General features: G+C 40.5%; 50 protein-coding genes and 1 tRNA gene (1 of these 51 running past the window's edge). 33 read left to right on the plus strand and 18 right to left on the minus strand.

Going from position 1 to position 57,671, the window contains the following annotated elements:
* Positions 1-342: 342 nt before the first annotated feature.
* The 3 genes from MMP72_RS14510 to MMP72_RS14520 are packed head-to-tail and all read left to right on the plus strand — an operon-like array spanning position 343 to position 2,545.
* Positions 343-828, plus strand: a complete 486-nt coding sequence (locus MMP72_RS14510; RefSeq protein WP_241405974.1) for a YfiR family protein — start codon at positions 343-345, stop codon at positions 826-828.
* A 5-nt stretch (positions 829-833) separates the two neighbouring features.
* Positions 834-2,057 (plus strand): diguanylate cyclase, encoded by a 1,224-nt coding sequence (locus MMP72_RS14515; RefSeq protein ID WP_241405976.1) that lies wholly within the window; start codon positions 834-836, stop codon positions 2,055-2,057.
* Between the two features lie 8 nt (positions 2,058-2,065).
* On the plus strand, positions 2,066-2,545 hold the full coding sequence (locus MMP72_RS14520) for an OmpA family protein (RefSeq protein WP_241405978.1): 480 nt from the start codon (positions 2,066-2,068) through the stop codon (positions 2,543-2,545).
* 49 nt (positions 2,546-2,594) lie between these two features.
* Here the strand turns inward: MMP72_RS14520 and MMP72_RS14525 are convergent, their stop codons facing one another.
* Positions 2,595-3,605: a metallophosphoesterase gene (locus MMP72_RS14525; protein WP_241405980.1), complete on the minus strand. Its 1,011-nt coding sequence runs from the start codon at positions 3,603-3,605 to the stop codon at positions 2,595-2,597.
* Between the two features lie 103 nt (positions 3,606-3,708).
* Between MMP72_RS14525 and MMP72_RS14530 the strand changes: the two genes are divergently transcribed.
* A complete protein-coding gene (locus MMP72_RS14530) occupies positions 3,709-5,337 on the plus strand; it encodes a phospholipase D family protein (protein WP_241405981.1) in 1,629 nt (542 codons plus the stop codon).
* Here the strand turns inward: MMP72_RS14530 and MMP72_RS14535 are convergent.
* Positions 5,330-6,163 carry a lysophospholipid acyltransferase family protein gene (locus MMP72_RS14535; protein ID WP_241405982.1) on the minus strand — a complete coding sequence of 278 codons (834 nt, stop codon included), beginning with the start codon at positions 6,161-6,163 and terminating at the stop codon, positions 5,330-5,332. The genes MMP72_RS14530 and MMP72_RS14535 overlap by 8 nt on opposite strands.
* Positions 6,164-6,569: 406 nt before the next feature.
* On the opposite strand from MMP72_RS14535, the gene hflX reads away from it, so the two are divergent.
* The 4 genes from hflX to MMP72_RS14555 all read left to right on the plus strand — a co-directional run bounded on the left by hflX (position 6,570) and on the right by MMP72_RS14555 (position 9,532).
* The gene (gene hflX / locus MMP72_RS14540; protein ID WP_241405984.1) at positions 6,570-7,913 is read left to right on the plus strand and encodes a ribosome rescue GTPase HflX; all 1,344 of its coding nucleotides are present in this window, start codon (positions 6,570-6,572) and stop codon (positions 7,911-7,913) included.
* A gap of 44 nt (positions 7,914-7,957) precedes the next feature.
* Positions 7,958-8,320, plus strand: coding sequence for a hypothetical protein (locus MMP72_RS14545; protein WP_241405986.1), 363 nt, complete (start codon positions 7,958-7,960; stop codon positions 8,318-8,320).
* An 11-nt stretch (positions 8,321-8,331) separates the two neighbouring features.
* Positions 8,332-9,000 carry an LrgB family protein gene (locus MMP72_RS14550; RefSeq protein ID WP_241405987.1) on the plus strand — a complete coding sequence of 223 codons (669 nt, stop codon included), beginning with the start codon at positions 8,332-8,334 and terminating at the stop codon, positions 8,998-9,000.
* A gap of 85 nt (positions 9,001-9,085) precedes the next feature.
* Positions 9,086-9,532 carry a DUF2147 domain-containing protein gene (locus tag MMP72_RS14555; protein WP_241405991.1) on the plus strand — a complete coding sequence of 149 codons (447 nt, stop codon included), beginning with the start codon at positions 9,086-9,088 and terminating at the stop codon, positions 9,530-9,532.
* A gap of 67 nt (positions 9,533-9,599) precedes the next feature.
* Here MMP72_RS14555 and MMP72_RS14560 read toward each other — a convergent pair whose 3' ends face one another.
* On the minus strand, positions 9,600-11,783 hold the full coding sequence (locus MMP72_RS14560; RefSeq protein ID WP_241405992.1) for a carboxy terminal-processing peptidase: 2,184 nt from the start codon (positions 11,781-11,783) through the stop codon (positions 9,600-9,602).
* A 249-nt stretch (positions 11,784-12,032) separates the two neighbouring features.
* On the opposite strand from MMP72_RS14560, the gene nagZ reads away from it, so the two are divergent.
* Positions 12,033-13,052, plus strand: coding sequence for a beta-N-acetylhexosaminidase (gene nagZ / locus MMP72_RS14565; protein ID WP_241405994.1), 1,020 nt, complete (start codon positions 12,033-12,035; stop codon positions 13,050-13,052).
* Positions 13,053-13,389: 337 nt separating this feature from the next.
* A complete protein-coding gene (locus MMP72_RS14570; protein WP_241405995.1) occupies positions 13,390-14,232 on the plus strand; it encodes a class I SAM-dependent methyltransferase in 843 nt (280 codons plus the stop codon).
* 60 nt (positions 14,233-14,292) lie between these two features.
* Here the strand turns inward: MMP72_RS14570 and MMP72_RS14575 are convergent, their stop codons facing one another.
* A complete protein-coding gene (locus MMP72_RS14575) occupies positions 14,293-15,603 on the minus strand; it encodes an alpha/beta hydrolase (protein WP_241405996.1) in 1,311 nt (436 codons plus the stop codon).
* A 354-nt stretch (positions 15,604-15,957) separates the two neighbouring features.
* Here MMP72_RS14575 and MMP72_RS14580 point away from each other — a divergent pair, with 354 nt between their 5' ends.
* The 3 genes from MMP72_RS14580 (at position 15,958) to pta (ending at position 20,927) form a co-directional block, all read left to right on the plus strand.
* Complete coding sequence (locus MMP72_RS14580) at positions 15,958-17,223, plus strand: glutamate-5-semialdehyde dehydrogenase (protein WP_241405998.1); 1,266 nt, start codon at positions 15,958-15,960, stop codon at positions 17,221-17,223.
* Between the two features lie 375 nt (positions 17,224-17,598).
* Complete coding sequence (locus MMP72_RS14585; protein ID WP_241405999.1) at positions 17,599-18,774, plus strand: acetate kinase; 1,176 nt, start codon at positions 17,599-17,601, stop codon at positions 18,772-18,774.
* Between the two features lie 26 nt (positions 18,775-18,800).
* Positions 18,801-20,927, plus strand: a complete 2,127-nt coding sequence (pta, locus tag MMP72_RS14590) for a phosphate acetyltransferase (protein WP_241406001.1) — start codon at positions 18,801-18,803, stop codon at positions 20,925-20,927.
* 70 nt (positions 20,928-20,997) lie between these two features.
* Here pta and MMP72_RS14595 read toward each other — a convergent pair whose 3' ends face one another.
* Together MMP72_RS14595 and MMP72_RS14600 are read right to left on the minus strand one after the other, a co-directional pair.
* Entirely contained in the window at positions 20,998-21,603 is a 606-nt protein-coding gene (locus tag MMP72_RS14595) for a class I SAM-dependent methyltransferase (RefSeq protein ID WP_241406002.1), read from the minus strand.
* Positions 21,604-21,627: 24 nt separating this feature from the next.
* Positions 21,628-22,533, minus strand: coding sequence for a DMT family transporter (locus MMP72_RS14600; protein WP_241406004.1), 906 nt, complete (start codon positions 22,531-22,533; stop codon positions 21,628-21,630).
* Between the two features lie 175 nt (positions 22,534-22,708).
* Here MMP72_RS14600 and MMP72_RS14605 point away from each other — a divergent pair, with 175 nt between their 5' ends.
* Together MMP72_RS14605 and MMP72_RS14610 are read left to right on the plus strand one after the other, a co-directional pair.
* Positions 22,709-23,569 (plus strand): AraC family transcriptional regulator, encoded by an 861-nt coding sequence (locus tag MMP72_RS14605; RefSeq protein WP_241406005.1) that lies wholly within the window; start codon positions 22,709-22,711, stop codon positions 23,567-23,569.
* A 189-nt stretch (positions 23,570-23,758) separates the two neighbouring features.
* A complete protein-coding gene (locus MMP72_RS14610) occupies positions 23,759-25,285 on the plus strand; it encodes a fumarate hydratase (RefSeq protein ID WP_241406006.1) in 1,527 nt (508 codons plus the stop codon).
* A gap of 117 nt (positions 25,286-25,402) precedes the next feature.
* Here the strand turns inward: MMP72_RS14610 and MMP72_RS14615 are convergent, their stop codons facing one another.
* The 4 genes from MMP72_RS14615 to tig all read right to left on the minus strand — a co-directional run bounded on the left by MMP72_RS14615 (position 25,403) and on the right by tig (position 29,765).
* Positions 25,403-26,119 carry a DUF2846 domain-containing protein gene (locus MMP72_RS14615; protein ID WP_241406007.1) on the minus strand — a complete coding sequence of 239 codons (717 nt, stop codon included), beginning with the start codon at positions 26,117-26,119 and terminating at the stop codon, positions 25,403-25,405.
* A 161-nt stretch (positions 26,120-26,280) separates the two neighbouring features.
* Positions 26,281-27,591: an ATP-dependent protease ATP-binding subunit ClpX gene (clpX, locus tag MMP72_RS14620; RefSeq protein ID WP_241406008.1), complete on the minus strand. Its 1,311-nt coding sequence runs from the start codon at positions 27,589-27,591 to the stop codon at positions 26,281-26,283.
* 30 nt (positions 27,592-27,621) lie between these two features.
* A complete protein-coding gene (clpP, locus tag MMP72_RS14625) occupies positions 27,622-28,227 on the minus strand; it encodes an ATP-dependent Clp endopeptidase proteolytic subunit ClpP (protein WP_004672895.1) in 606 nt (201 codons plus the stop codon).
* A gap of 206 nt (positions 28,228-28,433) precedes the next feature.
* Entirely contained in the window at positions 28,434-29,765 is a 1,332-nt protein-coding gene (gene tig, locus MMP72_RS14630) for a trigger factor (protein ID WP_241406009.1), read from the minus strand.
* A 254-nt stretch (positions 29,766-30,019) separates the two neighbouring features.
* On the opposite strand from tig, the gene MMP72_RS14635 reads away from it, so the two are divergent.
* The 8 genes from MMP72_RS14635 (at position 30,020) to MMP72_RS14670 (ending at position 41,371) form a co-directional block, all read left to right on the plus strand.
* Positions 30,020-32,197 carry a TonB-dependent receptor gene (locus MMP72_RS14635; RefSeq protein ID WP_241406010.1) on the plus strand — a complete coding sequence of 726 codons (2,178 nt, stop codon included), beginning with the start codon at positions 30,020-30,022 and terminating at the stop codon, positions 32,195-32,197.
* 463 nt (positions 32,198-32,660) lie between these two features.
* Positions 32,661-34,940, plus strand: coding sequence for a catecholate siderophore receptor Fiu (locus tag MMP72_RS14640; RefSeq protein WP_241406014.1), 2,280 nt, complete (start codon positions 32,661-32,663; stop codon positions 34,938-34,940).
* Between the two features lie 98 nt (positions 34,941-35,038).
* Positions 35,039-35,722 carry a Fe2+-dependent dioxygenase gene (locus MMP72_RS14645; RefSeq protein WP_241406015.1) on the plus strand — a complete coding sequence of 228 codons (684 nt, stop codon included), beginning with the start codon at positions 35,039-35,041 and terminating at the stop codon, positions 35,720-35,722.
* Positions 35,722-36,825 carry an alpha-hydroxy acid oxidase gene (locus MMP72_RS14650; protein ID WP_241406016.1) on the plus strand — a complete coding sequence of 368 codons (1,104 nt, stop codon included), beginning with the start codon at positions 35,722-35,724 and terminating at the stop codon, positions 36,823-36,825. Before MMP72_RS14645 ends, MMP72_RS14650 begins: the two co-directional genes overlap by 1 nt.
* Before the next feature lie 397 nt (positions 36,826-37,222).
* Entirely contained in the window at positions 37,223-38,920 is a 1,698-nt protein-coding gene (gene leuA / locus MMP72_RS14655; protein ID WP_241406035.1) for a 2-isopropylmalate synthase, read from the plus strand.
* A 113-nt stretch (positions 38,921-39,033) separates the two neighbouring features.
* The gene (locus MMP72_RS14660; RefSeq protein ID WP_241406017.1) at positions 39,034-40,194 is read left to right on the plus strand and encodes a homoserine O-acetyltransferase; all 1,161 of its coding nucleotides are present in this window, start codon (positions 39,034-39,036) and stop codon (positions 40,192-40,194) included.
* Positions 40,194-40,787: a methionine biosynthesis protein MetW gene (gene metW, locus MMP72_RS14665; protein ID WP_004672910.1), complete on the plus strand. Its 594-nt coding sequence runs from the start codon at positions 40,194-40,196 to the stop codon at positions 40,785-40,787. Before MMP72_RS14660 ends, metW begins: the two co-directional genes overlap by 1 nt.
* A complete protein-coding gene (locus tag MMP72_RS14670; RefSeq protein WP_241406018.1) occupies positions 40,784-41,371 on the plus strand; it encodes a sel1 repeat family protein in 588 nt (195 codons plus the stop codon). The genes metW and MMP72_RS14670 overlap by 4 nt, the downstream gene beginning before the upstream one ends.
* A 138-nt stretch (positions 41,372-41,509) precedes the next feature.
* On the opposite strand, the gene MMP72_RS14675 is transcribed toward MMP72_RS14670, so the two are convergent.
* Positions 41,510-41,722: a cold-shock protein gene (locus MMP72_RS14675; RefSeq protein ID WP_241406019.1), complete on the minus strand. Its 213-nt coding sequence runs from the start codon at positions 41,720-41,722 to the stop codon at positions 41,510-41,512.
* Between the two features lie 406 nt (positions 41,723-42,128).
* Between MMP72_RS14675 and rdgB the strand changes: the two genes are divergently transcribed.
* From rdgB to MMP72_RS14700, 5 genes are all read left to right on the plus strand, one after another.
* The gene (gene rdgB / locus MMP72_RS14680) at positions 42,129-42,752 is read left to right on the plus strand and encodes an RdgB/HAM1 family non-canonical purine NTP pyrophosphatase (protein WP_241406020.1); all 624 of its coding nucleotides are present in this window, start codon (positions 42,129-42,131) and stop codon (positions 42,750-42,752) included.
* A 176-nt stretch (positions 42,753-42,928) separates the two neighbouring features.
* Positions 42,929-43,147: a Sec-independent protein translocase subunit TatA gene (locus tag MMP72_RS14685; protein WP_241406021.1), complete on the plus strand. Its 219-nt coding sequence runs from the start codon at positions 42,929-42,931 to the stop codon at positions 43,145-43,147.
* A 31-nt stretch (positions 43,148-43,178) separates the two neighbouring features.
* Positions 43,179-43,661, plus strand: a complete 483-nt coding sequence (gene tatB / locus MMP72_RS14690) for a Sec-independent protein translocase protein TatB (RefSeq protein WP_241406022.1) — start codon at positions 43,179-43,181, stop codon at positions 43,659-43,661.
* 5 nt (positions 43,662-43,666) lie between these two features.
* Entirely contained in the window at positions 43,667-44,443 is a 777-nt protein-coding gene (gene tatC / locus MMP72_RS14695) for a twin-arginine translocase subunit TatC (RefSeq protein ID WP_241406036.1), read from the plus strand.
* 181 nt (positions 44,444-44,624) lie between these two features.
* The gene (locus MMP72_RS14700; protein ID WP_241406023.1) at positions 44,625-46,919 is read left to right on the plus strand and encodes a PhoX family phosphatase; all 2,295 of its coding nucleotides are present in this window, start codon (positions 44,625-44,627) and stop codon (positions 46,917-46,919) included.
* A 51-nt stretch (positions 46,920-46,970) separates the two neighbouring features.
* Here MMP72_RS14700 and MMP72_RS14705 read toward each other — a convergent pair whose 3' ends face one another.
* Complete coding sequence (locus tag MMP72_RS14705) at positions 46,971-47,753, minus strand: NRDE family protein (protein ID WP_241406024.1); 783 nt, start codon at positions 47,751-47,753, stop codon at positions 46,971-46,973.
* A gap of 120 nt (positions 47,754-47,873) precedes the next feature.
* Here MMP72_RS14705 and lgt point away from each other — a divergent pair, with 120 nt between their 5' ends.
* Positions 47,874-48,686, plus strand: a complete 813-nt coding sequence (lgt, locus tag MMP72_RS14710) for a prolipoprotein diacylglyceryl transferase (protein ID WP_241406025.1) — start codon at positions 47,874-47,876, stop codon at positions 48,684-48,686.
* A gap of 36 nt (positions 48,687-48,722) precedes the next feature.
* Here lgt and wrbA read toward each other — a convergent pair whose 3' ends face one another.
* Positions 48,723-49,313, minus strand: coding sequence for an NAD(P)H:quinone oxidoreductase (gene wrbA / locus MMP72_RS14715; protein WP_241406026.1), 591 nt, complete (start codon positions 49,311-49,313; stop codon positions 48,723-48,725).
* 146 nt (positions 49,314-49,459) lie between these two features.
* Here wrbA and MMP72_RS14720 point away from each other — a divergent pair, with 146 nt between their 5' ends.
* A complete protein-coding gene (locus MMP72_RS14720) occupies positions 49,460-50,710 on the plus strand; it encodes a YihY family inner membrane protein (RefSeq protein WP_241406027.1) in 1,251 nt (416 codons plus the stop codon).
* A 28-nt stretch (positions 50,711-50,738) separates the two neighbouring features.
* Here MMP72_RS14720 and MMP72_RS14725 read toward each other — a convergent pair whose 3' ends face one another.
* Complete coding sequence (locus tag MMP72_RS14725) at positions 50,739-51,647, minus strand: DMT family transporter (RefSeq protein ID WP_241406028.1); 909 nt, start codon at positions 51,645-51,647, stop codon at positions 50,739-50,741.
* Positions 51,648-51,754: 107 nt separating this feature from the next.
* Between MMP72_RS14725 and MMP72_RS14730 the strand changes: the two genes are divergently transcribed.
* Positions 51,755-52,555: a helix-turn-helix transcriptional regulator gene (locus MMP72_RS14730; RefSeq protein ID WP_241406029.1), complete on the plus strand. Its 801-nt coding sequence runs from the start codon at positions 51,755-51,757 to the stop codon at positions 52,553-52,555.
* Here the strand turns inward: MMP72_RS14730 and MMP72_RS14735 are convergent, their stop codons facing one another.
* From MMP72_RS14735 to MMP72_RS14745, 3 genes are all read right to left on the minus strand, one after another.
* Positions 52,556-53,452 (minus strand): polysaccharide deacetylase family protein, encoded by an 897-nt coding sequence (locus MMP72_RS14735; RefSeq protein WP_241406030.1) that lies wholly within the window; start codon positions 53,450-53,452, stop codon positions 52,556-52,558.
* Positions 53,453-53,530: 78 nt separating this feature from the next.
* On the minus strand, positions 53,531-54,172 hold the full coding sequence (locus MMP72_RS14740; protein ID WP_241406031.1) for a fumarylacetoacetate hydrolase family protein: 642 nt from the start codon (positions 54,170-54,172) through the stop codon (positions 53,531-53,533).
* A gap of 32 nt (positions 54,173-54,204) precedes the next feature.
* On the minus strand, positions 54,205-54,702 hold the full coding sequence (locus tag MMP72_RS14745; RefSeq protein ID WP_241406032.1) for a YcxB family protein: 498 nt from the start codon (positions 54,700-54,702) through the stop codon (positions 54,205-54,207).
* Positions 54,703-54,850: 148 nt separating this feature from the next.
* Here MMP72_RS14745 and MMP72_RS14750 point away from each other — a divergent pair, with 148 nt between their 5' ends.
* Positions 54,851-56,146: an SRPBCC family protein gene (locus tag MMP72_RS14750; RefSeq protein ID WP_241406033.1), complete on the plus strand. Its 1,296-nt coding sequence runs from the start codon at positions 54,851-54,853 to the stop codon at positions 56,144-56,146.
* Between the two features lie 65 nt (positions 56,147-56,211).
* Here the strand turns inward: MMP72_RS14750 and MMP72_RS14755 are convergent.
* A tRNA-Arg gene (locus MMP72_RS14755) sits at positions 56,212-56,288 on the minus strand.
* 527 nt (positions 56,289-56,815) lie between these two features.
* On the opposite strand from MMP72_RS14755, the gene MMP72_RS14760 reads away from it, so the two are divergent.
* Positions 56,816-57,671: the start of a hypothetical protein gene (locus MMP72_RS14760; RefSeq protein ID WP_241406034.1), read on the plus strand. The gene runs 4,175 nt beyond the window's last position; the window shows 856 of its 5,031 coding nt (coding positions 1-856); it begins with the start codon at positions 56,816-56,818; the stop codon falls past the right edge of the window.

A 57,671-nucleotide genomic window follows, 5' to 3' on the forward strand; every position in this document is an offset into this window, starting at 1 on the left:
TATATTACTCTCAATCTCTTAAAAGTCAACAGGCAATTTAGATATTTTTAAAACTTATTCTCAATTCCAAGAATCTAACCTTTCGATCCAAATCCTTGTTTATCAACAAGTTTTTATCCGCATCACCGCCGATGGATGTGCATTCTACAGCATTCCAGTAACGGCGCAACCCCATTTTTTGATTTTTTTGCTTAAGTGAGTGTTTTTTGAACTCATGAGTTACCTTTAATGTCTTTTCTTCGTCATTAAGAACTATTTTTAAACAATTAAGTCCAGTAGAATATGTTCATTGGTTCACACTTTTGGCTTTTTTGATTGAAGATACGGTTTGTTTTAAAAAAAATGCAATATCTATTGTTCGTAGTCTTATGTTCTACGAGCCAGTTTTGCTACGCCACTTCAAACCATAGTTTCTATGAGTTGGCTTTATCCATCTTAAGTTATAGTAAATGGTCGAATACAACTCGCCCAACAATCTGCGTACTTGACAACTCTGAAGCTGCAGCTCAGTTTCAAGTAAATATTCGACAACTCGCCTATGATTACCAAGTGTTGCCTGTCAATATTAAAGACTTTACAAAAACAGACTGTCATGTCGTGTACTTTTCTACGACCTCACCACAACAACAACATAGTTTAATTCAGTCATACCCTTCTCGCTCATTGCTTTCATTAAGCGCCAATAACCCAGCATGTGAAGTTGGAAGTATTTTTTGTTTATATAATAAAAAAAACTTTTCAACATTTAAGGTTAATTTGGATGCTTTGAGTGATTCCAAAGTTCATATTGATCCTCGAGTTCTGCTCTTGGCAAAGAACGCGGAGTAAGCGGAGTGATTTCAAGTTTATATCAGTCAACCTCTTTACATGCGTTATTCCGTAAATCGCAATTTACAATTTTTGCAATTACTTTCGTTATTTGCTCATTTACTTTTGCCACGATTTCTATGTTTACCATGGAAACTTATGCAAAACAGAATCTACAACTCTTAAGCCAAACCGTACTTGAGCGGATTCAACCCGCGGTTGTTTTTAGAGATAAAGGGACGATTGACCAGATCTTGGCTGACTATACAACGGGGCATGCGATTCGCAGTATTCATGTCTACGACCCTCAAAACCAATTACTCGCCGAAAGTCATAAAACAATAGAACATACGCCCTTCCTACAAGGTTTATTGGATACATGGTTTTTACATGATCCAGTTCAACTCAATATTGTTCATCATAAAAAGCAAGTGGGTGAGTTAGTACTCTATGGTAGTTCTGAGAATATTTTACATTTTCTAAAGACCATTATTATTGGTTTAGCAATTTCAATGCTTTTCATTGTGATTGCATTGTGGTGGTCGATCAATCTGACCTATCGTCAAATTATGCAAGCGATTAAACCACTCACCCATATTGCTCAGTTAGTGAGTGACCAAAAAGCTTATAATTTACGTTTCCCGAATAACCCGATTAGAGAGTTTCAGAATTTAAATACAGTATTTAACGAACTCTTAGAAGAAATTCAAATTTGGCATACGCATTTACAGAAGGAGAATCGCCAGCTTTCATTCCAAGCACATCACGATCAATTGACGGGTCTACCCAATCGTAATTATTTCTATCAAGAATTGTTTAATATTTTTGAAAACCCACAATATCGTCACAACTCGGCATTATTATTTTTAGACAATAACAAGTTTAAAATCATTAATGATCAATATGGTCATTTGGCAGGAGATGCCGTTTTAGCCGAAATGGCTTCACGCTTGCAACACTCTGTTCGCCAAGAAGACTTTATTGCTCGCTTAGGTGGTGATGAGTTTGCAATTATTTTGCATGCTATCCATCACGCTGACCATTTACAAGCAATTGCCGAAAACTTACTTGCTAGTTGCAAAGAACCATTAATTTTTAATGGTCAAACGATTCATTTTGGCTTTAGTTTAGGAATCGCGTTTTCCCAGTTTGCTGAGAATCCTGAAGATCTGGTGATGCAAGCAGATCAAGCCATGTATAAAGCTAAAAACTTAAACCCTCATTGGTTTCTTTATAAACCAGAAATTTAGGATATGTTATGCGCACTCACTCCCTTAAAATTTCATTTATTGCATTACTTTGCCTAACACTGGCTGGCTGTTTGAGTTTTGGCCCTTTAAAGTATCGTCAGGTCAAAATGTTAAAACAAGAAGGTTTCGTTTTAACGGAAGAAGGCTGGAGTTTGGGTTTGCCTGAGCGTTTATTATTTGATTTTAATAAAGCAGACATCAAAACTGATCATCAAAAAGAGATTATTCGTCTTGCCAATCAATTAAGTAAATACAATCTACAGAAGTTAAAAATTGTAGGTCATACCGATGATATTGGTAATCCAGAATATAATCAAAATTTATCTGAAGAACGTGCCCAAAGTGTTTCTTCTATCTTTATTAGCCAAGGCTTCAAACAAAACAATTTGACCGTGTTGGGTCGTGGTTCAAGCCAGCCATATGCACCAAATACATCTGAACAAAATCGTGCTAACAATCGTCGAGTCGCGGTTATTATCATTCCATAAGACTTAGCCATTGTAAAAAAGCCAACTCAATTGCAGTTGGCTTTTTTATTTAAATCAATTCGATAATATCTATGGTCGGTGGAACTCTGAAACGAAATGGAACGCCTACCATCCCCGTACCGACAGTCACAAAAACATCCGCATGTTCATGCGAATAAAAACCTTTTTTATGTCCAAGAATAGACACTTTTTTCATAATATAACTGGTGATCCATGGCAACTCGATCTGTCCGCCATGGGTATGACCAGAAAGCATCAATGGTCGTATGGGTAACTCAGGCACCATATCTACAGTATCTGGATTATGCGATAAAATTAGCCATGGTTTATCCTGTGGCAAATCTGGCATAAAGCGCATATTGGCCTTACCTGCCCATAAGTCACCAACACCAATCAGACGAAACTCTGCAAAATCAACGATCTTACTTTCAATATCAATGACATTATTTTGTGCCAATGCTTCACTTAACAGGCTTTGAATTGGAGGGCCTGGATATTGTTCATCATGATTTCCAGGAACAGAATAAACAGGCATTTGCAGCTTCTTCAAAACCGCAAGCTCCTGAACCAGTCGATTTTCTGGTTCATACGTCCAATCACCAGCCACCACCACTAAATCAGGCTGTGCTTGATTCAACTTTTTGACAATACTTTTTAATTGACGCTCGTGACCTGAAAATAATCCCACATGCATATCCGCAACCAACGCAACTTTGATGGGTTGTGTGAACTCACGCTTTGGATTTAAACGAAACTGATGGTATTTGATATGAATTTGATGTGGCTCAATAAAACGCGCATACACCAACACGCTACTGAGTAGAAAAACAAAAGCCGCTTGATGTAAGTTGTAATATCCAGACCAACCTGCATATAGGCTAAAAAACCAAAGTGGCACCAGTAAATAAGACAGATAAAAAGCGAGTAAATGCACAAAAGCTTTGAAAGGGTGAATCGTTTCCGTGCGTGCTTGATGGATCCACGCTTGAATAAATGCCCAAAGCGCTAGAATTGCAAAAATAAGATAAAAACCAATAATAATAGGATCTGAATTCGACATTAACGTCCTCTTTAACTTTACTTTAGGGACATCCATCTCATCTTATATTTATCTTTTTCGATGAAATGGTATACTCAAGCCCAACTTTTAATCAGTAACGATTATGGCGCAATCTTCTCATTTTAATCGCAAACATACAAAGATAAGCACAACAGCTTACAATAAAAACATGCTTGCGATCTATTGCACCATTGTACTTACTGCGACAGGCTGTAGTACGTTACCCAAACATAAAACACTACCTACACCCCAAACAACATTTCAAGTTGATCATTCCCAGACATCACTCGCTCAAATCATTCAACCGATACAAGAACAACACCCTGAACTCACAGGCTACCATGTTTTATTCGAACCATTAGAAGCCCTATCTGCACGCCTTAGCCTCATAGACAAAGCTGAGAAAAGTTTAGATTTACAATATTATATTTGGGACAATGATAAAGTTGGTGCGCTCGCCTTACATGCATTAATTCGTGCCGCAGATCGTGGTGTCAAAATAAGGCTATTAATTGATGATAATAATGCAAAACAAACTGAAGGTATTTTCCTCGCTTTAGCACAACATCCAAATATTGAAATCAAATTATTTAATCCCTACCGTTTTCGCAAATACCGTGCCGTTGATATGATTTTGGATTTAAAGCGTATCAATCGACGGATGCATAATAAAAGTTTTATTGCGGATCATCAGATTGCATTGATTGGCGGGCGCAATATGACCAACCAATATTACAATGTCAGTGAAAATTATCAGTTTTCTGATGTAGATGTCATGTTATTTGGCACGGCGGTAAAAGATATTTCAGAATCTTTTGACGATTACTGGAAACACGAATATGCCTATGATGTACGGGAAATCGTGAAACAGCGGTCACACCGACTTAGCTATGAAAGCTTAAAACATCAACTTGATGAACACTACAAACTGGTCACAGTACAAAACTATTTAGATATCACCAATCATTCTCAAACCATTCATGCACTGATGAGGCAGGAGATTTCTCTTAATTGGGTCAAAGCGGAAGTTGTTAAAGATTCACCTGACAAAATCAAGTCGAAAGCAAAAAAAGAAGAACATCTTAACTTCCAGCTACTCAATCATTTGGAGCAACCAGAAAAAAATATTGATTTAATTTCTGCTTATTTTGTACCAGAGAAGAAAGGCGCAAAAATTTTAACGGACTTGGCTCAAGACGGCATAGAAGTGAGAGTATTAACTAATTCCTTTAAAGCCAATGATGTTGCTGTTGTACATGCTTTTTATGGAAAATATCGCCAAGAATTACTTGAAAAGGGTGTTCAGCTTTATGAATTCTTGCCCGCTATAGACAAAAGTGACCTCGATAAGCGTACTGAAGAACTTGCCAAAAAAGCCAAAGTCAGTATCAAAGGCTTAAGTCGTTCTAGTTTACATGCCAAACTTATGGCGCTTGATGAAAAACAAGTTTTTATTGGTTCTTTTAACTTTGATCCCCGCTCTGCTTATTTAAATACAGAAATTGGGGTATTGCTCAATAGCCCCGCCCTAGCACAAGAAGTGCATAGCACCATGGACCAAAACCTGAGCAAATATGCGTATAAATTGGTTTTGGATGCCAATAAAAAAATTACTTGGCATCGTCAAACACCTCAAGGTCCGATCATCTACACCAAAGAACCTCGAATGAAATGGTGGCAAAAAGCAGGCGTTAAAATAATTTCATGGCTACCAATCGAAGGTTTTATGTAGTTTCTTCATCTTTCGGTAGTACCGCCAAAACTTTACGTTGCAATTGCTTTAATCCCTCACGCATTTTTGCATCCACTTCTTTTGTTAATGTATCAACGGTATGTCCTTCTACCGAAATCGCGGGAAGTGTCAGTAAATGGGCAGTTACTCTCGGCATTTCCAGAACACGTTGCACATGTTCCACAAAAGTCATTGCACCAATAAATGGAGCGACCATATCGAGCTCGCCTTGCTGATTCACATAGCAAATCACACAGATTTGTACAGGTCGTTGTGCTTCAATGGCTGCTCCCAATAAACGCCCATGCACTTTTTTGACATTTCGACCATCTGTTGTGGTTGCCTCAGGAAAAAACAGCACAGGAATGTCTTTTTTTAAAAACTCGGTGATCTGCTCTCGAATTCGAAGTGAATCGCCAGAGCCACGTTTGATAAATAACGTCCCACCGCCCTTGGCGATATTGCCAAGAATAGGCCATTTTTCAACTTCAGCTTTGGCCAAGAAGAAAATTCGAGCACCTGAACCAAGGACAGCAACATCTAACCATGAGATATGATTGCTCACCCATAACGCTGGTTCTCGTGGGATTGTGCCATGCACTTGTACATCAATATTAAACACCTCACACAAACGACGACAGAAATACTGTACATAACGTGTGTTTACAGGGTTATTGGGATCTTTATATAAACCATGACGATAAATAAGATAGAAACCTTCACCAATGGTTTCTAGACCTGAAGCCAGCTTTCTACTATATAAATTAAATTTGGAGAATAAACTTAATGGTGAGTTGCCTTTTTCTACTATTGCGTCTTGAGTCATAAAATCATTAAAACCATAGGGTCAGTCAATACTGAACATGTATATAGCCCAGTTATATCATGCCGCTATCCTGTTATAAAAGTTAGCTCGATAATAAAAACCGAATATAAGCATAATTTTTTTCAATTTCAAACGACTGCTTAGATCAGTTATTGTAAGTTAATAGGATTTGCAGATAAGCAGGTAATCAAATGAATCAACCCAGCAAAACAACGGACCAACACACCACAATCCCTTATGGCTATGCTTTAAAAATGTTTTTAGGCTGGTCTATCTTATACCTAGGCACCTTGGTTGGGTTTATAGAGCTTTTGCGTAGGAATATTATATAAATCCACTCAGTTTTTGCCCTTTGCTTTCAGTTTATCTTAGAATAGGACTTTAATGTCAAAGGTATGACAACAGCGTGGAATATTTAGAACAACATCAAGGCGGTGAACGTGCAATTTTGGTGAGTGTATCTGTCCAATTGCTTGATGATCTTGATGGCGAAGAATTCCGATTACTCGCTCAATCCGCAGGCGCTGATATCCTAGAACATATCACTGTACAACGAAATAGACCTGATCCGAAATTCTTTATTGGTTCAGGCAAAGTCGAGGAAATTGCAGCATCAGTCCAAAGTCTCGAAGCAGAATTAGTCATTTTTGACCATGCCTTATCCCCTGCTCAAGAACGCAATTTAGAACGAATTCTAAAATGTCGTGTCATTGATCGTACAGGCTTGATTTTAGATATCTTCGCATTACGTGCACGTACCCATGAAGGTAAATTACAAGTTGAATTGGCTCAACTGAAACATTTGTCGACACGTCTCATTCGTGGTTTTACTGGAAATCTAGAACAACAAAAAGGGGGGATTGGTCTACGTGGTCCCGGTGAATCACAATTGGAAACAGACCGTCGACTGATTCGAGTTCGTATTACCCAGCTCAAAGATAAACTGGTTAAAGTACAACAAACTCGTTTACAAGGTCGTGCCGCGCGTCAAAAGGCTGCCATCCCAACCATTTCTCTCGTGGGCTATACCAATGCAGGCAAATCGACTTTATTTAATATTTTAGCAAAAAGTGATGTGTATGCCGCAGATCAGCTTTTCGCAACACTCGATCCGACTTTACGTCGTCTCGACTGGGATGGTATTGGTGCAGTCGTTATTGCCGATACCGTAGGATTCGTCAGAAATCTACAACATGATTTAGTCGAATCATTCAAAGCAACATTGGAAGAAACATTAGAAGCAACCTTGCTGTTGCATGTGATTGATAGTAGCAGCACCAATATGTCTGAGCAGATCGAAGCTGTAGAATCTGTTCTGAAAGAGATTGGAGCAGACGCGCCAATTTTGCATGTTTATAATAAAATTGACCTGAGCGGGGATGCCGCAAAAATCCTATATAAAGCACCTGATCTTCCAGATCGTGTTTATTTATCAGCCCATTCTGGTCAAGGATTGGAATTACTCAGCCAAGCCGTACAACAATGTTTAATGGGACAATTACAACAATTCGATTTAGTTCTCAAACCTGCTTATGGCAAACTACGTACCCAATTATATAGCCTCAACGTTATTCAATCTGAGTATCATGATGATCATGGTGATTTGCATCTGTCGATCCGTATTGCTCCACAGAAATTAGAGCAACTCATTAAACAAGCACATTTACCATTAGACGAAATTTTAGGGAAAAAAGCCTCATTATTCCAACGCACTTTGGAAGAGTTTGAGATAGAACATCCACGACAATAATTGAAAATCAGCCATCATTCAGATAAACAAGAGTAAGAGATCACATGAAAGAGATTGACTGGACAGCTTGGTTTTACACGATTTTATTGATTATTGTATTTCGTGAAGGTGCTGTCGCAATCACCAAGGTCTTTCATCACCCTGAATTAGGAAATTTAGTCGGACTCATTGGCTTGCTGACAACCTTATTGATTTGGAGAAGGTTTAGAAAAATTTCTAATCGCCTGATTGATACCAACAACAAAATCATGAAAGAAAGTGCATTCGCATTCCTGCCTATTTGTGCAGGTTCATTGATTATGTTGGTTCACTTAGGTAAAGAAATTCCTGTATTTTTATTTGTCTTAACCTTAAGTACATTATTGCCATTATGGATTTACGCCAAAATGGCAAAACGCTGGTTATAGAGGTCTTGCGCATGTTCATGATTATTTACGGATTCATCATCACACTCATCAGCTATCTCATCGCAAAACCGCTGAATAAAAAAATCCCTCAAGTTCCTTTAATTGTCTTTGCCATGTTTATTGTGATTGGATTATTGTTCATTCTAGGCATTCCCTATGAGCAATATATGCATAGCGTCGATAGTACGTTTAATCATCTACTGGGTTATGTCACTGTCGCCTTAGCAATTCCTTTGGCTGCCATGCGTTATGATGATCTACCGATTAAATCTATGCTTGGAATTTTATGCTTTGCGAGTATTAGTGCGGTTGCCTTACCTATGGGGCTAGCATACTTATTACATATGTCTGAGCCAACCATTATGGCTTTCGCAACGCGTGCTGTAACCACACCTATCGCTCTAAATATTGCCACCCTATTACATGCGCCGTTGATGATGGTGACGCTGATCGTAATTTTATCTGGTGTCATTGGCGCAGCCTTTTCACCTTGGATCTTAAAGCACATCCATGATGAACGTGCCTCTGGTTTGGCTTTAGGTTTGGCCGCTCATGCTATCGGTACTGCTCAAGCATGGCAGCGCGGTCCAGTGGCTGGGCGGTATGCAGCATTTGGCATGGCAGTTAATGGTGTCTTTACAGCCATTTGGTTACCCACCTTTATTTTATCTTTATCATAATTTTTGTCACAAATCCCAGATTAATATTGAACTGGTTATTACAAATCACCCATAATAGAACACTTGAACATTAAATGGATTTTTGATGATGGGGAAAAAATTAATAAGTACTTTATTTTTATCGGCAATCAGCAGTTTTACTTTTGCAATCGATATTACAGGTATGTGGCAAAGTATTGATGACAAAACAGGTGCGCCGAAAGCTTTAGTTGAAATTCGCCAAGAAACGAATGGAACCTATACAGGGAAAATAGTAAAACTGACTCCTCGTATAGGCTATACACCAAAGGAAAAATGTATAGATTGCCCCGCTCCTTATACCGATAAACCAATTGTAGGTTTAGATGTGGTTACAGGATTAAAGTATAGCGAAGGCTTAAACTATACCAATGGTCGTATTCTTGATCCAAATACCGGAAAAATTTATAGTATGCGAGCTAAACTCAATGCCAATGGTAAGCGCTTACACTTGCGTGGTTATTTAGGTGTTTCTGCGCTAGGTCGCAATCAAATTTGGATTCGTGCAGATTAAAAAACTGCTGAAATAAAAAAAGCCCTATTGTTTAATAGGGCTTTTTTTATCAAGGACAATGACGAAATTAACGTCCTTGTAATTTGGCATAATCTAAAAGTACATTGGCAGCCTCAGTGACAAAGGTCTCTTCTTCTGGCAACGCTGGGCGTTGGTGCGCTTTCATCTTAGCGCGCGACTCAACCAGTGCATCAATTGAGGCTTGATAGCTTTCCCAATTTGCGTAAGGCGTTTGACCTGTTGCTAAACGACGCTGGTTTTCTGCATTTAAGGTTTGTTGCTCTAAATCAATCAACTCTGCACGACGTTGGTTTATATCCAGCACAACCCGCTTCTGAGCAGAGGTTTTCTGAGCAATTGCCTTACGTTCTTCTAAGTATTTAAACTGAGAATCTGCTGCAACACGCTCAGCAGAAAACTGTGCCAGTTTAGCCACATAAGGTTGTACTGAACCTTCTCGCTTGAACGGCGCGGTTGGAATCGTATCCCATTTCAAAGCATTTTTCGCTTTACGCTCACCAAATTCTTCATTGTAAATATCAACCAATTTAATATCTGGGATTACCCCTTTATTTTGGGTACTTCCACCAGTCACACGATAGAATTTACGCTGTGTCAGCGTCGCTTGCCCATAAGCCAATGAATCCAGCTGAACCTGTGCCGTACCTTTTCCAGTGGTGGTGCTGCCAATCACAATACCACGCTCATAATCTTGAATCGCAGCAGAATAAATCTCACTTGCCGATGCAGAAGCCAAGTTTACAAGAACCGCTAATGGACCTGCATACGTTTGTGCACCGCCATCCGTATCTTCAAAGACGTTGACATTGCCATTGCCATCACGGATCTGTACAACAGGACCTGATTTGATCACTTGCCCTAACATACGCGCAACTTCTTCTAATGAACCACCCGGATCATTGCGTAAATCAATCAAAATCCCGTCAACATTCTTCGCCTTCAGCGCTTCAAATGCTTTGGCAGTATCGACAGAAACCGAACGGTATTCTGTACCTGCACGACGTGAGCGGTAATCAAAATAGAATGATGGGATTTCAATCACACCAAAGACATGCTTTTTGCCATCCCGTGTAATATCAACTGTACGTGATCGAACACCCGCATCTTCTTCTTGAATGATATCGCGAACCAAAGTGACGTTACGCGCCTGACTCATTGCTGCGCCTGTACCTAACAAGCGCACAACAACTTTGGTTCCACGTTTACCACGGATCAATCCCACAATTTCCGAACTTGGCCAACCAATCACATCCACCATTTTCTCGCCATCTTGAGCAACCCCAATAATGCGATCTCCTGATTTCACTTGACCTGATTTACTTGCTGGGCCACCCTCAACAATGGTTTCAATTCGAGTGTAATCTTCGTTGCCACGCTCAGGACGAATCGAAACCCCAATTCCTTCTAAACGCAATGTCGTTTGGCGATTCAACTCCATTGCATCAATCGGTGGATAATAATTACTGTGTGGATCATAGGTCGCTAACATCGCATTCAGTGTCTTTTCTAACACATCATCGCTTTTCACCCGTCCCATCCGTTCCAACTGACGCGTATAGCGTTTCGTCAGTGTTTGAACAGGCGTCAAATCTTCTGGTCCAGTCAAATCTTGACCATTCGCAAGAGATGGATTCTCTTTTAACGCTTTTTGTTTGGCTTGCTCTTCTTCTTTACTGATCGTCAAATTAATCAGTTGTGAAACCAACATCTTTTGCCAATGAGTTTGTTGTTCAGCTTTGCTATTGAAATAAGGAACTTTCTCACGATCGATATCCAAATAAACATCTTTCTGCTGCAAGTTTTGCGGCTTCTTTAATTCAGCCAACATAAACTCATAGAATTCTCTTAATCGTTCACGATATTGCGCATGAATCGCAAAAGGACCTGTTAGGTTTCCTGCTTTCAGCGAGCCACCAAAATTTGAAGCATATTTATTCTTATAATCTTCAACTTCATTGCTTAAGAATAATGAATGATCAGGATCAAGGCTATCAAGATACATATCTAAAATACGTTTTGACGTCGTCGCATCCAAACGCATATTGAGATAATGTTGACGATCAACCAATGTTGCTAACTGACGTGCGACCAATGCTTGTTCTTGTGATGGCTTGATCACCGTTGAAACGGCAGGCGCTTCTGTCGCCGCAATTGCCTCATTCATGGTATGAGAGAAAAATAAACCACCAGTCGCAATTGCAACTGCACACGCTATCATTTGAAGTTTCATAAAATTTTGGTGCTTCCTTGGATATGGCAATTATTACACGCTGATCGCATCAAGATGAACATATTTCATTCAGCATTTTATCAGCCTGTAAAACTCATTGGTTGTTAAAAATAACGTCTCAATAAGTATTTATCATCAATATCATGTAGTTTTATCATATTCTGTACTGACAAAATGTAGCAAATCATTGCACAATTTAGCTATCGTTTTTTACATCAAATTTTTTATCAAAATTCAAACGGAATCCTTATGATCGGCGCATTGATGCTGGATATAGCTGGCACAGAACTCACCCAAGAAGATATTGAATTATTACAAGCGCCACAAGTTGGTGGCATGATTTTATTTGCACGAAATATTGAATCACCGCAACAAGTTCGCGCCTTAACGGATCATATGCGCCAAATCCGCCCTGACATTCTGGTTGCAGTCGATCAAGAGGGTGGACGCGTACAACGTTTAAGACAAGGTTTTACCCTACTGCCAGCAATGGGTCGACTGGGTGAGCATTATCTCAATGCCCCACAACAAGCGATTGAACTCGCAGAACAATGTGGTTGGTTAATGGCAATTGAAGTTCTTGCTGTTGGTATTGATTTTAGTTTTGCTCCAGTTTTAGACCTAAATGATGTCAGTGATGTGATCGGTGATCGTGGTTTTGCCAAAAATATGCAAGACATCGTACCGCTTGCAGATGCCTTTATGCGCGGAATGAAAAAAGCGGGTATGGCAACCACAGGCAAACACTTCCCTGGACATGGTTCAGTCAAAGCCGACTCACATGTCGCAGCAGCGATTGATAGTCGTTCATATCAGGAAATCCATGATAAAGACATGCAAAGTTTCATTCAGCTCATGCCACAGCTTGATGCACTGATGCCTGCGCATGTGATCTATGATCAAGTCGATCCAAACCCAGCAGGTTTTTCACCATTCTGGTTACAAAATATTTTACGCCAACAACTTAAATTTGACGGTGTCTTGTTCTCTGATGATTTAAGTATGCAAGCTGCATGTGTGGCAGGTGGTGCAGATGCACGTATCCAAGCGGCATTAACCGCAGGCTGTGACATGGGCTTGGTCTGTAATGATCGTGCTGCTGCATGTACTGCATTAGATGGCATTCAACAACTTGCTTTACCAAATCAACAACGCTTAGAACGTATGCGCGGTAAAATCCCAAATATCCAAGTGGGTACAACACTGACTTTAGATGAAAACTGGCAAAACGTCAGAAAAGTCATTGAAGAGTTTAAGAATTCGTTCTAACTTTACTTAGATTTTTTCATTGTTTTATTAGCATGATGGAATCTTGCCGAGTGCTCATCTAATTGAAGGATTTTGCCTTCGGCTCGACTTACTTTTCAGGGATGAAAAGTAAGCAAAAATTTTCGCAGCTTTAGTCGCTGCTCATAGGCTGGGGGTACATCCTGAGCAATTTCAAAGCAACGCTTTGAAAGCAGCGCAAGACCAGCCCAACGGTGGCATCCATGCCGCCCCACGATAGTAAATAACAAACCTAAAATCGGATTTGGTGGAAAAATCTCAATTCAAAAAAGAGATTAATTTTATATATCCTAATTAGGAAAAATAGAGTCTAGGACAGATGACACAACAACTTTCGAAACATCGCCACATTTCATTTACAGCGCACTATACGGGGTATATTTGGTATCAAATGGGGATTTCACACCCTGCACTTGCAACAGCAAAAGGAAAAACCTTGGCTGCCTTAGTTCATCCGATTGAAAGCTGGGCGGAGAAATATGTTGGTGGCAGCATGCGCACCACCCTAAAACAACGCCACACCATGCTCGATACACATTTAAAAGTATTAATTGAACAACATCCTGATTTACAAGTGCTTGAAATTGCTTGTGGATTATCCCCACGTGGCTGGTGGTTTAGACAGCACTACCCAGATATCACCTATCGCGAACTCGACCTGCCCGATATGGCCGCAACAAAACAAGCTGCCCTACAACAGATTGAGACTCCTGTTGATGAGGTACTTTCTGTGGATTTATTCACAGATGCTTTTGCCACTGCTTTTGAAGCATTTGATCCAAAGCGCCCCTTGGTTATTATTAGCGAAGGATTGATTAACTATTTTGATAAACCACTGTTACAACAACTGATTAAGTCGATTGCGATCTATGGTCATGGCTTTAAAGCACTACATTACTTAACCGATATTTATCCTGAACCGACTCAAAATAAACTCGCAACAATTATCTGGAATAGCAGTCGCTTACTCAAATGGATGTCACGTAGTGCGTTTAGCTTTCATTTCAAAACACCAGCAGAAGCTGAACACTTTTTCCAAGAGGCGGGCTTTAAACAAGTTGAAGTGCTTCAACCCAAACAATTCTTTAAACAAGTCACGTTAGAAAATAATAACCAGCATTTGGGTGATCTGGTTTGGATGATTCAAGCAAGCAATACCTAAAGACTAAAAAAGAGAAGTCGCAAATCGCCACTTCTCTTTTTTTAATTTAATTCTGTAAAATTAAGCTTGTTTTTGACGCTCAATAAAACGCGTTAAACGTTCAGCAACGTCAAAACTACCATGTTTAAACAAAATACGAAGCCCTTGTTCAGTCGCATCAAAAATTAAACATTCGATCTTAAACGCACCCTCTTCATCAGCCAAATGTAAGGCTAAGTCACGCGGATGCTGACTCACAAAATCAAGCTGCTCAAGATGATCTAGTTTTAGATAGACGCCAAAGAAGGTGATATCGACGATGTTCACAACAGTTTCAGTTTCGAGATGACGGTGGGTCAACTTTGTGTCGGGTTGTAAAACAGCAATACGCTCTTCGCCACGACGTTCAATTTGTTGCATCTGTTCACGTGTCATCGAAATAATACCATCAAGATTATCGATGGATTCACCTTTCAGAAATGAAGTAAACAAATTCATGGTTTCTTTACGGCGTTGCAATTGCGGTACGTGGTCTGCATTGGCAATCAAGGCAAACTGCATATCTTGGCACTGCAAAGCAAAATCTGCATTTTCATGCGGCAAAGTAAAACTATCGTACTGTCCTGCTGCCACTAAGGTTTTACATTGCGGAACAGGTACATTACTTAAGCGCAATAAACGATTACAGTTAATTTCATAACGCTCACGCTCAGTGCTACTGAACTCAGCCATCTGTCTAAAGAACAATCGTTTCGCTGTCGGCGACATACGTGTTTTATCTAGTTTGGCATGATTGACTAAATACAGAATAACCGCCTGACCAAATTCCTCCATACGATCTTCACGCATTAAATGCAATGATTCTTCAAGCAACATGCGCCAGCTTTTACGGGTCTTTTGCATGACACCCATCAACACCATACGCTCCATCAGCTCTGGACGTTGATCCGCAAATGAAGATGCAATAACAGACCCTAATGACATGCCCATCATTGAAACTTTATCAATTCCAACGATATCGAGCCATTGCCCAAGCATTTTAGATAAATCTGGCAATTCTAGAATTGAAGCTGATTCACCTGTATCAACATTGCGAATTTGTTGATTTGAACCCATCGACGGTAAGTCAATCAATATGACAGGACCACTCTCAAAGAGTTGTTCAACACAATACTTATAAGAGTTAAAGTTTTGAAATGCGCCCCCGACAATTACAATCGGCGTATTGTGGATCGTTTTAGGATCTGCAATTGCCATATATTCAATTTTCCAACCATCGATCCACGTGGTACGCGCTGGCTGCTTAAAACTGTTTTTATTGTAGATGTCAAAAAAACCAAAGCCTGTGTAGCTATGATTTATATCCGAGTCCATTTGGATAATGGAATTCATGTCCTTCCTCCATCCTTGTTTATTTTTCTGTTGCAAGCATCTCATTGTCAGCGATTTCTACCTGCACGTTAACAAATTTATAAAATTTGTCTTACATTTATCCTATACTTTTTCATTCTATACAAATGCACGTTTTATACGCAATCATTTCCTTAACCACTTATCTTGTTTGATCCAATAATCTTTTGCAAAATATGTAATTTCAACTCTATATTCAATATCCCCATCGCACTAAAATAAAAAAAATTGCGTCAATTAACATTCTTAATTTTTTTGAATTGTCAGTTCCGCCTATTCATTGTTCGGCATTTGACTGTTACTATCTTTATAAATACATGCAATCATCAAAATGCTATGCAAGACTCTATTCAAAACTATATGCAACAGGTAGGCACTCAGGCACGTCAAGCGTCTCGTGTTTTAACCAGCGCATCAACTCATTTGAAAAACCATGCCTTGTCTGCAATTTATACGGCTTTAGAAAATAATCAAGCACAAATTTTAGCAGCCAATCAAATTGATATGGAGAATGGGCGCCAACGTCAATTAGACAATGCCTTGCTTGATCGTTTGGAACTAACGCCTGCGCGTTTTAAAGGGATGTTACAAGGTCTAAAAGATGTGATTCATCTTATAGATCCAATCGGGGAAATTACAGATCTTGCCTATCGCCCATCGGGGATTCAACTCGGTAAAATGCGTGTTCCACTCGGTGTAATTGGAATGATTTATGAATCAAGACCGAATGTGACACTTGAAGCTGCCTCATTGGCATTAAAATCAGGGAATGCGATTATTTTACGTGGTGGTTCAGAAGCACTGGAATCCAACAAGGCCATTGCTATCGCGATTCAACATGGTCTACAAATGTCTGGTTTGCCTGAACATGCGGTTCAAGTGATTGATACACCAGATCGTGCAGCAGTCGGTCATTTGATTACCATGACCGAATATGTCGATGTCATTGTACCGCGTGGCGGCAAAAGCCTGATTGAGCGTATTAGCCAAGAGGCACGTATTCCTGTGATTAAGCATTTAGATGGCAACTGCCACATATTTGTTGAAGCACAAGCCGACCTACAAAAAGCCTTACCAATTGCGCTAAATGCCAAAACACATCGTTACGGTGTTTGTAATGCCATGGAAAGCTTATTGGTAGATGAAGCCATTGCTGAAGAATTCTTACCTCGTGTTGCTGAGCTTTATGCTGAAAAACAAGTTGAGCTACGCGGCTGCCCTGAAACACAACGTATTTTAGGTGTATCTGTTAAAACTGCGACTGAAGAAGATTGGTATACCGAATATTTAGGTCCAATCCTTGCGGTGAAAGTCGTAACAGGAATGAATGAGGCAATTGAACATATCAATAAGTATGGTTCTCATCATACTGATGCGATTATCACGGAAAACTTTAGTCTGGCGCGTGAATTCTTGGCACGTGTTGATTCAAGCTCAGTTATGATCAATGCTTCAACACGCTTTGCTGACGGTTTTGAATATGGTCTAGGTGCAGAAATTGGCATTTCAACCGATAAGATTCATGCCCGTGGTCCAGTTGGTTTAGAAGGCTTAACTTCTCAGAAATGGATCGTTTTTGGAGATGGCCAAATCCGTCAATAATTTATTTATCTGACCGCATCGCTCTTGCGAAATTGCGGAACAATGTTCCTCATTCTCTAGCGATGTTCAGATTTATAAATAACCAAATACTGACATTAAAAATGGACGACACGATAAAGCGCATTAAGTTGATCTTTATCGTGTTTTTACATATTTCCATACAAAAAACCGAGTAAAACGAACAGATCAATCCAATGATCGCTTTATTTGCAAACTATACTGAACTTAAATCTATAAATCAGTTGTCTTGGCTAAAACATTTCTTGACCAATACAACATCTATGTGAATATCGGGTACTTGGCCTCACTGCATTAAATTATTGCAGCCAAATCAAAGTGCTCATCATAAAATTAGAATCTGTTAGGTGGTCAAACGTGGCAATATCGGTACTCGTAATAAACTGTGGTTCATCATCTATTAAATACGCGCTTATTTCAGAACGTCGTGAAGATCGTATTTATGGTCTTGCAGAAAATTTGGGCGCAGCCGATGCTCGAATTAAAGGCATCACGCTGGGTGGTGAAACACTTGAACTCTCCATTCCCCATGCAGATCATGCCAAAGCATTAGAAACCCTACTCGCACGTTTATCTAATTATAACCCCCAAGCCATTGGGCATCGGGTGGTGCATGGGGGCAATATGACCCACGCTGAGCAGTTAACCCAGCAAACAATTGATCGTATTCGTGATGCGATTCCCCTTGCGCCTTTACACAATCCTGCAAATTTGATCGGGATTGAGGCAACCATGGCATTATTTCCACAACTCCCTCAAGTCGCTGTCTTTGATACTGCATTCCACCAAACCATGCCTGAACGCGCATATCGTTATGCATTACCACAATTTTTATATGATCAGCATCAAGTCCGTCGTTATGGCTTCCATGGTACCAGTCATGCCTATGTCGCAGAGCGTGCGAGTGAGTTAGCAGGTCAGAAAAACCAAGGCGGTTGGCTCAGTGCTCACTTAGGCAATGGTAGCTCAACCTGTGCGGTTTGGAATGGACAAAGCCTTGATACCTCGATGGGTATGACCCCACTTGAAGGTGTGGTGATGGGCACACGTAGTGGCGATGTTGATCCTAGCTTAGCTTTATTTCTATCTAACAATTTAGGCTGGGATATCCAGAAAATTGATAGCATGCTCAACAAAGAAAGTGGTTTACTCGGTTTATCAGGGCTCTCCAATGACATGCGTACTTTGGTTGAAGCCTCGGAAAATGGGCATGAAGGCGCAACACTTGCCATCGAAGTGTTCTGCTATCGACTCGCAAAATCATTATCCGCATTAAGTTGTGCCCTACCTCGCTTAGATGGTTTAATCTTTACGGGTGGGATTGGTGAAAATTCTACCGATGTACGTGAAAAAACTTTAGCGTATTTATCACACTTTGGATTGCAATTCAGTCAAGAGAAAAACAATACTTTAGCTCGAGGTAGTGAAGGTCGTATCGACAAAGGTACAGGTCCACAAATTTGGGTGATTCCCACCGATGAAGAAGGTCGTATTGCCAAAGAAACACGCCAAGTTCTTGAGCAAACCGTTTAAGCAAATAGATAAAAAATAAGGTCATTATGAATACGATTTTACTCATTCCCACAGGTGAAGGTGTTGGTCTAACATCAGCTTGTTTAGGTATGGTTTATGCACTGGACTGTAAAGGGATCAATGCTGGTTTCTTAAAACCATTTTCTCAAATTGCAGATGTAACCGTTGATCGCACCACCACGTTATATCGACATTTATTTCAGCATCATGCTGTAGAACCGATAACTTACGATCGACTGACCCAACTGATTGCACTCGGTGAAACCGATGAATTGCTAGAAGAAGCCGTTGCATTGCATCGCCAAATTGCGGCTGATCATGATGTTATTATCGTTGAAGGGCTTGTTCCCAATGGACAAGACCATTTTGTAATCGAGGTCAATGCCGCACTCGCACAAGCACTTGATGCCCAAGTGGTCTTGGTCAGTACCGCAGATTTAGCGGATCCACGCAAAACAGCAGAACGAATAGATGCTCATTTACGTCAATTCGGTGGTGCAGCATCCACACGAACAACGGGCGTATTGTTTATGCGTACAAAGGGACTACCTGAAGATACAGCCGCAATCCCTGTCACGCTTGACCCAAGTTTGCGCTTAGATCAAAAAATAGCTGACTTTTCCTTAGAGCTACAACACTACAATCGTTTTATCGGCACAGAGGCCTTGCCGATCATCGGCTTAGTTCCTTTTAGCAATATTCTTAGTGTGCCACGAAGTTTAGACATTGCTGAAATCGTCAACGGTACATGGCTCCATCAAGGTGAAGCCAAGCATCGTCGCATATTGCATACCAGTTTAATTGCGTCCAATATTGAATCTGAATTACACAAATTTGTTGCAGGCGAACTCATTATTAGTGCGTCACAACGTACAGATACTTTGCTTGCTGCAAGCCTCGCCAGTAGTAACGGTACCCCATTGGCAGGTTTAGTCCTCACCGAACAATCTCTACCCTCAGCAAATGTCTTAGAATTCTGTCAAAGTGCAATCAAACAAGGCCTACCTGTTTTACATACTCCACTTACGACCTTAGAGACGCTGAAAAAACTCAGTCGTTTTGGTAATGAAATTCCAATTGATGACACAGAACGTGCGGAACAAGTCACTCGTTTTGTTTCCAGTCATATTGATAGCCAATGGCTTGATCAGCATACCCAAAATAATGTACATCCACGCTTATCTCCTTCCGCATTCCGTTATGAGTTAGTGCAAAAATCAATTGCGGCTAAAAAACGGATTGTTTTACCTGAAGGTGATGAACCTCGTACCGTCCAAGCGGCTGCCATTTGTCAGGCGCGTGGCATTGCACAATGTGTATTATTGGCCAAACCTGAATCCGTGGCAGAAGTTGCCAAAGCACGTGGGATTCAGCTTCCAGAAGATTTACAGATCATCGACCCAGATAGCATCCGCGAACAGTATATCGAACCGATGGTCGAACTGCGTAAAGGCAAATTGGATGCACTGCAAGCCATTGCCCAACTCCAAGACACGGTTGTACTTGGCACAATGATGTTAGCATTAGATCAAGTGGATGGCTTAGTTTCAGGTGCGATTCATACCACGGCAAATACGGTTCGCCCTGCATTTCAACTGATTAAAGCCGCACCAAACTACTCTCTCGTATCATCCATCTTCTTTATGCTGTTACCTGATGAAGTATTTGTTTACGGTGACTGCGCCATTAATCCAGACCCAACGGCAGAACAACTTGCTGAAATTGCAATTCAATCGGCTGACTCAGCCAAAGCCTTTGGGATTGACCCAAGAATTGCCATGATCAGCTATTCAACAGGAACCTCTGGCACAGGTGCAGATGTTGATAAAGTCCGTCAAGCCACTGAAATTGCGCAACAGCGTCGACCAGACCTACTGATTGATGGACCACTGCAATATGATGCTGCTTCCGTTGAAAGTGTAGGGCGACAAAAAGCGCCTGATTCACAAGTCGCTGGTCGTGCCAATGTATTTATTTTCCCTGATTTAAATACCGGTAATACAACCTATAAAGCAGTACAGCGTGCGGCCAATGTGGTCAGTGTAGGCCCAATGCTACAAGGTTTAAACAAACCAGTGAATGACTTGTCTCGTGGTGCATTGGTTGATGATATTGTGTTTACCATTGCGTTAACCGCCATTCAAGCAGAATAGCAATGTAAAAGTCACAACTGCAAATTCTTAATTCAAACAGCTATTTATTTCAATAAATAGCTGTTTTTTTCTAAATAAACTTTGCCAACCATACGCTATGCCCAGTACATTCAGGATCTTCTGCCACCATCTTGATCACTTCAAATCCATATTGTGCTAATAAAGCGCGATATTCATCAGCTGCTAGACTCGCATGATACAACGGCTCGCCAAATAGTTCGCCTATGGCTTCGCCATGCGCTGGCCCACTGGTAAACATTAAGACGGTTCCCTGCTCTGCATGATGCGCAAAAGATGCAAACATTTTTCTCTGATCATCATGCGTAAGATGGAAAAAACTATCCCAAGCCAAAATCCCTTGAAACTTCTGATCTGATTTAAAATTACGAAAATCTTGCTGTATCCATTGCTGCTCAGGGAAGTTTTGTTGTGCCATTTCAATCATCGTATCTGAGGCATCTACCCCCGTAATCTGATGGCCGTGTTCAATCAAATACGCAGCGATGGGTTTTGCAGAACCGCAACCCAAATCCAAAAGATGAGAATGAGCTGGAATCAAAGCAAGAAATTGATCTAACCATGCTTGTTCATATAAATGGTTGCCACGAAGCTCCGCCCATGCACGTCCATGTTTTTTATAAATATCAATAATATTTTTTGCTAAATCTGCTTGCACTGTTGCACTCCTTTTCGATATTACTCAAGCCTGCTTTGAGGTAGATAGTACTCTTGCTTGTGGGCTTTTAATAAAGAAAATCGCATTGCCACATAAAATCAAAATCACACCAATTACCGCATTCATTTGCCAGTGATAATCCTCCCATACAGTCGAAATCACTAGTGCAACCAAAGGAAATAGCAATGTACTATATGCTGCCTTTCCTGCCCCAATCCGTCCGACCAAATAAAAATAAGCCGTAAATCCGATCACAGAGCCAAAGACCGCCAAATAAAGTAAAGCTGTGATTGCACTCAACTCCATACTTGGGAAAAACGTATCCTGCTTCCCCCATGAAATCAATGCCATCAGTATCGCACCATAGAGCATACCGTAAGCATTGGTGGTAAAAATATCTAAACCCTGTTTTTGATGACGGGTACTGATCATATTTCCCAGCGAGAAACCATAGGTCCCTAATACACACAGCGCAATACCAATCAGGGTATTGCGATTTAGGGCAGCTCCGATCACATCATGCCAAAATAGAGCAATGATACCGAGCAAGCCTAATAAAGCTGCGGGATAAAAACGCGTAGAGACTTGTTGAGCAAAGAATAGTTTGGCATTGATCACATTAAAAATCATTGCCATAGAAAAAATAACCGCTTCTAAACCACTGCTAATATATTGCACCGCATAGTAAAAACAGACGAAGTTAAAACCAAAAACGCATAAGCCTTGTAACAAACAAAATAAGTGATCTGTACGGTTTAGTTTTTGCAGTTTTTTACTCAAGATGACAAAAACAAATAAGATCATCGCAGAAATAAAGAAACGCCAAAACACGGCAACATTGGCTGCGATGCCACTTTGTTGTTGCAAACTAATCGCAATCCATGTTGTGCCCCAGATCACCACAACCGATGCATATAACAGCGCATTCATATTTTCTAAACCCAAACCGATTTTCACTATTTTGCTTGGTTTCAAAACAGAATATCTTGCACCATCTTGCGCGCGCTATCATCAACTTGCGGTTTTCTATTTATTCCCTTACATAGATGACAATATCTGTTAAAAATCGCTACACTAGTCACATATCTAAGCCTTTGAGTAGAAGATGAAATATCAGATTCTAGATCAATTACAACACTATAAAGCGCAATTGCTGGACTCAGTAGAACTCGGTTCGGGTATGCAATTGGCGATGTGGCAAAACAATCAAGATCGTGTCAGTGTTTGCAGCAACCATCACACCTTGAGTATGTATATTCAAGGTGGCTATCAGAGTTATCAGAAGACTGCTCAAGGTTGGCACAATGGCGGTGGACCTGACCACATGTGTCTTATGCCACAGGATTTTGAATCAACATGGGATCTTCGCGACCCACTGACTTTTGTGCATCTCTACTATACTGAACAGCACTTAAAACGCGTAGCAGAACAAGTTTGGGATCGAGAACCCAATCAAATTATTTTAAATCCGCAAAGCTTTGTGGCTGACCCACACATTGCGATGATCTATCGACACTTTTTATTAAACGGCGCTTGGCAAAATCGTGAAAACCATTTGCAGATGAGTACAGCTACGACGTTACTGCTGAATCATCTCATCAAAAACTATAGTGACACCCAGTGGCAAGCACCTGAAATTAAAGGCGGTCTCGCCCCTTATACACTAAAACAACTATTAGAATGGATCGATCAGCATCTACATCTCAGCCTAACTCTCTCTGATCTGGCTCAACAAACGCAACTGAGTGAATACCATTTTGCGCATATGTTTAAACAGTCCATGCACATGCCACCACACCAGTATGTGATGCAACGTCGGCTAGAATTGGCACATCAGGCACTGCATACAACAAACCTCAATCTCACCGAAATTTCTACACAATATGGGTTTAGTTCAAGCAGCCATTTTAGCAATCGCTTTAAAAAGCATTTTGGCCACGCTCCATCTCAACTAAGAAAAAACTAGGATCGCCGTGTTTCCTTTTGCTCATTTTCTCCAAATTGCTTTGCCTCTTTAGACCATAGGGCTTGTTGCACATTCATCAATGAAAGTTCAGTAAGCCTTATCCAAATCTCAGCTAAAACTCCCACAATGATAACTTTTTGTCATATAATTTAGCCCGCCAGCTAATCGCCCGCTCAAGAGAATTTTGATATGACAACGATCATCAAACAAGATGACTTGATTACATCAATCAAGGATGCCCTGCAGTTTATTTCTTACTATCACCCACAAGACTTCATCCAAGCGATGAGCCGTGCTTATGATCGTGAAGAAAACCAAGCTGCAAAAGATGCAATTGCCCAGATCCTCATCAACTCACGTATGTGTGCTGAAGGTCATCGTCCGATCTGTCAAGATACAGGGATTGTCAACGTATTCCTTGAAGTTGGCTTAGACGTTAAATTTGATTTAAGCATGAGCTTAGATGATGCAGTCAACGAAGGTGTTCGCCAAGGTTACTTAGAGAACTCAAACGTACTCCGCGCTTCTGTTTTGGCTGATCCAGCTTTTGGTCGTAAAAACACCAAAGACAACACACCTGCCGTGATCCATTACAAACTCGTTCCGGGTAATAAAGTCGATATCACTGTTGCTGCAAAAGGTGGCGGTTCAGAAAATAAATCTAAACTTGCAATGTTGAACCCATCTGATTCAATTGTGGATTGGGTACTTAAAACCGTTCCGACCATGGGTGCTGGTTGGTGCCCACCGGGTATGCTCGGTATCGGTATCGGTGGTACTGCTGAAAAAGCCATGATGCTTGCAAAAGAAGCACTCATGGAAGAAATCAACATGGACGAATTGCTTCGTCGTGGCCCACAAAACAAAATGGAAGAACTCCGTATCGAGATCTTCGAGAAAGTGAATGCACTTGGTATTGGTGCCCAAGGTCTTGGCGGTTTAACCACGGTTCTTGATATTAAAATCAAAGATTATCCATGCCATGCTGCAGGTAAACCAGTCGGTATGATCCCGAACTGTGCTGCAACGCGTCATGCACACTTCCAATTAGATGGTTCAGGTGTTGCACATATCCAAGCACCAAAACTTGAAGATTACCCTGCGGTCACTTGGGATTCTTCAAAATCAACACGTGTGAATCTCGATACCATTACCCAAGAAGAGATGAACGCTTGGAAGCCAGGCGATACTTTACTGTTAAACGGTACGATTTATACGGGTCGTGATGCGGCTCATAAGCGTATGGTTGACATGCTCAATAACGGTGAAGAACTCCCTGTCGACTTAAAAGGTAAATTTATTTACTACGTTGGCCCTGTCGATCCAGTGGGTGATGAAGTTGTTGGTCCTGCTGGTCCAACAACTGCAACTCGTATGGACAAGTTTACTCGTCAAGTGTTAGAAGCCACTGGCTTATTTGGTATGATCGGTAAAGCGGATCGTGGTCCTGCTGCAATTGAAGCGATCAAAGATAATCAAGCCACTTACCTCATGGCTGTAGGTGGTGCAGCTTATCTTGTATCTAAAGCAGTACGTGAAGCTGAAGTGGTTGCATTTGCTGACTTAGGTATGGAAGCGATCTACAAATTTGTGGTTGAAGACATGCCTGTTTCGGTTGCGGTTGATGTGAATGGTACCTCGATCCACGCGACTGCACCAAAAATCTGGCAAGCGAAGATTGGAAAGATTCCAGTGGTTGATGCCGCTGCGTCATAAATAATACGCATATTAAAAAATAGCCGAATCAATGTGATTCGGCTATTTTTTACTTTAAGTTTCTGTTCGATTATCAAAAGAGCAGGACAATAATAGTTTAAATTCAGCTTTGCATGATTACCAAGTCAAAGGATTCCATAACTTAAAGGGTTTCACTAGATGCACTTCTGATTTTGCATCATATTTCTCAGGTTTAAGCTCTTGTGGTTTAGAGCGAATCTTGCCAGATTCATCCTGTGCCACAAAGTTATAGCTCGATGATTTTAACCGTGTAAATGCAATTTCTTGACGGGCGACTTTATCAGATGTAAGCATAAATGGACCCGTAGGCTCACTTCGATTAATCTTATTTTCTTCATCATATTTAATAAAATAAGTTTGCTCAGCATCAACGCTAAAATCGATATATTTCGGTTTTTGGAAATGTAACCCAACCAAAGGACGGCTCACGCTTAATCTGTAAGTCCCTGCTGGTAATTCTAGCCAATAATAATGATTGTGCAACAAACTTGGAATACGATGTCCATTAATAAATAAGTTTGCCGCAGCAATTTCCTGACGATTCCATCGAGTATCTGGACGATAAAGATAGACCACGGCAGCTTGTTGATTTTGTGGTTTGACGGGTGCGTAATATTGACCTAACTTTTGATTAACCCAACCACCTACAGTGAAGCCACCAACATGATATTGATCGAATAAACCTGGTTCTTTTTCAGTATCAACAGGTGGTAGCGTTGCGGTCAGTGCTGTTGGATTCTGTTCAACTGCCTTTTGACTTTGACAGCCAGCCAATACCCCTGCACAACATAATGACAATATTAAATAACGCATGACATCCCTCAAGGCGTTTTCTTGGATTTATTTTTAACTGCGCAACACTATGCGGTTTTTTCAATTTTTAAGATTAACACCTCAATGCCCAATTGCAAATAAAAAAAGCATGAAAAGCGAGGCCTTTCATGCTTTTTTAGATAAACGAAAGATCTTTGGCGTTAAGCCGATTTAGAGTCAATCACTTTCAAATCTTTCTTTTCACTGACTTCAGTCTTCGTCACTTGCGGTAAACGCTCTGCTTTAAACGTCGGTTTAGCTGTACCATTAATCACAGCTTCATCGACAATCACAGTTCCCACATCTGTACGACTTGGTAAATCATACATGGTTTCAAGCAGTACATTTTCTAAAATAGAACGTAGACCACGTGCGCCTGTATTGCGCTCAAGTGCTTTTTTCGCCACAGCACGTAATGCAGATTCATCAAAGACCAAATCCACATCTTCCATCGTGAATAGATGTTGGTATTGGCGTGTTAACGCATTTTTAGGTTCTGTCAGAATCTGCATCAATGCTTCTTCATCAAGTTCCTCTAACGTTGCGATCACAGGCAAACGACCAATAAACTCAGGAATCAACCCAAACTTAACAAGGTCATTTGCTTCCACCTGACGGAATAATTCTGATACTTTCTTGCGATCATCTTTATTCTTCACATCAGCAGTGAAACCAATACCGCCCTTTTCTTGACGTTGTTGGACGATTTTTTCCAAGCCTGAAAATGCACCACCACAAATAAACAGAATATTGGCAGTGTCAATTTGGATAAATTCTTGCTGAGGATGCTTACGACCACCTTGTGGTGGAATAGAAGCAACAGTCCCTTCAATCATTTTCAGTAATGCTTGTTGTACGCCTTCACCCGATACGTCACGAGTAATCGAAGGATTCTCAGATTTACGCGTAATCTTATCGATTTCATCAATATAGATAATGCCTTTTTGTGCTTTCTCTACATCATAATCCGCTTTTTGCAGCAACTTCTGCACAATGTTTTCTACATCTTCACCGACATAGCCTGCTTCGGTAAGTGTCGTCGCATCTGCCATCGCAAAAGGAACATCAAGTAAACGAGCAAGTGTCTGCGCAAGTAAAGTTTTACCTGAACCTGTTGGTCCGATCAGCAAAATATTACTTTTCGCAATTTCAACCTCTTGATCCGTATGGCCAGACTGCCCTACTTTCAAGCGTTTATAATGGTTATACACCGCTACAGATAAGGTTTTCTTTGCAATATCTTGTCCAATAACATACTGATCTAAGGCAGCACGTATTTCATGTGGTTTAGGCAAGGCTTTGCTTGCCCAATCACCCGCTTCGACCTGTTGACTGGTTTGTACCAAATCCAAGCAGACATCCACACACTCATTACAAATATATGCGTCCTCACCTGCAATCAGTTTCCCGACTTCAGACTGCGTTTTACCGCAAAATGAACAATGTTTTTGTCCTTGAGGATGTTCGGACATATTTACTCCAATTCTTGAATCTTTAGAAAATTACGGACGCTTACTTAATACTTGGTCAACTAAACCATATTCTTTAGCGGCATTTGCAGTCATGAAATTATCACGGTCTGTATCACGAGCAACAGTTTCATAGTCTTGACCACTATGCTCGGCCATTAAACGATTCAAGCGTTCTTTGATAAAGAGTATTTCACGTGCATGGATTTCAATATCAGATGCTTGACCACGGAAACCACCCAAAGGCTGGTGAATCATCACTCGCGCATTTTCAAGACAATAACGCTTTCCTTTAGCGCCTGCATTTAATAGGAATGCACCCATCGATGCAGCTTGCCCCATACAATAAGTCACCACATCAGGTTTGATAAACTGCATGGTGTCATAAATCGCCATACCCGCAGTGACAGAACCACCTGGTGAGTTGATATATAAATGAATATCTTTTTCTGGATTTTCAGCTTCTAGAAACAACATTTGTGCAACGATTAAGTTGGCCATGTTGTCTTCGACTTCACCCGTCAAGAAAATGACACGCTCGCGTAACAGGCGTGAAAAAATATCAAATGAACGCTCACCGCGAGATGACTGCTCAACGACTACAGGAACTAAAGCATTATCAATTGTTGGAACATACATACGTTTACTTATTCCTAAATTATTGTGGCACGATCTATGCCAACAATATGAGGGATAATCGATGAAATTGCAAAAGGTTCAATCTGAAATATTCGATTATTTAGACTAAAATCTGGCAATTTTTTGACAAATTAACACTTTCATAACATAGACAAAGACAGATAAAAAAAGGCGCTTACGCGCCTTTCTTCTCAACTCTTGAAAGATTAGCCACGACGAGCTTGTTGCTCTTTCAATAAGTCTTCATAGCTTACAGCAACTTCATTTACTTTAGCAGCAGCTAAAATATGGTCAACCACTTGGTCTTCTAAAACCACAGCTTCGATTTGAGCACGTTGCTGTTTATCCGTTTTAAAGTATTCAACAACTTCTGTTGGATCTTCATAAGAAGAAGCCATGTCATCGATATAAGCTTCTACACGCGCTTGATCAACTTCAAGTTTCGCATCAGCCATGACTTTGCTAACTAATACACCAAGTTTAACTGATTTTTCAGCTTGTTCTTTGAACAATTCATCAGGAAGCATGCTGCTATCAAATGATTGCGCACCTTGAGCACCAAACTGTTGCGTAAACTGTTGGATCATTTGTTGACGTTGACGGTCAATTTCTTGAGCAACCATTGAAGCTGGTACTTCAATCTCATTTGCAGCAACAAGTGCATCAAATGCAGCTTGTTTAATTTGGTTACGAAGACCGTTACGAACTTCACGATCCATATTCTTGCGAACGTCAGCTTTTAACTTGTCTAAGCCTTCTTCTTCAGTCACACCAAAAATCTTTAAGAATTCAGCATCAATTTCTGGAAGCTTTGGTTTTTCAACTTGCTTCACTGTGATTTTGAATTGAGCAGCTTTACCAGCCAAGTTTTCAGCTTGATAATCTTCAGGGAAAGTCACATCAATCACTTTCTCTTCGCCCGCTTTCATGCCAACAATACCATCTTCAAAACCTGGGATCATACGACCTGAACCAAGTACCAGTTTAAAGTCTTCAGCAGTACCGCCTTCAAACTTCTCACCATCCACAGTACCTTCAAAGTCGAAAGTCACTTGCATGTCTTTCTTCGCCATACCTTTAGTTACAGCCCAAGTTTGACGTTGTTTTTGCAAGTTTTCGATCATGGTATCAACGTCTTTATCGTTGATTTCAGATGATTTACGTTCAACTTCCAAGTCAGCAAAAGCTTTCACTTCAACTTCTGGATAAACCTCAACAGTCGCTTCAAAAACTAAAGCATCATCTTTGTTTTCAACTTTATCAATGTTCGGCATACCGACAGCATTGATTTTTTCTTGTTGAATTGCTTCAAATACAGTGTCACGAATGATGTCATTCACAACTTCTTGATAAATACCCGCACCATATTCACGGCGTACTACATTTAAAGGCACTTTACCTGGACGGAAGCCGTTGATCTTCACAGTTTTGGCAGTGCGCTGTAAGCGAGCTTCAAACTGCTCGTTAACACGGCTCGTCGGTACAGAAACATTTAAACGACGGGCAACGCCCGAAACCGCTTCAGTCGTTACTTGCATGGCTTCCTCGATATATAGTTAGTAATAACAATTTTTTAAAGTGCCACATTATATGACAACTTTTCAGATATACAAAATTAGATGATGAAAAAGTCACTTACTTTATTTTTTTCTCTTAATTAATACTGATTTAACACATTTCTTAAATGAAACTTAAAATAGTGTTTCTTTTTGTTGTAAATGATAAAGCATATCATTATTATTTCAATGCTCTTTTATTGCTTACTTGTCTCTCACTTTTTGAGAATATCTTTATGTCTAAGTTCAAACTTCATCCACTTTCAGTCGCATTAGTTGCTCTATCTGCTCACTCAGCTTATGCCATAGAGGCAGAAACAGCGCCGCATCAACTTTCAACGATTGTAGTAACTGCCGCAGGATATGAACAAAAAGTTACTGATGCGCCAGCATCAGTTACTGTCATTACGGAGGATGATTTCAAAACCAAGCGTATTACCTCAATTGCTGATGCTTTAGCTGATGTTGAGGGTGTAGATATTAGCCCTACAGCAGGGAAAACTGGCGGTTTAAATATTCGTATTCGTGGTATGGATGCAGAATATACGCTAGTACTTGTGGATGGTCGCCGTCAAAACTCGACTGGGGATATTGCCCCAAATGGTTTTGGTGAAAGCAATAATAGTTTTATCCCCCCTATCTCAGCAATTGAACGAATTGAAGTTATACGTGGTCCAGCTTCTACCCTTTACGGTTCAGATGCTATTGGAGGAGTTGTCAATATCATCACTAAAAAAGTAACAGATGAATGGACTGGCTCAGTTACGTTAGAAGGAACTATACTCCCGAATTCTTCCGATTTTGGCAACCAACGTGCTGTTGATGCTTTTGTGACAGGTCCACTTATTAAGGATTTACTAGGTATCCAACTTCGTGGTCGTAAAGCCGAGCGTAGCCAATCTTTTGTTACTCGACCTGATGATACTGGCAGTGATGTTGAATTAAGTATGGGCAATAACCCAACTAAATCAGAAATTGAAACTATGGGCGTGCGACTCACTCTCACGCCAACAAAACAGCACGATATTTCTACTGAGTTTGAGCGTACAGAGCAATGGTATGATAATAGTAAAGGGCAGCTTGGTACTTTAGGTGCAAATGGTGGCTATGGCGAGGCCCAAAAATATAATCGCGACAAAGTAATCTTGGCCCATACATGGCGTTCAGATTACGGTACATTAGATTCTAGCCTGAGCCACACCAAAACCGAGACCGTGGGTCGCTTAATTCCTGCACGCGCCCAAAATATGTCAAATACAATCACACCACGTTTGCTGGAAAGTGAAGATACAATTTTTGACACCAAATTTACTACTCAAGTGATTGCTGCACACAATATCACTCTCGGCGGTCAATATTGGGATGCGAGTATTAAAGATGGTTTACGGGTCAATCAGGACGTTTCATTCAAACAATTTGGTTTATTTGTAGAGGACACTTGGTCATTAACTGATGCACTCGCACTCACCGTCGGCGTTCGCTATGACGATCATGATACCTTTGGCAGCTTCTGGACACCACGTGCTTATGCCGTCTGGACGGCAAATGATAACTGGACAGTTAAGGGTGGTTATAGTGAAGGCTATAAAGCACCTCGTTTAGAACGTTTGACTAATGGAATCTATAACGTTGGTGGACAAGGTCGTACACCTTTATTTGGTAACCCAAATTTAAAACCTGAAACCAGTAATAACTTTGAAATCGGTACTTACTTCAACAATAATAATAACTTCGACTTTAACGTGACCGCATTTTATAGTCAGGTGAAAGATAAAATTGTCAGCGGCAATAGTGAGCTAAGATGTTCAACAGCAACCAATAAAGAAGAATGTGAAGACTTTATGATCAGTGTGGGTACACCATGGATTATGAGTGATAACCGTGGGACACCTGATTCATGGAACGTCACTCGCCCAACCAATGCCGAAAAAGCCGAAATCTACGGGATTGAAACTGGTTTAAACTGGGAATTTGCTGCTGATTGGAAATTAGGCCTTAATTACACTTGGACAGAGACCGAAATTGATGATGCGACATTGGGTAATCCTCCATTAAACGACACACCAGAACACATCGTGAATGCGATCGTAAAATGGCAAGCCAGTGATAATGCACAATTATGGGCAAGAGCCGAATATCGTAGTGATCGTGCACGCTACCTCAAAACCTATGACAATCTCACTACGGCTGAGAAGCAGGTTTATGACGAGTTAGGTGACTATAAGGCTTATACCCTGTTCCATATGGGTTCTAACTTTAATATCACCAATAACTGGGATGTTGGCGTAGCATTGTATAACGTCTTTGATAAAAACTTTACCGATTATGTGAAACTCGAGAACAGTTACTATAATCGTTACAGTAACACTCAAGAAGGTCGTCGTGTACAGCTAAGTACAACGTTCAAATTCTAAATTTCCAGCTCAGCTTCTTAAGGCTATCCACATGGATGGCCTTTTTTACACAAAAATGCTTTGCTGCTTAAATTTCAGCCTAGCCCTACAAATTACCAATAAAGTGCTATTACAGCCAATTTAACCAAAAATTAAAAATAACTTGATGATTTTATATTTATTCTAACTTCACTTTAATTTATTGAATTTCATACATTTATTTATCCACTTATAGAAAATAAATGTATCGACATTATCAATCCAAGAATAAATAGTTATGCATTTCAACATATTAAATAAAATTAATCCCTAAACCAGAAAACCATGACAAATAAAGCTATTGATAGTAATAATAATTATCATTAGACTTCGCACACATTGTTACATATTTTAACAATTAATTCACTTTTACCGCATTATTCGTAAAAGTTTCACAACGTTGTTAGTTCTGTCATTCACCACTTCAATTTCGGAGTTTCTCTCAATGGCAAAGATCAAAAGTCGTAAACATATTGGTACTACACAGCTCGTTGCACTCGCTGCAAGTTTACCATTAGCTGCACATGCTGCACCTAAAGAAGAAAATGTTGCTCAACTTCCAACAATTGAAGTGAAAGCAGAAAATACCTACAAAGCCAATACTGTAAGCTCTCCAAAATATACACAACCGTTAGTTGATACACCACAAACCGTACAAGTCATCAAAAAAGAACTTCTACAAGAACAAGGTGCAGCCTCTTTAATGGAAGCACTGCGTAACACGCCGGGGATTACCCTTCAAATGGGTGAGAATGGGAATACCAGTGCTGGTGATACTTTCCAAATGCGTGGTTTCTCTACCCAAACATCAACATATGTAGATGGAATTCGTGACCTTGGTGCTGTAAGCCGTGATGTATTTAACCTAGAACAAATCGAAGTTGTGAAAGGTCCATCAGGTGCTGAAGCCGGTCGTGGTTCTGCTTCTGGTTATATCAACTTAGTTACTAAGTTACCAAAAGCTGAAAATAGTCGTGAGGTTTCTGCACGTTATAACACTGCTGAAAATGCACGTTTAACTGCCGATATCAATCAGGCCATCAATGAAAGTGTCGCTATTCGTTTAAATGCAATGGGTCAAGATGGTGGAGTTGAAGGTCGTGATGTCATTGAAAACAACGGTTGGGCTGTAGCCCCCTCAATTGCTTTTGGCTTGGATTCGGACACACGTTTTTACTTATACTCACAACACATTCGCCAACGTAACACTCCAGACGGTGGTATTCCAACCGTTGGTATGAAAGGCTTTTTTAATGCGGATGCTAAATTAAATAGTGCTAAAAAAGTTGACCGCTCTAATTACTACGGCAGCGTCAATGATTATGAAGATATTGATGCTGATATGATCACCGCAAAAATCGAAAGTGATTTTGGTGAAAAAATTAAATTTACCAACACCACCCGTTATGGCAAATCTCAAATGAATCGAGCTTTAACAGGGATTAATGGATTAAGCCGAAATATACCAAACACAACACCAGTACAACAATCAGACAACCCTCATGACTGGACGGTTGCCCGCTCGCATCAAGGTGTAGATCAAGAAAATAAAATCTTAGCTAATATTTCAGCATTAAACTTTAACTTTAAAACAGGTGCAGTCGAACATGACCTCGTTGCTGGTTTAGAGTTTCTGCAAGAGCAGCAAATTTCTCGTACGTTATCAACTCAAGCACCGGGGCAAATTCCAGCACCGTCAACAAAACCTGCAAACCTATACAATCCAAATCATTATGACGTAATGCCTAAATTGGTTTACACAGGCGCTTATAGTGATGGCGAAACTCAAACAGCCGCGGCATATTTGTTTAATACAATAAAATTATTAGACAATCGTTTGCAATTTAATGGTGGCGTACGTGTAGATTATTATCATACCGATTATGAAGCACTAACCGTTGCAACCAATTCGACAAGTGGTATTGTGACCAAAACACCAACTGATTTAAAAGCACATGACACATTAGTCAGTTGGAAACTGGGTAGCTTATTTAAACCAACGGAAAATAGCAGTGTTTATGCGTCTTATGCAAAATCACTAACCCCTCCAGGCAGTGCAAACTTTGGTCTGTCAGCCGCAGAAAATAATGCCAATAACTCTTTTGCTAAACCACAGGAAACCAATCACTATGAAGTGGGTGGAAAGTGGGATGTGTTACAGAGTAAGTTAGCTTTGAACGCAGCAGTATACCGCACTGAAAATGAAAACCAGTTTACCACTGACCCGATTACCAAAGAATCTATTCAAGAAGGTAAAACACGTGTTGAGGGTGTAGAGCTTGGAGTAGTCGGTCAAATCACAGATGCTTGGAATATTTCTGCGGGCGTTGCTCATATGAAAACCAAGCAAAAAAATCAGCAAGGCTTTAATGCTGATGGCGATAAAACGATCACTGATTCAGTTCGTTGGTCACCAGATTGGACTGCATCTTTATGGACAACATATGATATTGCGGGCTTTAAGGTCGGTTTAGGCGCACGTTATGTAGATGAACAAAAACGTGTGATTACAGATAGTAAGGCTCCAGCAAATATGCCATCTGTTCCATCTTATGTTGTATTCGATGCAATGGCAGGTTATAGCATTAATAAAAATGCATCAGTTAACCTCAATGTTTATAACCTTGCTGATAAAGAATACATCAGTGCATTAAACAATGGTGGTAGCCGCTTTGTTTTAGGTCAACCACGTTCGGCAGCGTTAACGTTCAACTATAAGTTCTAAATTGTTTATTGAGTCTTTTAAGGTTTAATAAATAAGCACAGCCTGTCAGAAAAGATATAATTTTCGGGCAGGCTGTTTCGTATTGAAAGGTTTTAAAAATGATGTTGCATATTCCTGAACTATTAAACAAGCAACAAGTCACTGAACTTCGTCAGCAACTCAAACAACAAGAACTTTGGGTCAATGGTACTCAGAGTGCGGGCGTACAAGCACAACTGATGAAAAACAACTTACAAATCGATATTCATAGTGATGTATACCGATCTATCAGTCAGAGTGTGCTAACGGCATTACAACAAAATTTACTGCTCCGCTCAGCGGCTCTTCCCCAACACATTTTATCTCCAATGTTTAATTGCTACCAAAATCATGGCAATTATGGCAACCATGTGGATAGTGCAATTCAATATTCTTCAAGAATAGGACAAACGATTCGCACCGATGTCTCAATTACCCTCTTTTTATCTGAACCTGATGAATATGAAGGTGGTGAACTGATTATTGAAGATACCTATGGCAGCCATGAAGTCAAACTGGATGCAGGTGATGCAATTTTATATCCCTCAACCAGCTTGCACCGAGTAGAGCCTGTAACTCAGGGTAGTCGCATTGCCGCATTTACATGGATTCAAAGTATGGTCAAAGATGACTGGCAACGAACCATGCTGTTTAATTTAGACATGACGATTTTAAAACTCAGACAACAACTTGGGGATTCAGATGAAGTTGTTGCATTGACAAGCCATTATCATAACTTATTGAGACAATGGGGAACGCTATAATGCCTCAATTGCATCCCCTCCCGCCTTTAACGGCGATTCCAGCAAAGCTACAAACCATTGCTGATTATGAAGCTGAAGCCCAACTGCATCTCCCCGAATCAACTTGGCACTATTTACAAGGTGGAGCCATGCACGAACTCAGTGTGCGCCGCAATATGCTCCAGTTTCAGGATATCCAATTGACTCCACGTCATTTAAATGATTTAACTGCTGGACATACACAGCTAAATTTATTTGGGCAACATTATCCTCACCCTCTGTTTTTAGCGCCGATCGGGCACCAAGCGCTGTTTCATTCTCAAGCGGAATACGCCTCTGCCCTTGCCGCAGAAGTTATGCAAAGCAACTTTATTTTAAGTACTTTAACCAATACACACCTGACCAATCTCAACAAAGAAAATCCCTATAAATGGTTTCAATTGTATTGGCAAGGGAATCGAGAAAAATCGTTAGCCTTAGTCAAACTTGCACAACAACATCACTATAAAGCCATCGTAATCACCATTGATGCTCCACATGTCGGTATTCGAGATCGCGAACGTAAAGCTTTTTTCCAACTGCCAGCGGATATGCAACATCCACATGCCCCAGCTCATTTTGAAATCAGTCATTTAAATGAGGGAGAGCATCCAGTTTTTCATGGGTTGATGGCAATGGCACCGAAATGGGAGGATATTGCATGGTTAATCAAGCATACAGATTTGCCAGTGATTCTGAAGGGCGTACTCCACCCTGTCGATGCCAAAAAATCTTTAGAATATGGTGTTTCGGGTCTCATTGTGTCTAACCATGGTGGACGAGTATTAGATACAACGATCTCACCATTAATTGCTCTGCAAAAAATCAGAGCTGTTGTCCCCGCAGACTACCCTGTGTTATTGGATGGCGGAATTCGTCGTGGTTCGGATGTCTTTAAAGCAATTGCGCTGGGAGCATCTGCGGTTTTGATTGGCCGACCTTATATTTATGGTTTGGCAACCGCTGGCGCTTTAGGTGTTGCACATGTCTTGAAAATCTTAAAGGAAGAATTCGAAATCACTATGGCACTCATGGGAACGGCTACCTTAAATGACATCAACCAAGACTTTATTTATCAAGATTAGATAAAATATCGGAAAATATTTTCATTATTCCTACACTCAGTGCAAAAATAGGAAATTATTTCTTGTTCGTTGCAATTAAAATGTTTATAGACCTTTGCAGTGCTTGTATTTTCACCTAGACTGATTCCTATTACGTGATTAATATAGCTGCAAAACCAAATAACTGATTTGAATGGTAGATCATGAAAACAAATCACAGCGTTACCCATCCGTCATATACCAAACATTCCGCTGCTCTGCTGATGCTGCGCCTCGCGCGCGTATAAATTTTTTGCCTAGTCTTTTAGGCACTCGAAACATAAATCCTCTTTAAATTTATTCTGATAGACACCATATATATTTATAGTACGTTGCATTTACGCTGAACATGCAACCCCTGCTATGACAAGGAGTTAGCATAATGTTGGCAGATCCAAGCAAAAAATACCGCCGTATGTACCAACGTGTCGATTTACCAGATCGTCAATGGCCGAATAATGAAATCAACCAAGCCCCGATTTGGATGAGTACCGACCTTCGTGACGGTAACCAAGCAATTTTTGAACCGATGAACATGGAACAAAAGTTCAAAATGTTCAATATGTTGGTGAAAATTGGCTTCAAACATATTGAAATTGGTTTTCCATCTGCATCACAAATCGACTTCGATTTTGCGCGTAAGTTGATTGAAGAAAATTTGATTCCAGATGATGTCTATATCGAAGTTTTGGTTCAAGCACGTGATCATTTGATTGCACGTACTTTTGAAGCTTTAGTTGGTGCAAAACGCGCAATTGTGCATATCTACAACTCAAATTCACCGACCTTCCGTCAAAAAGTGTTGAATGTTGATGCAAATGGCGCAAAACAGCTTGCGACAAACGCAGCCAATAAAGTCAAAGAATATGCAGCACAATATCCTGCAACTGAATGGATTTTCCAATACAGTCCAGAGTGTTTCTCAGCAACTGAATTAGATGTAGCGAAAGACGTCTGTGATGCAGTCACCGAAATTTGGGAAGCATCGCCGAGCAATAAAGTCATTTTGAATTTGCCTGCAACCGTTGAAGTTTCGACACCAAATGTCTATGCCGATCAAATCGAATGGATGCACCGTAACTTAGCTCGTCGTGATGGTGTGATTATATCAGTCCACTGCCACAATGACCGTGGTTGTGGTATTGCCGCGTCAGAATTAGCCATTATGGCAGGTGCTGACCGTGTTGAAGGCTGTGTATTTGGTAACGGCGAACGTACAGGCAATGTCGACGTAGCAGCGATGGCATTGAATATGTATAGCCAAGGTGTTGCGCCACACTTAGATTTCTCCAATATCAATGAAATCATTGCCACTGTTGAAGAATGTACGGGCTTACCTGTGCATCCACGTCATCCATACGCAGGTGATTTGGTCTTCACTGCATTCTCTGGTTCACACCAAGATGCCATCAAAAAAGGCTTCGAATTCCAAAAAGATCAAGAAATGTGGGATATGCCTTACTTACCGATTGATCCAAAAGATTTAGGTCGTGACTACGATGCAGTGATTCGTGTCAATAGCCAATCGGGTAAAGGCGGTATTGCATACTTGTTAGAGTCGAATTACAACGTGGCTTTACCGCGTCGTGTACAAATCGAATTTAGCCAGATCGTACAACAATACACCGATGAAAATGAGACTGAAATCAGTGCACATCAGATTTGGGAATTATTCCAAGATACTTATGTGGATGTGAAAAATAGTCATTATCAAACCAAGCATTATCAATTGTCTGATATCAATGGTACACAAATCATTGAGTTAGATATTGAAATTGAAGGTGAAATACAACGTCTACGTGGTGAAGGGAATGGTCCAATCTCTGCCATGTTAGATGCCTTACAATTGCCAATCGACGTGGTGAACTATGAAGAACGCAGTATCAGTTCTGGTGCAAATGCCAAAGCACTTGCATTGATCGAAATCCAAGTCAAAGGTACAGGTAAAAGTGCGTTTGGTGCTGGTGTACATGACAACATCGTCACCTCATCAATCGAAGCCATTATTGCATGTACCAATCGCTTGATTGAACAAGGCGTGTTGACCACTGAACAAGTGGTTGCCGCTGCAATCTAAAGTGTTGATGATTCAACCTATTTAAATATCGAAAAAATGACTTTTGAAAGGGTACCTGAATTGGTATCCTTTTATTATTGATTAAGAAACTTTATACAAGGCGAATCATTCTAGTGTCTTTTCCATCGGATTCAGTGGGTTTAGTCACACCACAAAAATTTTCATTTGAAGCCCCATTAGAGCTTGAGTGCGGACGGATTCTGCCTCGTTTCGACCTAATGGTTGAAACCTATGGAACACTCAATGCAGACCACTCCAATGCCATTCTCATTTGTCATGCATTATCAGGACATCATCATGCCGCTGGATTTCATCATGAAGATGATAAAAAAGCGGGTTGGTGGGATGGTTGTATTGGACCCGGAAAAGCAATTGATACCAATCACTTTTTTGTGGTGTCTCTCAACAATATCGGTGGGTGTAACGGCTCGACTGGCCCAACATCACCCAACCCTGAAAATGAAAACCGTCCGTATGGTCCTGACTTCCCCCTCGTCACAGTTCGAGATTGGGTCAAAACCCAAGCCATGCTGTCTGATCGTCTTGGGGTCGATGTTTGGTACTCGGTGATCGGTGGCTCTCTTGGTGGAATGCAAGCATTACAATGGTCTTTGGACTATCCAGATCGCTTAAAAAAATGTGCCATCATTGCCAGCGCACCTAAATTATCAGCACAAAATATTGCCTTTAATGAGGTCGCGCGCCAGTCGATTCTTTCTGATCCAGACTTCCATCATGGACGTTATCTGGAAAATGATAGCTATCCCAAACGTGGCTTAATTTTGGCGCGGATGGTCGGTCATATCACCTATTTATCTGAAGAAGCCATGAAACAAAAATTTGGGCGAGATTTAAAATCGGGCAAGTTTATGTATGGTTTTGATGTTGAATTCCAAGTCGAAAGTTATTTGCGTTATCAAGGCGAACAATTTAGTCGCAATTTTGATGCAAATACTTACTTGATTATGACCAAGGCATTGGATTATTTTGATCCCTCTCGTGAGTATGAGCATTCATTAACGAACGCCATGCGTCAGCCGAAATGCCAATTTTTAGTGATTTCATTTACCACGGATTGGCGTTTTAGTCCAAGTCGCTCTCAAGAGTTAGTCGATGCATTGATTGATAATCATCAACCTGTCAGCTATTTAGAGATTGAAGCTGAACAAGGTCATGACTCATTCTTGTTCCCGATTCCACTGTATGTGAAAACATTACGTGCATTTTTAGGGGGTGAACAGCAGTTACAATCCACCCAGTTGGAGGCAATCTAATGCGTATAGACCAACAACTTGCCGAAAAATGGATTACCCCGAATACCAGCGTACTCGATTTGGGCTGTGGGGACGGTGAATTATTGGCTCATATGAGCAAACAACACAATATTCGTGCTTATGGCTTAGAAATTGATCAAGAAAAGATTGCAATTGCCATCAGTCGGGGGTTAAATATTATTCAACAGGACTTAAATTTAGGTTTAAGCCGTTTTGCGGACCAGTCTTTTGACTCTGTGGTCATGGCACAAGCTTTGCAAGCTGTAGATGCACCTGATGTATTACTTCGTGATATGGTGCGTGTCGGCAAACAGGCGATCATTACTTTTCCAAACTTTGCGTATTGGAAGACACGTTCTTTTCTTGCGTTGAAAGGGAAAATGCCTGTTTCGGAAGCCTTGCCTTATATGTGGTATAACACCCCGAATATTCATTTATGTACTTTCCGAGACTTTGAAGCCTTATGTGCTGAGAATCGGATTAAAATTATTAATCGACTTGCCGTTAATGGTGACCAACAAGGTAGTGTGCTCAGCAAGCATATGCCGAACCTATTTGGTGAAGTCGCAATTTATCGAGTGAGCGCACTATGAAAAAGACATTTATCAGCACCTTTTTGTTTGGTCTGATCAGTATACAAGCGCACGCTGACTATGTTGCTCAACCACAATCAGTTGCAACACAAGCAGCGCGATACTCAGTGATGAGTATCGGTGAATTACAAAGCGCAGCCAAAGCAGGTCAAGCAGGAGCACAGTTTTATCTGGCGACACGTTACCAATATGGTAAAGATGTTGCAAAAGATGAGAAACAAGCATTCGCCCTGTTTAAAGCAGCAGCCGATAAGGGCATCTCAGCAGCTCAGCTCAATGTGGGTCGTATGTATGCCGATGGCATGGGTACGAAGAAAGATGAAGTTTTAGCACGTAAGTATTTTGAAAAAGCGGCAAGTAATGGTGATAACCGTGCTAGCTTTAATCTTGCTATGATGGAAGAACAAAAGAAAAACTATATGGGCGCTTATCAATGGTATGAGCTTTCAACACGTGATGGCATGCTTGATACCAAAGTGATTAGCCTTTCTGAGGGTAAAAAAACAGCTTTGGCTGCAAACTTGACTCAAGAACAGATTCGTACTGCCCGTGATCGTGCAGATAAATGGATTCAAGGGCTTTAATTTTAAAATAAATCCAACCGACTTGTTATAAAGTCGGTTTTTTAATGCTTTAGAACAGCATAGAAATCTATCATTTTTCCAAACACCAGACGTAAAAAAAGCACTAGAAAGTGCTTTTTTTGAATGCTGGGTTACTTATTACAAAGCAACGATATTCACAGCATTTGGACCTTTTTGGCCTTGAGCGATACTGAATGAAACTTGTTGACCTTCAAACAAAGTTTTGAAACCTGAGTTTGAAATTTCGCTGAAATGAGCGAATACGTCTGGACCTGATTCTTGTTGAATAAAACCAAAACCTTTAGTTTCGTTAAACCACTTCACTGTACCAGTAACTGTTGTAGTAGACATAATATATCCTATTGAATTTTAACATTTTAGCCACATTGTATGGCTAACGATAACTTTGAAAAATAATGAAGAATTGAGCTTGATATCTGTAAAAAACGAAGGATTATGACTAAAACTGCGATACTTAGAGAAGATTAACCAAAACAATAATTTTTCTAGTTAGTCAAATCATACATGAAATAAATAAATATTCAAGTTTTTTATATCTTATATTATTGAATTAAATAAAAGATAAAAAATCAAATGAATTACGCTAGCGTTTTCAATGGACTTACCCACTTTAGATTAAAAAACATTTTATTCTCGACCTCATCGAAATCGTACCAGCTAAAATAATTTAACTACTCTCATTCTAAAAAATTCACTAAAATCCTAGTTATTCAATCAAGATACTCTCGAACCAATTATGTCTACTCCACATTGGCTACAACACGGCAGTCTCGTTCTTGCCAGTAATAACAAAGGTAAAGTTGCAGAATTTGAGCATCTGTTTCAGCAACTTGATCTACCGATCGACATTATTCCTCAAGGCAAACTTGATATTGAAGATGCCATCGAAGACGGTTTGAGCTTTGTTGAAAATGCCATTATCAAAGCACGTCATGCAGCAAAAATTTCTGGTAAGCCAGCAATTGCCGATGATTCGGGTCTATGTGTACCTATTTTAGATGGTGCGCCAGGGATTTATTCTGCACGTTATGCAGGTGAACACGGCGACGATACAGCCAATAATCAAAAACTATTGGCTGATCTTAAACCATTCCGCCCAAATGCCGAGCCAATTGAAGGCATGTTTGTCTGTGTCTTGGCTTTAGTTACACATGCCGAAGATCCACTGCCACAAATTTTCCAAGGGATTTGGAAAGGACAGATCCTTGAAGCTGCCCGTGGTGAAAATGGGTTTGGTTATGATCCATTGTTCTGGTTAACCGAACTCAACCTTTCCAGTGCTGAGTTAAGTAAAGAACAAAAAAATAAAATCAGTCATCGTGGTCAAGCGATGCAACTTTTCAAAGCAAGTTTGATCTAATCCCATAAGATGCTCTAATGTATGATTAGAGCATCTTCAATCCCCTCTTCATTCTCAGTTACGCGCCCTCTCGCTCCAGTCCTGTCTTAAAACTGCAATATTAACGTCACATTGTTGTCATCCTTAACTGTTGTCATATCAGCATTCTGATTCAATCTATTTTTGGAGAATAACTGATGGCTGGTTTATCTATTTGGCATGTACTGATTTTTGCAATCGTTGTGCTTTTATTGTTTGGTACATCAAAACTAAAAAACTTAGGTAAAGACGTAGGCGGCGCGATCAAAGACTTTAAAAAATCTGTTCGCGAAGAAGAGAGTGATCCCAAACTAATTGAGCATCAAACATCAGCACAAGATGTAAATCATGAATCTAAAAGCCATATCAAAAGCTAAGTTTTAGCTTGATCATGCTTGAGGAGCCATCATGTTAAATCTTGGTATGACTGAATTACTGGTCTTTGCAATCATTGCCGTGATTGTACTTGGTCCAGATAAATTACCAACTGCCGTACGATCTGTCATCAAATGGTATCGTCAGGTCAAAATGCTGATCAGTAATGTACAGCGAGATATTGAGCGTGAGTTAGACATTACGGAAATTCGGGAAAAAATGGAACAAGAAATTGCCCGATTTAAAGAAATCGAACAACACATGCAAGCACAGCTCAACCAAATTCAAAAAGAAGTCGATCAACAACATAAAGAGATCGAAAAAGCGGTATCTCCCGTAGCCGTACATGCTGAAAGTCAAATGCTGGTAAACCATGAGACAGCCACTTTAACGACCGATACAGCCACTCAGATTGAACCACAACAACTGTCCAAGCCCATTTCACCACAGCAAGAAAAGCATACCGTTCCAGAACATGCCTTGCAGCAAGATCCTAAAAAAGTTGTCGCCGTATGACCCAAATGAATAGTCAAAGCCCTTCCCTCCTTGAAAAAAGTAGTGATACCGAAGAACTTGAGCAACTGCCTTTTACGACGCATTTAATTGAGTTACGGAAGCGACTCATGAAATGTGTCGGGTTAATTCTGGCCTTGTTTTTTGTGATGCTGCCCTTTGCAAATCATTTATATGAAATGCTGTCCTCACCTTTGCGTGGTCGTTTACCAGCACATGCGACCATGATTGCAACGGATGTGACAGCGACCTTTATGGCACCCTTTAAACTTAATTTTTATGTGGCATTAATGATTGCTATGCCCTTTATTCTGTATCAGATTTGGCAATTTTTAGCTCCTGCTCTCTATAAAAATGAAATGAAAATTGCTTTACCGATTTTATTTTCCAGTATTGTTTTATTTTATGCAGGCATCGCCTTTGCTTATTTTGTTACCTTACCAGCGGTTTTAGGCTTTTTTATGCAGGCATCTCCTGATTCTGTTGCGCCTATGACCGATATTAATAGCTATCTCAGTTTCTGTTTAAAGCTATTTTTGGTCTTTGGCATTACCTTTGAAATTCCTGTTGCCACCATTATGCTGATTTTAGGACGCTTTATTACGATTGAATCTTTAGTCACAAAACGGCGTTATATCATTGTCGGGTGTTTTTTTATTGCGATGTTTGTTACACCACCCGATGCACTGAGTATGTTAATGCTTGCTGTTCCCATGTGGTTATTATTTGAACTCGGGCTACTTTTAGGGCGAATTTTACTGAGAAAGACCACTGAACAAGCTTAAATGATTTGCGTGTGCGTGCTCTCCCTATCTTAAAAAATAGATAATTATTACAGTATCTTATAAAACTTAAAAACACTGAGATATCATCATATTGTCATATTAAGTTAATTGAATTGTCATACTAACTTCCTAGCATGAGCATAGTTTTATTCGCTACCCCGCAAAAGTGCTAGGAATCCAAATGAACCAAGAATCAAAAATCGCTGAGTATGTTGAAGACTCAAACTTATCTAATAATCCACATATTCAGGATATTCTAAATGCTCGTATGAGTCGCCGTACCATCTTACGTGGTGGTGTAGGGATGACTGCTGCCATGATGCTCGGAAGCACAGCCCTTGTAGGATGTTCTGATAATGACAATAAGCAAACAACAACACCTGATAATAAAGAACCAAGTCTACCAACTCCAAAAACATTAAATTTTACGCCAGTTGCACATAGTCTTGCCGATCAGGTCGTTGTTCCTGAAGAGTATCAGGTACAAGCTTTCTTACCTGTCGGTTTACCACTATTTAGTGGATTAAGTGACTGGAGTGATACTCAAGCTCGTGCGGGTGAATCATTTGAACATCGTATGGGCGACAACCATGATGGTTTATGGTTCTATGGCATGAAAGATGGCAAGTTCGATACCACTGCCTCTGAACGTGGTTTGTTGGCAATCAATCATGAATATGTTGAACATGACCGTTTAAACCCACTCGGTTATTACAGTACGACTGATGCAGACAAAGAAGGGACCATTTACGCTAAAAAACGTCTTGCTGATGATGTCCGCCGTGAAGTCAATGCACATGGTGTGGCGATTGTTGAAGTGAAACGTGGCACCAATGGTCAATTTGAACTGGTCAAAGATTCTAAATTTAATCGCCGTATTACCAGTGCGACAGTCACCGACATTTCTGGTCCAGCAGCAGGCTCAGATTTACTTAAAACCAAATATGACCCAACAGGTTTAACCACACGCGGTATTAACAACCAGTGTGGTAGTGGGACTTCACCTTGGGGAACCTACCTGACTGTAGAAGAAAACTTTATCCAAGCGTTTGCCCGTTCTGATGATTCAGGCAAAGTTCCTGCAAATATTGAAAAGGGCTTTAGCCGTTATGGCTTGGCACTTAAACCAATTATAGGACCAAAACGTGATGAAAATGGCAATGAAGTCGTTGATGACCAAGGTAACCCTGTTTTAGAAGAAATTGGAAAAGGGGCAAACAATAATTTCTTATGGCACACCCCAACAGAACCAGAATACATCACTGATGAGTTCATCCGTTGGGACGTGGTAACACGTGCAAACAGTGCGGCAGAAGACTATCGTAATGCTTATCATACCTTTGGCTATATCGTTGAAATCGACCCATTTGATCCAAACAGCAAGCCTGTTAAACGTACTGCTCTAGGCCGTTTTGCACATGAGAATTGTGGTTTTGCACCAGTGAAAGAAGGTCAGCCGGTTGTGTTCTATATGGGTGATGACGCACGTGGTGAATATGTCTATAAATTTGTATCTGAAGCCAAATGGGATGCCAAAGACATCAATGGCGGCGTAAAAGCAGGTCAGAAATATATGGATAAAGGCACATTATATGTGGCTAAATTCGAAGAAGGCGATGCTGCTGCCGGCAAAGGAACTTGGATTGAATTGACCTATGGTAAAAATGGTTTAGATGCAAATAACCCAAGTTACCCATTCTCGAACCAAGCTGATGTGTGTATCTTTACGCGTCTCGCAGCAGATGCTGTAGGCGCAACCAAAATGGATCGACCTGAGTGGGTCAATACCAGTCCGATTACCAGCGAAGTTTATCTGACCTTAACCAATAATGACTCTCGTCGCGGCACAAGTATGCCAACTGATGCTGCTAACCCTCGTAACTACGACCATTATCAAGGTACCGAAGATGGTAAATCGGACGGCAACCCACATGGTCATGTCATTCGTTGGGGTTATGAAAATCAAGATCACACTGCAAATACATTTAAATGGGATGTGTTTGCTTTTGGTGCACCACACGATGTGACAGCAGAAAACCTATCTGGTTTAAATGCAGGCAATGACTTTTCGAGTCCAGATGGTCTCATGTTTGACTCGCGTGGTGTACTTTGGATTCAAACAGATGACTATGCATATCTAAATAGAACCAACTGCATGATGTTGGCTGCGTTACCAGGTACTGTCGGTGATGGTCAGAAAAAATCGGCAAGCAAGGGGCAAAATACCCATGTTGGCGCAACACCAAATATGGCACGTTTCCTTGTTGGGCCGAAAGAAGCAGAAATCACAGGTGTCGCTTACACCCCTGATATGAAAACCATGTTTATCAGCATTCAGCATCCAGGTGAAAATGGTACGCGTGCTGGCTTTATTAGCCATTGGCCAGATAGCCAGACCAACTCAAGCTCGACAGCCTTACCACGCTCTGCTTTAGCAGTTATTACACGTAAGGACGGTGGTGTGATTTTAGGTTAATCACCTACCTCAACTCACTCAAAAAATGCCAATCACTTGATTGGCATTTTTTTATTTGGCGAGATCAATCTGGATCTGTACAACATTGCCCTGTTGTTCACCCTGTTGAGATTTTTCTGACCATTGCCACTGTTCCAATGTCAGCCTTAAGAAATTCGAACAACGTGTTCCATAGATTGGACTCTGGATAAAAGTCGAAGAAAGTAAAGCTTCCATCTCTGCATTAATGCCCGTATCTGGCAAGAGATCTGGAATCACTTTACGTTCATCTTCCAAAATATCCCAAACAGTAGCTTGCAACTCACCTTCTGTCATCGACACGTGTTGCAACATCGGAAAAAATTCTTGAGTAAAGCGTTTCCGTAGATGTTGTGTTTTTTGCCAATCATCAGACATCAAACCATTCGACACCACATAAACCCCATTGGCGAGCACTTGTGGCGCTTCGCCTCGGTTACTCATATACACCGCTTGTTCACGATCGCCAACGAATAAGTTAAAACCTGCGTAGTCTTGTTGTTTCTGTTCCAACTGTTGTGCAAAACGAATTGGAGCTAAATCACTTTCTAAAAAATCTTGAATCAGATGACCTCTAGACGTTGGATATTGGGTCTGATCATGTCCATTACGAAAATTGGTGACCACAGCCCAACGACCTGATGCTGTCACCCCCATCCATGTGCCACCCGATTGTAAGTCCTGCCCTGCCACAATCGGGCTATTCAGCCATTGCTGTAAAGGCACACTGGGACGATGGTAGAACTCATCCCGATTCGAGATCAAACATAATGGCAGTTCATCCAAAACATGCCATGCAAAAGCGACAATACACATTGGTCTTGTTCCCACATCTTAAGAGCAATTGACTTTCACATTGAATGTACAACATTTTTCATATCATTCCGCTACAATTTGCTCAAAACTTAATTTCAAATTCTAAACTGAGGAACAGCGATGCTGACCTATCCAAATATTGATCCAGTTGCACTGAGCTTAGGACCAGTACAGGTGCACTGGTACGGACTGATGTACCTGTTGGCGTTTTTATGTGCTTGGGGGCTAGCCTCTTATCGTGCTAAGCAACGTGATGGCTGGACGGGAGATATGGTTTCAGATCTCGTCTTTTACGGTGCGCTCGGCGTGGTGCTGGGTGGTCGCGTTGGCTATGTACTGTTTTATGAGTTTGGTAAATTCTTAGAAAATCCACTTTGGTTGTTCCAAGTATGGACTGGTGGTATGAGCTTCCACGGTGGCTTCCTCGGTGTGGTGATTGCAATGTTATTTTGGTGTAAAAAATACCAAAAAACATGGTTTCAGACATTGGACTTTATTGCGCCATGTGTCCCAACAGGTTTGATGTTTGGTCGTATTGGTAATTTCATCGGTGGCGAACTGTATGGACGACAAGTCCAAGATCCCAGCTATGCATTTGGCATGATTTTTCCAACCGATCCATTAGGTTTGGTACGTCACCCTTCACAGCTTTACCAAGCACTCTGTGAAGGTTTAATCCTGTTTGTCGTGTTGTGGTGGTTTAGTGCTAAACCACGTCCGCGTATGGCTGTTTCAGCTGTATTCTTGATGGGCTACGGTATTGCACGTTTCTTTATGGAATTTTTCCGCCAACCTGATGCAGATCAAGGCTTCATCTTATTTGGCTGGATGACCAAAGGACAAATCCTAAGTTTTCCAATGATTATCATTGGTCTTTGGATGATCTGGTATGCCTATCGTAAGAATATCTATGATTGGCAAGTGAAGAAATAAAAATGATGGGAGCGGATGCTCCCATTTTTTATGAACTTAAAATAGTTTTTTAACCACTTCACCCAAACGTTTACCCTGTGCTTCACAGAGAATTTTTTCATCTTGACTCAAGCCCTGATCATGGCGTGGTCCACTGACATGACTCGCACCGTAGGGTGTACCACCTGTTTTGGTATTGGACAGTGCAGGGATTGAATTAGGTAAACCTAAAATCATCATGCCATGGTGAAATAACGGCGGTAACATGCTCAACAAAGTGCTCTCCTGCCCACCATGCATCGAACCCGAAGTGGTAAATACGCAAGCAGGTTTATTATGTAAAGCACCATTGAGCCATAAGCTGGTGGTTTGATCCCAAAAGTATTTCATTTCACTGGCCATATTGCCAAAACGCGTTGGTGAGCCCAAAGCCAATCCTGAACAATGCGTGAGATCATCTAATGTACAATAAATGTCACCATCTGCTGGGATACTTGCTTCAGCTTGCGTCACAACCGTTGCGAGATTGGGTACTGTTCGAATACGTGCTGCCACGCCTACAGACTCAATTCCATCGGCAATCAGATGTGCCATTTGCTTGGTTGAACCGTATTTACTGTAATAAAGGACAAGAATGTAAGGTTGCATCAGTTTCAAGATTTTTGTTAACTTAAAGAAGATATTATACGATTAATGCCATTTTATTCGCTGTTTTGTGTATTGATCCATCCAGAAATCTTCCCGAAACCCTCTTTCAAAAGAGGAAGATTTAAAAAATAACTAGGATAGAACCCATGATCTTAAACCGTTATCTAAAAAAACTGCATTTTTTAGAAAAAACATGGTTTCAATTTATTGTCTTTGTGTTACGTCGTTTTGAGGCTGATCGTTGTCGAGAACAAGCAGGATCGTTGACCTATACCACCCTCTTTGCTGTGGTTCCCATGCTCACCGTGTTTTTGGTGATTATTTCTTCGATTAAAGCTTTAGAGCCTGCTCGGCAGCAGCTACAACAACTGATTTATAGTAACTTTCTACCAAAAAGCACCATTGCGTTTGATAAAGCCTTAAGTGCTTTTACTGATAAATCAAGTAATCTCACCATCATCGGTATCTTGTTTCTATTTGTCACCACGGTACTGATGTTGTCGTCGATTGAAAATGTGTTTAATCGCATTTGGAGGGTTAAGGAAACACGCACAGGCCTAGTCGGTTTCATGCGCTATTGGACCATTATTTCTCTAGGGCCCATTCTTTTAGGCAGTGCATTTGTACTTTCTTCAGCCGTAGCATCCATGAATATCCTCAGCAATAATTTTGCAGGCTATCAACTTGATGGTGCTCTTCTATTGTGGCTGGTTTCGTTTTTATTGACGATCTTTGGTTTCTTCATTTTATATTGGACCATCCCTAATCGAAATGTGCCAATTTTCTCTGCGGTCATTGCAGCATGTTTTAGCGCAACTGTGTTTGAAATTTTAAAACGCTTATTTGGTTGGATCATGAGTAATTTCACTAGCTATGAAATTGTGTATGGTGCTTTTGCGGCGATCCCTATTTTTCTACTTTGGATTTTTCTGTCTTGGAACATCATCTTATTGGGTGTAGAAATCAGTTATGCGCTGACAGCGTTTCATTCAGGTAAAGAACAAAAACGTCATCCAATCATGATGTTATTGGATATCCTAGAGCTGTTTTATAAGAAACAGCAAGTTGGGAACAGCGTGAGCGAACATGAACTACTGGATATTGTCGGTCGCGGTGAACTCGGACGTTTGCCTTCCTATATCGTGCAATTAGAAGCACAAAATCTGATTAAACGTACAGATAAAGATGAATATGTGTTAGTACGCAACTTAGCGCAGGTTGATTTTTGGAGTTTCTTTACCGCACTCCCATATCCACTCCCATTGAAAGATGATGTCACCAATGTGCATCAAGATGATGAATGGATGGAGAAAATCGGACCAGCACTGCTTGAAAGCAATGATTATTTAGCGGCAAAACTTTCGATTCCTCTTTCAACCATTTTTGAACAGAAATAACGCAAAAGACCTCAACTTGAGGTCTTTTTTATTTCCTTAACCAGCCTTGTAAACTGACCACAATGATTCCAAGCAATACGAGGATTGAACCCAGCACAAAGTTAGGTTCAATCGTCTCATCCAACAACCACACCCCAAATACAATACCGAACAAAGGGGTTAAGAAGGAGAATACGCCTAAGCGTGAGGCTAAATAGTTTCTGAGCAACCAGAACCATGCTAAAAAGCTCGCAAAAGAAACCACCAAAGTATGAAATGCCAAGCTCCCAATCACCAAAGGCGTAAAATGAATACTTGCCTGTCCTAAAAATACAGCCAATCCAAACAGTAAGATAAAACTACCGACCAATTGATAAAACAATGTTTGAGTCACTGCGGCTTGTGCCAAAGAAGATAAACGTACCGTAATCGTGGTGGCTGCCCAAGCAATGCCTCCTGCTAACGCAAACAAATCACCCCACAGCATTTGTTGTGCTAAATCAGAAGAAAGGTCTTGATTGGTTCGAATAAAAGTGACGACGATCCCTAAAAAGGCAATCGCAATACCACTCCACTGTAAGATACTTAAGCGTTCGGAAGGCAACTTCCAATGCAGGCCCAAAGCCACAAAAATCGGTGCGGTATACAGTAAAACCACAGCATGTGAAGCAGAGGTCAAATGCAATGCTTGAGCCAATAAGAAGAATTCTAAAGAAAATAACACCGCAACCAAAGCACCTGCTTTCAAGTTCTGTCGATTCCATAACTGGGCAGTTTTATCAAGCCATAATAAAGGCAGCAGCAGAACTGCGGCTAAACCAGAACGTAGTGCGATTTGCATTAGGGGAGAAATATCAGGCGCAGCCATTTTTAAGATGACTTGTTGTAATCCCCAAATCATACAAAGTCCGATCATAAGACCTGATGCTCGTGCATCTAATGTTTTACGCTCATCCATTGCCAGCTCCCAATTTTATAATTAGAGAGCCAATATAAAGCTGTCGGATTTTGATGATATAGTGAAAATCTGACAATGCATGCAGGTTTTCAGGCAATTCTCATATTATGAAAAAATCAGCCCAGCGAATTCAAGATTTTCAGGAACTTCCTACATACAATGAGATTCCAGCCCCATTATGGTTACGAATTCGGGATGCGCCCGCGGAAACTTTTTATCCTAAGCATGCCCATGCATGGGGCGAATTTATTTTTGCTTTTGATGGCGTGCTTGAGGTCAGTATTGATCAGGTTCATTATCTAACTCCTCCGCCTTATGGCATTTGGTTGCCTCCGCATTTACAACATAGTGGTGTCAATCGTAATGAAGTGACTCACTGTACGCTATACATACATGAAACACTGTGCCAAAAAATGCCACAACATGCAGGTATTTTACTGACAGCACCGCTCGTTCCTGCATTGTTGGAACATATTCGCAAACATCCATTTTCAGAACAGGATCCAGAATATTTAAGGCTGCTGCACGTTTTATTGGATTCACTCACCCATGCTGAACTGGTCGGAAGTTATTTACCGACCACACAACATCCTGCTCTATCAAAAATATTAAGTCATTTGCATGCATATCCAGCGGATAACAGTACGCTAGAGCAGCTTGCTAAGATGATCAATATGACCGAGCGAACCTTGGCACGTTATAGTCAAAAAGAACTCGGAATGTCATTGCACGAGTGGCGACAGCGCTTAAAGGTGATGAAAGCAATGTCGATGCTTAATCAAGGCAAAACCATCGAAAATATTGCATTGGATTTAGGCTATGCCAGCTCATCTGCCTTTATTTATATGTTTAAGCGTTGGATGCACTTTACCCCAGACCAGTTCCGCAAGTTGTATCAAGGCAGCTAATTAGGGCAAATCAAAACGTTTTAAATGATCTTGTTCATACGGCGCATCTTCGGCTGGGTAACGTAGCGTTGTATGCCCCTGTTGTTTCGCCAATGACCAAACAATACTTTCACCAGCAGGTAACACTGTGGCATGTCGTTGATATAAGGGATCGGTATAAGCTTGTTCACTGTCAATCCATTGCCAACCTTGTTGCTGAAAAGCATCTATGACATCACCCAAAAAAGCAGCATTAATTGCATTTACATGCAACAACAGCACATGCTTTGGCGAATAACCAATGGTATCTACCGCCAACTGATCATAATAGTCAGCTCGATCAAGTAGATGTTGAATGTACGCTTGCTTTAACTTTTGAAGTTGTAAGCTCTGATTTTGCTTTTGATAGGATAAATATTTCTGGTTATAGAACCAGTCACTGGCATCAATACTGACCGCACCAGATTGATAATGATGCTGCTTTAAATAATCAGCGACCATATCCCTTTTTTCTTGGGTATCCCCTTCTTTTAGAAAAGGATAACGATATCTTGCCACCCAACCCTGTAGAGGCTGAAATACCTGCTCTGCTCGTCGAATCCCATCAATATATTGTTGGCTAGTGACATGATCTTTATTTAAGTTAAGATGTAATTCACTATGATTGCCAATGTTATGACCGCGTTTGCCCCATTCAGCAACCAACTGTAAACCCGCATAATCACCAATTTTAATGACACTCGGATAAATGATACTTTTGAGCTGATGCTGATGAAGTTGTTCTAAAATATGCTGATTAATGGTGTTTGCTTGGACGTTTAAATCAGGATTCACCCCATCATCAAAGCTTAAAGCAAGTTGTTTTGCATGGCTCATTGTTGTCATTAAAAATAGCGCTAAGCACAGCCATTTTTTCATTCTATTTATCTCATTTTCTAACAATAAAAAAGCGCTGATACATAGCATTATCAGCGCGATACTCGAATTTATGGATTGTTATGCTTTGACAAATGTATCCCAATCATATTCACCAGACTGGGTAATCAATTTCATGGTCAGTTGATCATTCGGATGAAGCGCACCAACACCCGCGGGCGTACCCGTCATAATCACATCACCAGCTTCCAGACTAAAAGATTGATTAATCTCAACCAGTAACGTTCCAATGTCTCGAATCATATCTTTACTAAAGCCGTGCTGACGCTCAACCCCATTGATCGTGAAGATCAGCTCTAGCTCTTGTAAATCACCAATTTCATCCGTTTCAATCCAGTCAGCGAAAAGACAAGCACCATCAAAAGCTTTAGCACGTTCCCAGGGCTCGCCTTTCGCTTTTAGATCTCCCTGCAAATCTCGCAATGTCAGATCTAAACCAAGCGTCACTGCGCCAACAGCCTCTAAGGCTTTAGTCGGGTCAGTTTCTTGAGATAGAGGATGGGCGATGTGCAAACAGATTTCACATTCATAATGACACTCACCTAAAGCCTGATTCCAGCTAATACCTTGTGCTAAGGAACCAATACTACTCGGTGGCTTGATAAATAAGATCGCACGATCAGGAATCGGATTTCCTAACTCTTTTGCATGTTCAGCATAATTTCGGCCTACACACACAATTTTTGATGGACGTGTACTCATGAAAGTTCCTTGTTCTTTGAACCGCGATAAATTTACTTTTTAAAACTATTTTCAAATTTGCTTTGATCGGCAGGATTTGAAAAGACACGTTTCGGTATGATAACCACTGTTTTTGTTTTGAGTTCCAACATATAAGTGAGTTTGCCAATAATGAAAGACTGCACTTCATTATATTGTGCCGTTTGCTTTTTCCCCGCAGCATAAAGTTCAAAATGGTCTTGATATAGATCAATGCCTTGCTCACTTTTGCCAAATTGATAACGTACAAATTGACGCTTGAATAACAGAGGCAATAACCAAAATCGCATGATCGCTTGCATGATCAAAAAGAAAACACCAAGTGCCACATAGTAGCGCCCCACGCCAGTAAAACCTAAATAAATCCCCCACAAAATAATCGCAATACTGATTGCGGGTGTGAGAAACCGAGTGAACGGTTTTTTCCCAAACGTGATCAAAGCAAAACCATCTTGAGATTCTTCTAGAGTTAGATAATAGCGTGCAGATAGCGTTGGACGTTGTTCAGACATAACATTCAATAGGTTGATCATAGACAGACATTAATATTACACCAGTTTGTCGCAATTCATGTCGTTTTACATAATATAGCTATTTTCCAAGCATAAAAAAGTTATAAATTGACCAGATCAAATCACGGATAAAAATCAAAGGAATGTGATGTCTCGCTTTATTGCTCCGTTTATCATTTTTCTATGTTGCACGACACAATATAGTTTTGCGCAGCTCATTACATGGACGGATAATATCCCTAGTGCTTTACAACCCTTTCAAAATAAACCACAAATCTTGGCAAGCTATACACAGAACCACATCTTTATCTATGGACATCCAGCCATAAAAACATCGGTTCCAACGCTAAAGAATAATCCGCAACCAACAGCAAACTTTACTTCAGCCGCCATCATTGTTCCCGCTAACGCACAACAAGTGGCCAAGACACTCACCGATTTTAATCAATATGTGGGGCTATTTCCTACCCTCAAATCGGCAAAAACCTTGGCGCAATCGGGCAATATCACTCAAATGAAATATCGTGTGTCAATTCCCACGCCGATTCCTGCATTGAACTTTAATGAAGATGTAACGATGCAACATCAGCTTGCAGCCAACAGTATTGCAACTTTGGTTATTGATGCCCCGATTCCCTATGGTGTCGGTAAGTTTGAATGGTTTGCATTGGATGAAAACAGAACCTTAATTACCCTGACACAATGGAGTGACTTAAATCAGCCACAAGGTTTTTTAGTTAAAAAAATTCTGAATGCGATACCAGATGCCAAGCTGGGTATCCCAAGCAGCGGCAATGCATTTATTTTAGAAGCGTTGAGAAATCGCTTTATTGAACCAAATAGTACGTCACTTGCTGCGGGGCAAATTCCAAGCCCTCAGCTCACAACGAACCAACTGGCAAAAGTTGCTCAACTCAGCCAAACGGCTCAGCAGCCAGTTAGTTTTTTGCACGCACCAACCACTTTGCCTTATACCCATGGGCGAGAATCCATGCGATTTACCACGACCTATCAATTTTATAAACAGTCCCCGCAACAGCTACAAAAATGGCTAAGCCCAGCTACTTATAAAGAACTATTTCCACGTCAAATCAAAAAAGTCAGCACAAGCACTATCCAGAACCAACATCAGAATGCAGATATTCAAGTTAATATTGGTTTAGGTGTGATTAATATTCCATTTGCCTTTAAATTGCATTTTTACTACCCACAAAGCACTGAAAATAATTTTCATGCCAATGGTGGAGATTTACGTTATATCAAAGGACAAATGAGCTTAAATGGAAACGATCAAGGTACTTTGTTGAAAATGACCACTGCCATGAAGATCGATGAAAAAGCACCTTTTTTATTGAGAGCAATGCGTAGTCTTCCCTATCACGACACGCTACCAGCAATAGGGGGAAATGCGGTGTTTATACAGAAAATAAAAACAAAGATGTAGGTTTGTTGACATAACAAATAGGCACAAAAAAACCGCAATAAAGCGGTTTTTTCTATTCATCAAATTGGTGCGCTCAGAGAGATTCGAACTCCCGACCCCTTAGTTCGTAGCCAAGTGCTCTATCCAGCTGAGCTATGAGCGCATATTTGATGTTGGGCATTATACGCATTTTTTCACTCTTGATAAGTACTTTCTCATGACTTTACTATCGATTGGCTATAGATTCAGCAGCTTCAATTTTTTAAAAAGTGTTTTGTTCTTTGTAACATCTATTTGCCTATGTTGAATTTATGTAAAGCCTTTGTATGTCATTCATATTCTTATCGTCGTGACACACTTTTAACGATGAGATATAGATAATTTTTTTCATTAAAATTCAGTCTACTAACAAAATTAATGAAGCTAACCTTCATTCTATAAATGGTGCAATTTTTATGAATAATCTTCGTTAACTTATTCGATATATGTAGAAACTCTAATAACTATTAGATTATCAAAAAGTAAAAGACTGATTTATATAAACTTTACAATCCACATAAATGTGATAAATCAAGCATTATTGACACAATAATAATAACCAATAAATACTATTTAATACATTATGAGACAGGAGTCACATAATTATCAGGGTAAATAAAACAAAATTCCAATAATTATAGGTGTATCGACATGTTATTTAAAAATATTTTATCCCCCATTACAAGCATTCTATCTCTAGGAAGTAACAATACATCATCTTCTGTTAATACAGTATCGACAATAAAAAATGTTCATGTCGAAGAGAGTACAACGACCAACAATAGTAACAGTAGTACTCAAGTTGATGATGGCTTATTCAATGGAATTGCAGCAGGTAATGGTAATCAGAACTACGGTATTGGTGTGGGTAATGGTGATAACCTAAACTTCACTTATCCATTCACAACGGCTTTTCATTCACTCGGAAACACATACTCTTGGCTGGGCGAAGCATCACCTGTTACCTCAGTCAATACATCAACAACCACATCTTCAGTCCACGTTCAGGACAATGACAACACTGACAATAGCAATATCGGTATTGCGGCAGGCAATGGCAACAATGGCGGCTTCTTAAGTGGCATTGGCTCAGGTAATGGCGATCATAACTATGGAATCGGTAACGGAAATGGTGACGATGTCAATGTCACCACACCTGTCACTGTTCCATTTGAGGCCTTAGGCAACTCATTCGCGACCATTGGTGGCGGTGATATAAATTCAATCAATACCACACCGACCAGCTCGACAACTATTATCGAAGACAATGACACCACCAATAACAGTAATAGTGGTGTCGGGGCAGCAGGCAACGGCAATGGCGGAGGCTTATTGAACGGTGTCGCAGCAGGCAATGGCGAACATAACTATGGGATCGGCAATGGTAACGGTGACGATGTTAACCTAACTGCACCATGGACAACCCCAGTACAAGCGGTAGGCAACTCAATTGCAGGGATTGGCGGTGGAGACGTCAACTCTATCAATACAGCCCCAACCACCTCAT

The sequence above is a fragment of the Acinetobacter sp. NIPH 2699 genome (assembly GCF_022549355.1).
Lineage (GTDB): Bacteria > Pseudomonadota > Gammaproteobacteria > Pseudomonadales > Moraxellaceae > Acinetobacter.

What these genes read in the sequence shown, in the direction of transcription:
- MMP72_RS14550 (WP_241405987.1), top strand. Translation starts at nt 8,332, where the DNA reads ATGTTCATGATTATTTACGGATTCATCATCACACTCATCAGCTATCTC.
- MMP72_RS14610 (WP_241406006.1), top strand. Translation starts at nt 23,759, where the DNA reads ATGACAACGATCATCAAACAAGATGACTTGATTACATCAATCAAGGAT.
- MMP72_RS14730 (WP_241406029.1), top strand. Translation starts at nt 51,755, where the DNA reads ATGAAAAAATCAGCCCAGCGAATTCAAGATTTTCAGGAACTTCCTACA.
- MMP72_RS14575 (WP_241405996.1), bottom strand. Translation starts at nt 15,603, where the DNA reads ATGAATTCCATTATCCAAATGGACTCGGATATAAATCATAGCTACACA.
- MMP72_RS14555 (WP_241405991.1), top strand. Translation starts at nt 9,086, where the DNA reads ATGATGGGGAAAAAATTAATAAGTACTTTATTTTTATCGGCAATCAGC.
- MMP72_RS14745 (WP_241406032.1), bottom strand. Translation starts at nt 54,702, where the DNA reads ATGTCTGAACAACGTCCAACGCTATCTGCACGCTATTATCTAACTCTA.
- MMP72_RS14520 (WP_241405978.1), top strand. Translation starts at nt 2,066, where the DNA reads ATGCGCACTCACTCCCTTAAAATTTCATTTATTGCATTACTTTGCCTA.
- nagZ (WP_241405994.1), top strand. Translation starts at nt 12,033, where the DNA reads ATGATCGGCGCATTGATGCTGGATATAGCTGGCACAGAACTCACCCAA.
- MMP72_RS14685 (WP_241406021.1), top strand. Translation starts at nt 42,929, where the DNA reads ATGGCTGGTTTATCTATTTGGCATGTACTGATTTTTGCAATCGTTGTG.
- MMP72_RS14720 (WP_241406027.1), top strand. Translation starts at nt 49,460, where the DNA reads ATGATCTTAAACCGTTATCTAAAAAAACTGCATTTTTTAGAAAAAACA.
- MMP72_RS14570 (WP_241405995.1), top strand. Translation starts at nt 13,390, where the DNA reads ATGACACAACAACTTTCGAAACATCGCCACATTTCATTTACAGCGCAC.
- rdgB (WP_241406020.1), top strand. Translation starts at nt 42,129, where the DNA reads ATGTCTACTCCACATTGGCTACAACACGGCAGTCTCGTTCTTGCCAGT.
- tig (WP_241406009.1), bottom strand. Translation starts at nt 29,765, where the DNA reads ATGCAAGTAACGACTGAAGCGGTTTCGGGCGTTGCCCGTCGTTTAAAT.
- MMP72_RS14700 (WP_241406023.1), top strand. Translation starts at nt 44,625, where the DNA reads ATGAACCAAGAATCAAAAATCGCTGAGTATGTTGAAGACTCAAACTTA.
- MMP72_RS14510 (WP_241405974.1), top strand. Translation starts at nt 343, where the DNA reads ATGCAATATCTATTGTTCGTAGTCTTATGTTCTACGAGCCAGTTTTGC.
- MMP72_RS14740 (WP_241406031.1), bottom strand. Translation starts at nt 54,172, where the DNA reads ATGAGTACACGTCCATCAAAAATTGTGTGTGTAGGCCGAAATTATGCT.
- wrbA (WP_241406026.1), bottom strand. Translation starts at nt 49,313, where the DNA reads ATGCAACCTTACATTCTTGTCCTTTATTACAGTAAATACGGTTCAACC.
- MMP72_RS14735 (WP_241406030.1), bottom strand. Translation starts at nt 53,452, where the DNA reads ATGAAAAAATGGCTGTGCTTAGCGCTATTTTTAATGACAACAATGAGC.
- MMP72_RS14725 (WP_241406028.1), bottom strand. Translation starts at nt 51,647, where the DNA reads ATGGATGAGCGTAAAACATTAGATGCACGAGCATCAGGTCTTATGATC.
- MMP72_RS14605 (WP_241406005.1), top strand. Translation starts at nt 22,709, where the DNA reads ATGAAATATCAGATTCTAGATCAATTACAACACTATAAAGCGCAATTG.
- MMP72_RS14645 (WP_241406015.1), top strand. Translation starts at nt 35,039, where the DNA reads ATGATGTTGCATATTCCTGAACTATTAAACAAGCAACAAGTCACTGAA.
- tatC (WP_241406036.1), top strand. Translation starts at nt 43,667, where the DNA reads ATGAATAGTCAAAGCCCTTCCCTCCTTGAAAAAAGTAGTGATACCGAA.
- MMP72_RS14545 (WP_241405986.1), top strand. Translation starts at nt 7,958, where the DNA reads ATGAAAGAGATTGACTGGACAGCTTGGTTTTACACGATTTTATTGATT.
- lgt (WP_241406025.1), top strand. Translation starts at nt 47,874, where the DNA reads ATGCTGACCTATCCAAATATTGATCCAGTTGCACTGAGCTTAGGACCA.
- clpX (WP_241406008.1), bottom strand. Translation starts at nt 27,591, where the DNA reads ATGTCCGAACATCCTCAAGGACAAAAACATTGTTCATTTTGCGGTAAA.
- MMP72_RS14705 (WP_241406024.1), bottom strand. Translation starts at nt 47,753, where the DNA reads ATGTGTATTGTCGCTTTTGCATGGCATGTTTTGGATGAACTGCCATTA.
- tatB (WP_241406022.1), top strand. Translation starts at nt 43,179, where the DNA reads ATGTTAAATCTTGGTATGACTGAATTACTGGTCTTTGCAATCATTGCC.
- MMP72_RS14615 (WP_241406007.1), bottom strand. Translation starts at nt 26,119, where the DNA reads ATGCGTTATTTAATATTGTCATTATGTTGTGCAGGGGTATTGGCTGGC.
- MMP72_RS14640 (WP_241406014.1), top strand. Translation starts at nt 32,661, where the DNA reads ATGGCAAAGATCAAAAGTCGTAAACATATTGGTACTACACAGCTCGTT.
- MMP72_RS14750 (WP_241406033.1), top strand. Translation starts at nt 54,851, where the DNA reads ATGTCTCGCTTTATTGCTCCGTTTATCATTTTTCTATGTTGCACGACA.
- MMP72_RS14650 (WP_241406016.1), top strand. Translation starts at nt 35,722, where the DNA reads ATGCCTCAATTGCATCCCCTCCCGCCTTTAACGGCGATTCCAGCAAAG.
- metW (WP_004672910.1), top strand. Translation starts at nt 40,194, where the DNA reads ATGCGTATAGACCAACAACTTGCCGAAAAATGGATTACCCCGAATACC.
- pta (WP_241406001.1), top strand. Translation starts at nt 18,801, where the DNA reads ATGAATACGATTTTACTCATTCCCACAGGTGAAGGTGTTGGTCTAACA.
- MMP72_RS14600 (WP_241406004.1), bottom strand. Translation starts at nt 22,533, where the DNA reads ATGAATGCGCTGTTATATGCATCGGTTGTGGTGATCTGGGGCACAACA.
- clpP (WP_004672895.1), bottom strand. Translation starts at nt 28,227, where the DNA reads ATGTATGTTCCAACAATTGATAATGCTTTAGTTCCTGTAGTCGTTGAG.
- MMP72_RS14670 (WP_241406018.1), top strand. Translation starts at nt 40,784, where the DNA reads ATGAAAAAGACATTTATCAGCACCTTTTTGTTTGGTCTGATCAGTATA.
- MMP72_RS14535 (WP_241405982.1), bottom strand. Translation starts at nt 6,163, where the DNA reads ATGACTCAAGACGCAATAGTAGAAAAAGGCAACTCACCATTAAGTTTA.
- MMP72_RS14675 (WP_241406019.1), bottom strand. Translation starts at nt 41,722, where the DNA reads ATGTCTACTACAACAGTTACTGGTACAGTGAAGTGGTTTAACGAAACT.
- MMP72_RS14560 (WP_241405992.1), bottom strand. Translation starts at nt 11,783, where the DNA reads ATGAAACTTCAAATGATAGCGTGTGCAGTTGCAATTGCGACTGGTGGT.
- MMP72_RS14635 (WP_241406010.1), top strand. Translation starts at nt 30,020, where the DNA reads ATGTCTAAGTTCAAACTTCATCCACTTTCAGTCGCATTAGTTGCTCTA.
- MMP72_RS14530 (WP_241405981.1), top strand. Translation starts at nt 3,709, where the DNA reads ATGGCGCAATCTTCTCATTTTAATCGCAAACATACAAAGATAAGCACA.
- MMP72_RS14580 (WP_241405998.1), top strand. Translation starts at nt 15,958, where the DNA reads ATGCAAGACTCTATTCAAAACTATATGCAACAGGTAGGCACTCAGGCA.
- MMP72_RS14525 (WP_241405980.1), bottom strand. Translation starts at nt 3,605, where the DNA reads ATGTCGAATTCAGATCCTATTATTATTGGTTTTTATCTTATTTTTGCA.